Genomic DNA, 57,671 nt, shown 5'->3' with positions numbered 1-57,671 from the left:
ACTTCATTCTTTCAAAAAAGTCGGAAATCTTCTAGTTTAAGTCGAATGAACAAAAATTGCTCAGCATTTAATAGGGGAGAAAGGAACCGATAACATCGGTTCCTTAAAAAGCCTTAACCTGGAACAGCAGTAAGTGCAGAAGTAGATATGTTTTTCCTATCAGCTTTACGTACTTGTACTTTCATCTGCTCACCTCCATGTTTGACTTGAACATTAATATAGCATACCAGAATTTAGAAAATAAGTGCTTTTCTTACAATTTACAAAAATAGGAATTTTATAATGGATTAGCCGTATTAGGTAACAAGGATCCCCGTCCTAGTATGTAAAGGATTCAGATCTCAGGGGAGTTTTTTAGTTACCAATAAAGTTTTTAAGGTACTGAACCCACATTAGATTATTACTGTTAAATAGTAACTATTTCAACTTATAGAATTACCCCACTATGCTAGACTAGTTGCTTTGCCACCATTTCTCTATAATGTAGTTTAATACACAAAATCCCCCACCGTAGATGAAAATTGGATGTTTATAACCCAGGGAGATTTGAGAAACAAATGCCGAAAATAAAGTCTTCTTTTTTCATAAACGGCATTATAGACGTTTTGGAGAAAGCATTAAAGAAAATGTGTGCACATTGAAGACATTTTCGTAAGAAAGTGAGAAATTAGATTTTGGACATATATAAATTGTTTAATTTTTAGACAGGGTTTAGCCCTGACTTTTTTATGAAAAATGTATGGAGAGATTGTTAATGAACTTTGATGGAAAATATCAAAATCTATTGATTAAGGTGGAGAGGTTCCCCCGTAAAAGCCAAACCTTCGACGGTACACCTGAAACATCATATACAATAGACAAAGTGCAATCTAAAACAGAACCAGAACAATAAAACGTAATAGGTAAACGTAATAGTTTTTCTGAACAATCTTAATGATGGTTATTCTTTTTAGGAAAAATACACAAAAAGAAAGGTCTTAAAGTTGGAACAGGGACCGATTTGGAGTTGGATGATAGTGGTAAATACCCAATAATAAACAATGTATAGCCTATAATTTTTAGGTATGCCAATTGTTAGCACAAAGGGTTATAGACTTGTAGGTGATTTCATAGGCGGTGGTATTGCTGCAGAAATCGTCGGTATTCAAGGCGTGTCCCCTATTACAGGCAATTGAAAAATCACATGCTATTTGATGCTGTTTACTGGAGAACAATTAACGTTGATGAATTAGGATTTTCGATTTCCGGTGTTTTCTTCAAAAAAAATTAAAAAATGATAATGATAATTATTATCATTTGTGTTATGCTAAACACACCCCCCACACCTTAAATCGTTGCAACACAAGAAAGTCCATCTAGATAGCCAATATCTATGATGGGCTTTTTAATGCTTACCTCTCTACAAATTGGGCTTCCATATATTAATTTATTGGAAGGGCAGCTGGTCCCCTGTAACTAGCAAATGACCATAAACGTAAAAGGTAACAGTAACTCTAAAACAGTGCTCAATAGTAAAAATGAAAATTAAAACAGACATGTAATAAAAAAACGTAAAAGGTAAACGTAATAGTTTGTTTGAACAGGAAAAATAAACACTTCAGATACTAAATGTTATCTCTTAAATGGATAAAGTAATTTTTCAGCTACATTTTATCGAAGAATGAAAGAATTTGAATAGGATGTTTAGAATAAATAATGGAGCACATGCGAATTAATAAAATTTACATATGTGGCCCCTTATTGCGTGAATCGTTTCCGTACTCCTTATAAGGACAGGGATCAAACGATAGAAATTCCAAGCCATCCAGGTTTGTCTGTGATGAGCTGCGGTGCATTTCTTCTTTAGTTGATGAAAGAGAGGATGACCTCCAATTCTTTATGGATCAGAACATAAGAATATCGATAGCCGTGGTATCGAATTAATTCGTTACGGTGGATTTAAAAAGAAAAGGATAGATTTTGAACTGATTCAATCCTATCCGGATATAGTAATTTAATTTATCCGTCCGGCCATGAAAGAAAGCGGGCTGGGACGTGAAGGCGGTAAGGAAGGCATCAAGCCATATCTGGAAGCCAAGCATTTATCCATTCGGTCTGTATAACACCGCGTATCATTCGTTGTGTCCGGATTTTCGGTATTTTTTCATCCTCCGGATAAGGGTTGGCTGGGTCATCCCCAGGTTTTTGGCGATTTCTCGTGTATTGGGGTGTTGTTCTGCCGTTAGGAAAATAATGTCTTTCTCAACTCTTTCTAGAAAATCATATAATGTTTCATCACTGTTCTTTTGAAAAATCATGTTCTCCGGTAGAAGTGTTTCCTTTTGAATGAATCCTGGTAAATGTTTAGGTCTAACCACTTCCTCAGGGGAAAACACAACGGTCCGCTCGATCACATTCTCCAGTTCTCGTATATTGCCTGGCCACTTGTACTGTGTAAGAAGATCCACGGCTTCACTCGATAAAGATATAAATTTCCCGTACTCTTTGTTGTATTGATGAAGAAAAATATAAGCAAGCGTAGAGACGTCTTCTTTACGCTCACGTAACGGTGGAATGTTGATACCGAAGACATTCAACCTGTAATACAGATCAGATCGGAAATGTTTTTCTTCCACCATCTTTTCTAATGGTTGATTGGTAGCAGCTATGATTCTAATATCTGCTGCCTTTTTTTTCGTACCGCCAATGGGCATAAAGGTTTTATCTTCTAATAATTCAAGTAGCTTCACCTGCATGGTATAGGGCAACTCGCCAATCTCATCTAAAAACAACGTTCCACCTTCAGCAGTTTCTACCAGTCCGGATTTGCCTGCTTGACTGGCTCCGGTGAAAGCTCCTTTTACATAACCGAATAATTCGCTTTCTAATAAAGATTCCGGTATCGTGCCGCAATTGAGTGATAAATAAGGACCGGAACTTCGATTGCTCAATTGATGGATCACTTGTGCCACAAAACTTTTACCGACTCCTGTTTCACCCGTTAGAAGCACCGTGGATGAGAGATCTGAAACCCGTTGAATCGAATACTTTAGGTGCTCCACGGCCTTGCTGTTCCCTGTGATCGTTCGTTCGGCAACAGACTTGGATTCCAACGAATACACCTGCTGTAACTGGCACATATATGTTTGCAGCAGTTCCTTCAATTCATCCATCCGATCCCCGTTTTGATCAATCTCATCTAAGGAATGACTCACAGAGATGACAATATCTATTTCGCCATCTTCATTATAAATCGGCCCGCTAACCGTCACACGCTTAACATTTGCATTAAGCTCCTGCACTCGGGTAACGGGCGATCTTTTTTCCAGCACCAAACGTGTGAGCGAAGGATTCAAGATGTTGCTTTTTTCAAGCTCCGTTACATGTTTCCCCTTTATTTTTTCCCGTGGTATCCCTATTCCTTCTTCGCTGCGTTTGTTGTTCCAGATCACATGGCCTTGGGAATCTGCAACAAATATAGCGGCAGGAAGTTGATCAAGGGCAGCTAATAATGTTGGATTGTTAAATAGTTGAGAATATAACACACCGAATATCCTCCTGCGATCTTTTTCGATATGTTTATCATATCATCTCTATTAAGAAAAGTGTTAGCACACTGGTCAGGACCATAGGTAAATGTTCTTCAGGCAAAGAGGGCTTTCTGTACCTTTTATGACTGAAAGTTATTTAACCCCGCTAGACTGTGCGCTGAATCTAGACATCAACGCGCAAAAATTTTATCTATGAAAAAACATAAGCCCTGTGTATGCCAAGGACTTATGCGTTGAGATTTTAGGCCGTGCAGTCTTCTGATGATTTTTTGCCCGAATTGTGATTGTTTTGGAAAAATGTAATGACTAATAATACAATCAGTGAAAGAGGAAATCCAACAAAGACAGGATGGATCTCGAAAGGCTGTCCTGCAAACTGCCACACTAATGTTAAAATTAGACCGGACCACATGGAAGCAACTCCTGCCAGCTTGCCGGGCTTTTCCCAAAACATCCCTATCAGAATGGGAGCCAGCAAAGCCGCAACGAGAATGGCCGATCCTGTCATCCAGAGTTCCACTAATCGTGGAATAGCTAAAGCCAGAATAAGGGAAACCATAGACATCGCAATAATCATTAACCTACTGTAACGAAGCAGCTTCGCATCTGATTTTACTTTCAGCATAGGTTTAATAATATCACTAACCATCGTTGTTGAGCCGGCAATAAAGAAGGAATCTGCGCACGAAAGAATCGTGGCAACCAATGCTATAAGCATGACAGACCCAAACCAAAACGGAATGGCTCCAAAAATGACTTCATAATAAATCAGATTAGGCTGGTCGGCAGCAATCCCAAGCCCTGCATTTGCAAACACACCAATAATGATGACCAAAGCACCAGTGATAAAGATAACAAGACAAGCCAGCCAGTTGGATATAACAGATGTTCTAATATTTTTTGCTGCCCATACTCTCTGCCACATATCTTGCCTCACTAATGTGGCAGCACCAATCGTCAGGAAAGGAATGAGGATTTCTGAAATAGGCATGGTAAAAGGATTCAGAAATTCAGCCTGAAGATCTGCGGTCTGACTAACATTTTCAGAAACATTACTCCACCCGCCAGTCGAAAAATAGATGAGAAAAAATAAAACAGTGATACCGATTGTCTGAATGGTACCTTGCACGGCATCGGTCCAGATAACAGCCGTAAGACCTCCCAGATACGTTTTCAGTGTAATAAAGATCCAGGAAACGATAATTCCTATGGTCATCTCAAGGCCAAACACAAGATTGAAAACAGTTGCCAGCGCAACAAACTGCAGACCGGTAAGAGCTCCAAGGGCAGCAATATTTCCGATAAAAGCAGGATAACGAGCTGCATTCCCATAACGAATCGCTGCATAATCTCCTACCGAGAAAAGCTGATGTTCATCTCCTGCTTTCCGTATTCTTTTTAGAAAGAATAGTGTGAAAATAACCACTGAAAAAGCTAGAGATACAACGTTCCATATTTGTCCCATCCCTAACAAATAAGCATCTGTCACGAATCCCAGGACGGTCGATCCTCCGACTGCTCCTCCGACAATGGTTAAAATCATTGGCAAAAGCGGCATGGAACGTCCGCCCATATTAAACGATTCATACGTCCGTGTTCTTCTATAAAAATAATAGGAATAAGCTAGAATAGCTGCTCCGTAAACGATCGTGATGAGTATCAGGATCGTTTGATTTGTTTCGCTAATAAACATAGATATTCCCCTTTTTGCAAATATTTGTAGTGATGACAGCTGTCTTATCCTGTGAGGCATAGATTCGTCTGGTTATTCACTTGTCTGCTCTTCTTTGCACCAATCAAGTATAAAAGCTGCAATAGACTGGGTAAGCATTTTTAAACTATCTAGTTCAAGATACTCATCTACGCCGTGCATGTTCCCTCCGCTCGGACCATAGCAAACTGCTGGTATTCCGAACTCATCGAAAGCGCGAACATCCGTAGTTCCTGTAAAAGCAGTCTGTTCCAATGACTCGTTTGTCGTAAGCTGGTGAGCGTTGTTCAGACTGTCGAATATATCCAAATCAGATGAATGGGAACTACCAGGCGCGCTGAATCCATAAAATGTGACCTCTGGAGGTGTTTCTTTCATCCAGGTGTCCTTCTCAGTAGCTTTTAATATCCACTCTTTTACTTCTCTTTGAATGTCAGCAGGATTCTCACCGGGATAAAAACCGATTCGTGCTTCCAATGTACATTCAGACGGAACGTTAGAAGGCCAATCACCACCGTTTATGGTCCCAACATTTACATTGAGTGGATGCGGATGGTTGGAATAATCAGGATGTTTCGGTTTGGTGTTAATATGCTCTCTGTATTCTTCAAGCGCCTGAATTATATAGGCCGCTTTGTTAATAGCGTTCTGCGCTTTTTCGGCCCGTTCCACATGAGCACCACTTCCTTTAACTTTCACTCTTACCCACAACACACCCACTTGAGCTTGCATGGCTCGGAGCGTGGTCGGTTCAGGAATCAAGGCTCCGTCCGCAACAAACCCTTTATCCAGCAAAGCTAAAGCGCCATTTCCGGTACATTCCTCTTCAATTACGGTTTGAATCTGAAGATCGGCCCCTAATGTAATTCCGGCTTTCTGAAGAGCTTTTACAGCGTGAATCATTGCTGCAACTCCGCCTTTCATATCCACAATGCCGCGTCCGTACATTTTGTCACCAACAATCGTAGGGTTGTAGGGATCATGTTTCCACAAATGTTCCGGCTCCGCACTGACCACATCTATATGTCCCTGGAGTATTAAGCTTTTTCCGATTTTAGGTTGGTTGGTCTTCCATTCACCAACTACCACAGGGCGGTCTTCATACGACCATTCCACATGCCCGTAATTTTGATAAGACGAAAGCCGCTTTGGATCCGGAACAAATGAAGTCGCTTTCATATTCATCTCTTCTATATGATTTTTAATATACATTTGAATGTCTTTTTCATTTCCCAATGTGCTTTTAAACGAGCCAATCGTTTTTAAAAACAGCAGCTCTTCTTCCCATATATCATCAATAGCTGCAAACACTTTTTCTGTCGTTTCTGTTATATGCATATCGTTCCCTCCATTATTTTTTGGTTTCACACTGTAGTAATGCAAAAAACATACCAATAATTTATGGGCAAATGTATAAATTTTTTGTTTCATTTTAAGGCTTACGGAAAGTGAGGAAGAGATTTTGATTCAATACTAAATCAAAAGATATTATAATAAAGGGGGGAAGTACAGGTTTTGATCCACAATTGATTCAAAAAAATATCTTTGATCTAATAATGGATCGTTTGTCTTCTTATGTTCGTGATTTGATCAAACGTAATGTAATAAATCTTCTCCTTATTCTTAACATTGAATTGTTTTTGATCATGATTAATGTAATGACAGCATCCAGTGATTTCATAAAAATCATAGCCATCCCAATAAGTAAATGTCAGTTCTATATTTTCCCTCATTACTTCTCCGAGCAACTATTCAAACGCTTCCCATTGTTATCTAAAATAGGCTTCTTTTTCTTGATGTTTTAACCACATTTCCCGAAGTTTCGGCAGGATCATACGCATACTTTCACCTCAAGTTGGATTCTGGAGTTAGTTTATTTGCCATGATCCCTCCCCTTTAACAGAACATTTGTTCCCTATTATTTCCGATTCAACTTTTTTGTAAGTTGTAATATTTTGCTTTTAAACTCTAATCAATCCTGTTACTCATAAAATTACTCCCCTTCTTCTTAGTACGTAACTGTCCATAATAGAGATAGAGTTTTTAATAAAAAGCAGAGAACGATCCAATACTCTTTTTTGTATTGTTTGTTGAACAATTCTGTGTAGATCATCTATTAATCTTTGATTTAAAGTCTCTTCAGAGTTCAATCCTTTCATTAAAACAGAGAAAACTTGTACTTTAAGGAATATAACATGCTTGACATTACATAAGTGCTAAACATAAAACTATTACGTATAACTATTAAGTTTCAGGTAACACTTTTAGTTTAAGTAAACTTAAATGTTAATTTATTACGTTTTAATAGTACATTTTAGTAAAACTTCATCGTAAACTTTAACCAATTCTTGTAACATAAAATAATAATAGTTTTCTGTTACGTTTATATGTTCAGTAAATGGTTTATGTGGTACATTTATGGTGGAGGTGAAGCCTATGGCAAAGGTGGTTACATTTGGTATACAGAAAGGCGGGGTCGGAAAGACTATGACTTCTGGAATCACCGCATTTTTGTTAGCGAAGGAAAATTATAAAGTATTAGGCGTAGACATGGACTCGCAAGGGAATTTCACACAGTTTCTATCAGGGTACGACGATCTAGCAGTCTTTGAAAATGAGACCGTACTAGAAGCTATTAAAGACGGAGATGCGCGACCATACATCAAAGTGGTTGATGAGAACCTCCATCTACTTCCTGCAGATGACTACTTGGCAACAATTGCTCAATTTCTATTTAGAGAGTATGATGGAAATCCTTCTCTTGCACTAAGAAAGGCAATAGATCCTATTAGAGACTTCTATGATTTCATTATTATTGATACTCCCCCTGCTCTATCAGAGCAAACAATTAATGCGCTGGGGGCTTCTACACATGTAGTGATTTTGTTTGAGACCAGCAAGTTTTGTTATTCAGCTGTTCCTCGTTTTTGGGACACGATCGCTGCAGCGAAAGAAAATATTAATAACGAACTAGAGATTGCGGGTATCCTACGTACCCTAGCTGATGCAAAACGAAGTGATTCGAAGGCAATGATTGAATTAATTGGAGATAGTTACCCAGACCATGTGTTTAAGACCATTATTCATCGTCGTGCAAAAACCGGGAGACTCCCTATTTATGGACTTTGGAATAATCCTGAGGCAAAGTCAGCATTTAAATACCACTCTTCATTTATAAAGGAGTTGAAAGAAAATGTCGGCGCGAAAACAAACGTCTGAAAAAGGTAAAGAAAAAATCAAAGATGCTTTCCAGTCTGGTAATAAGCGTCCAAGTCCTGCTCATGCCTTCTTTGGAACAAATGTGAAAGATAACAGTGAATCTGAAACATCAACCACAACAGAAAAAGGTAAAACAGAACAGGAGCAAGAAAACATAACAGGTAAACGTAACAGTTTTTCTGAACAATCAAAAGAAAACATAACAGGTAAACAAAAAACTGAATTACAAGACATAAATGGTTCTGATAATAGAAACAGTATTATGGATAAATATGAGGTTTCAGATAAAGATAATATTAAAACTGAACAAGAAAACAGTTTAGAGAATAGTACCAAAGAAACTGAAAATGAAACAGGTTTAGGTAATAGCAATCTTGAAACAAAAGATACAAATGATTCAGTTGGTTCAGAACAGGGGTTTTGGGGGATTATAGAACAAGAGAAAAAGAAAAAGAAAGTAGAAGACACACACCAACGAGACACGTTTTTAATTCGCAAAGATCTCTTGAGAGAATTTAATAGGATGGCTAAAAAACAGCCAAAAGGGTTCAAAACAAAAGCAATTAACTATGCATTGGAAAATTTCTTAAATGAAGTGAAAAATAATGAATAATAAATATATCCTGAGTTTATTTACTCAGGTTTTTTTTATGGCCAAGTCCACTTATATCTTTTGTAACTGCAAATATACTTAATATTTAAGCACAATAAAACATTAGAAAAAATAAAACATAATAGGTAAACGTAACAGTTTTTCTAAACAGTAAAAAGAAAACAATTCAGGTAATTTGAATCAGAAAACGTAATATATCGATATTGAAATAAAAGAAATTCAGCTAACTCAGGGGATTTGGGTAGCTTGTGTGGCATTTTTGTTGTGATTTTAAAACAGGTATTAAAACATTACGACTAGAGAGAGGTTCTGGGATGAATCGGTATTTAAATCATTAACTGAATATTGGAGTTACCCCAATATTAGTATTGATTTTTATTGGTATTCTCTAAAGTCCCTTAGCAATCTTAGACACTTTTGGTAGGTAATCTATCTCCTTTTGCCCCCATTCCTTAGATCCGGTGGAGGAGATGGATTTTTTGTTAACCATTATTACCATTTTATTATTGGCTGCAGGCTTCATAGGGTATAACAAACGGGATATTCACGGATAAATGTATGGTGAAATACGAGTGTGCTCTTCTTAATTTAAGAAGACGCTTTTTTTATTTCTAAGTCCGTGATAAGACGAATGCGTGTCTCTATTTATATTTTTTCATTAATTATAAAAAAGAAAAACTATAGATAGGGTGACATTTATGGGAACGAGACGAAGCAATATTAAATTGGATTATGACCAACGCGCTGACTTTGAGACAGCTATTGGTTCTTTCAATGATGATTTGCAAGTAGAGATTGATGTAGAAAAAGGTGAAGCAGTAAAACTGGATATGTTTGCAAGTGCGGAGTTTTCTACGTTCACTCAAACAATCAGTAATGTTCTTTTTTTTGGCATACTATCTGGAACAGACATCGATGCCTCGCCATTAGCTATAGAAAGGCTCTTAATATCAGATGCTCAAGTGAGTTTCTTTGATGGAACTCTTAATATCAGCTGGATTGTGGAGCCGCCTGCATCTGGCCCAAAAACGTATACTTTCACCATAAACGCTATAGGTACAGGTAACCAAATCAACGTTACTTCTGCAGGATTAAATGCTATTGCTTTTAGAACAAACCAGCAGTAAATCTGGTGAACGGAAATTTAATAGGAGGAGCATGAACTGTGAAGAATTCACAAATAGTTGAGAAGGATAAAAATAAAATCATCAAAGCCATAAAGCAAAAGCACAATGGAGAGATTAGTAAAGAGGAACTTATAAAGAAATTGAAATTGATTTTTAATATGAAGTAAGGATAAATGAGTCGTAAACCTGTGGTTGGGATTATGGTAAATAAACGAAGCCAGCGAAAGAGAACGCTAAGGAGGTATCAAAAATACAAAGAAAATATTCCGGTAGAGCTTTTTTCTTTTACCCCAAAGGATATAATGGTATGTCAACACTAAATTGGACAAATATTTAAAGGTGCATAGACTTGTATTCAGCCGGCGTTAAGTAATCCAATGATCCGTGAATGCGAATGTTGTTGAACCAATGAACGTAATCAAAAAGTTCAAGGTCAAGTTCATACTGGTTAGGGAAGCTACGGCCGTGGATGAACTCTGTTTTGATGGTCTTAAAGGTAGCTTCAGCGACGGCGTTGTCATATGAGGTTCCTTTCTCACTCAAGGATCGCTCAATGCCAAAGGTTTTGAGTGCCTGGTCGATGAGTTGGTTCTTAAACTTACTTCCCCGATCCGTGTGGAATAACTCGAGGTGATGAAGAATTAACATACTGGCTAATAAAATTTTGTTTAGGTATTGTATTTTTAAATGTATTCAATAAAGTATGTCTGAGACATCAACCAATAGAAAATAAGAAAAGTAAAACAGAACAGGGAAAAGAAAATGTAACAGGCAAACGTAACAGTTTTTCTGAACAGTCAAAAGAAAACGAATTAGATTAAACCAAGAAACGTAAACACTTCGCAAAGATCTCTTAATAGAATTTAATAAGATGGCAAAGAAACAGCCAAAAGGCTTCAAAACAAAAGCTATTAATTATGCATTAGAAAACTTCTTAAATGAAGTGAAAAAAATTAATAAAAATATACCCTGAGTCTATTCGCTCTGGTTTTTTTATTGTCTAAATTTAGAGGTAATTGTCAGTAAAATAAAACAATAAATAATCATAACAGGTAAACGTAACAGTTTAACTCAATAGTAAAAATAAAACAATGAAATTAATATAAATAATGAAACGAAAACGTAAATTTCCCAAAAAAGAAATAAAAAAATTCGTAATATTTAAATATTACAGTTGATTTATGTGCGATAAATTATATAAAATGTATACATAATACAGGGTTCGGAATTCTTATATTTATATATTTGATATCATGTTCTAAAATGATACGACTTATAAAAGGGTGAATTATTATGGAAGGACTTCAATTAAAACCAATTACCAAAGAAAAAACGACACAAGACAAGGTTTATAAACAAATTAAGAAAACCATTTTAAACGGTGGCATTTCGAGTGAGGAAATTTTTACAGAAGTTCAATTGGCAGAAACGTTAAATACCTCAAGAACACCGGTAAGGGCGGCTTTACAAGATTTAATAAAGGAAGGGCTGCTTGTTTCCATTCCGAGGAAAGGGTTGACTGTAAGAAAGATTACACCAGAGGAACAAGATGAAATCTTTCTATTAAGAAGTTCAATCGAAGTTCAGGCGGTAAAAAAGCTTACAGAAGTGATTACCACACCGGAACAGTTGAAGGTACTAAAAATCATTTACAAACAACAGGAAGAAGCAATGGGAAGGGATGATGGTATTAAATTCATTGATTTAGACCAAGAATTTCATCTTTCTCTTACCAGATTGGCGAACTTTAACATAATAGAACAAGTTTTGCAATAATCTTACTCAATTAATGGGTTTAAAGGCAGTAAGCAAAAAGGGGAGGATGAAAAATGTACTAATTGAACATGGTCAAATTATTCGTGCATTAGAAGAGAAAAATCCTGAATTAGTTTCCCAGTTCATTTTAGACCATTTAGAAAAAACGAAAGAAACATTAAATTATATTGATAACGCATAATTTTAAGCAATTGTTTTGAAAGGGGGGATCAACCCTAATAAGGATCGTTTAATAGTATCCCTTTGTAAGGATGTTAACTTATGAAATATGTAGAAACATCGTTAAGCTAGGAGTGATATGTAAGCAAACCATTAACAATAACTTATGTCGCGTCAAGTTTTATAGAAAATGAAAACGTTCACCACCCAATCTCCGTCAAATCTGATGTCAAAGTTTACAAAATTGATACTATGATGTTAAAAAGACCACCGTTGAAGAAGAGGAAGTTGTGACATTATTTTTTATGGAGCACAAACCACTCATGAACCACAATTTACCAGAACATATAAAGAAACACTAATCAAAAAGCTTGATGAAGTAAAAGAGGTAGTTTTAAACAGTTAAATAAAACACTTTTTTAAGAAAAGAGTTAACCTATTTATTCTCCTTATTGAAAGCGGTTCCGTATAATGTATTACTGTATACATAATACATTATACAGAATACTTATGGAGAGAAGCTCATTACCTTTTTGAAATTTATGTCATTTTTAATAACATGAACTGGGACAAAAAAGTTTAAAATCCAATTGAAAGGGGTTTGATTACGGTGAAAAAATATTTATTCCATTTATTAATAGTTTTGCTTTTTAGTTTGATATTTACTGGGAGTTCGTTGGCGAAGAAAAATTCGAATCAAGCGGCTGATTTGATCTTTGAAAATGGCGATGTTTACAAAGTTGATAAAGATCGAAGTTGGGCTGAAGCGGTTGCGGTTAAGGATGGCAAGATTATCTACGTTGGTGATAACGAGGGAGTTGCAGCTTTCAAAGGGACCGACACCAAAGTGACTGATCTGAAGGGAAAAATGCTTATGCCTGGATTTGTCGACAGCCATAACCATGCGTATCTTATGGCAGAAAGTCTTTTCTGGCTAAGCCTTAATTCTTATTCCACTGTAGAAGAACGCCAACAGGCCATCAAAGATTACTTGGAGAAGAATCCCGGTATCAAGCAATTGCGCGGTGTAGGCTGGGACGGAGTCGTCAGCGATGCTAAAGCCAGAGGACTTGCTCCCAGAGAATTGCTCGATCAGGTAGTCTCGGATATACCTGCTGTCTTTATCTCAAACAGTCATCACAGCATATTGGTCAACTCAAAGGCTCTTGAGATTGCAGGGATAGACAAGAATACCCCTGATCCGGAAGGAGGAACTATTGAGCGTGATCCCGAAACAGGAGAGCCGACAGGAATTTTACACGAATTTTCTGCCCAAAACCTTGTGATTAACGCGCTTCCTCAACCAGACTTTACGGTAGAGCAATATGAAGAGGCACTTTTAACTTGGCAGGAAATGGCTAACGAATATGGAATTACCTCGGCATTCGTGCCCGTTCACTATCCAACCGAAAGCCTGCTTAAAGCATTTGAAGCTCTGGACAATGCAGGTAAATTGACCGTAAGATACGATTTAGGGTTATGGGCTGATGAAAACAAAGGGACGGAGCAGATCAAGAAATTTATAGAAGTACGTGACAAGTATCAAGGAAAGCTCTACAAGGTAGATACAGTTAAAATATTTGCTGATGGTGTCGGTGCAAATAAACTGGTTTGGGATCAAGATGTTTTGGAGAAGACCGTGGCTGCTTTAGATAAAGAAGGTTTCCGCGTCTATATCCATGCGATTGGCAATCCGGAATTTTTCCCATCTAGTAATGCTTTAGATGCTTTTGAATATGCGGCTGAAATAAATGGTAAAAGAGATTCCCGGCATGTGATTACCCATATAGACTGCATCAAGGAAGAAGATGTTGCCCGGTTTAAGGACTTGGGAGTAATACCTACTCCTCAGCCTGCATGGTTTGGTAAAGACTGGTATAGTGATGTGAGTGGCCAGCAGTTGAAGAATCTTAATCGATTGAATAGCTATTTTGAGACCGGAATACCCGTTGCTTCATCAAGTGATTTTCCTTCAACAGATACTTTTAAAAGAGACATGTATCCGCTAACGGGAATAGAAGTAGGAATAACAAGATTGGATCCGGATACAACCACTGAAACCGATTTAAATAAAGTAGCATGGCCTAAAGAAAAAGCTACTCTCGAGGAGATGATTTCCAGCTATACAATCAACGGAGCTAATTTGATTTTCGCAGAAGATGAAAGAGGCTCTATAGAGGTAGGTAAAAAAGCCGACTTGGTCGTTTTGGACAAAAATCTCTTCGAGATTCCAGTAACAACAATTGGTGAAGCGAAGGTCTTGATGACTTTGTTCGAAGGGAAGGAAGTATTCCGTCATCCAACGTTTATTAATGCTTCCTATATAAAGACACTTGTTGAGCAATTCGAAGAAGATGGGGAATTTGCCAATCATGGTGCTGCCCGTTCCTTACAGGCCCAGTTGGATACAGTGGTCCATTTTGAAAAACGGGAAGCAGCCGAAAGGGGTGTCAAGCACATGCAAAGGTTTAACCAGTTGCTTGACAATCATAAAAAAGATGGGTTGATATCCGAGGATACGTATAACACCCTCAAAACTCATACTGATTCTTTGATTAAGAAGTGGCAGTAAGATTGCAAGAAAGACTAGGGTTACCAAGTTGATGTCGAATAATGTAGTTAGAGGGATCCTGTTTGATTCGGGGTCTCTTTTCTTATACTCGTAGATATACGCTTTTATTTAAAATAAATAAAGATACATCATTTACTGGAAAGTGCTTAGTGAAATCGCTTGAGTCCAGAACATCGACTTTTCTACTTAGTAAGTACAGAGACTTCTCGGCATCCTTTAAAATATTAGTAGTATCGAAAAGGACAATTATTTTTCCTACCAATCCTCTTTAAGGCTATGTATTACCATTCTTTCGACTACATCACTAATAGATTCGTTTCCCTGTTTTTCTTTATGCAGAGCATCTAATATAGATTTCTTGAAATAAGCGGTAATCGGTATATTATCACTTTGGATGGTAATGTAGTTCCCTTTCCGACCAATATGTCTTTCAATCAGATTATTCTTTAATAATTGGTATTGCTGCTCCGTTCCAGGAAAAGAGCCAATCTGTGGTCCTATTGATTTGAAAAACAAGCACGACACTCACCCTTTCTGGTTCCATAAAAAATTCGAATTTGGTTCTTTTTATTATATCAAAAAAAGTCATAATGGAAGTAACAAAACGTAAAAAGGAGTGTATGTTCATGAGCAAGACAACACGCACTACAGCAGAGTGGCAAGAAGCAAGAGACCATTATATCCCGAGAGGCGTAGGAAATGGAAACCGGAATATCGCGAAAAGCGGGAAAGGTGCAGAAATCACTGACATCGACGGCAATCGTTATATCGACTTCGCCGGTGCCATTGGTTCTTTAATGTTGCTAGAGCATTAGAAAATCAGTGTTATCTTATTTCCTGTAACTGTGTAGGTAACACACAAGGTGTAAAATTGGGTGGCCATAGTCAAGTTGTAGATCCGGTAGTTCAGGAAAGAGCCGATGATAATGAAACCACTCTAAGGGTAGAAATTGATTTGTCCCAGATAGAGAAAATAAGAGAGACATTTCCACAGTTGAAACACAGAGTGATGCAGAGGGGAGAGATTGCCAAATGAAGTTTCAGGTTAGAAAGGAAGAAATAGAATAGGAACCTAAAAGGCTGCTTATTGCCGGATATACTTCAAAAGATCAAGAAAAACTCCAGTGACTTCGTCTAAAGTAGGCTTCCTTATCCTTTTTGCTTTTTCTTGACGGTTTAACCACATTTCTCGATGTTCCGGTAGGACCCAACGTGTACTCTCCCACCGTAAGTTTGATTCTGGAGTTAGTTTATTTGCCATTGATAACCCCCCTAATAAGGAACGTACGTTCCCGTTATAACCGATGTTTGTGTTTTTGTAACTGGAAAAAAAGACCTTGCCTTTTTGAAAAAAGGCAACCTCAAAAACTTTTATTTATCGCTGCCGCTAAGGCAGAAGGCAAAGGAAAAAAATACATTTCCTTGCCTTCTTTGACAACAGCGTTTTGGTTTTGTGCAACGTGTCAACTCCTTATGCTCTCTTCGGTCCGCTACCGTTGACACGTCCGCTTATCCCTGCCCCTTATTTATGAAAATAATATATGAATTTGAGTTTTGCTGACGATACCTCTAAGAGGGAAAACAACCACAGACTATTTTTAGATGACATATTAAAATATAAATAGAAGAATATCTTAAAGGGAGGAGAACTATGATAAGTGAAACCGATGTAATTTTATTTTTTTATAGTTTATTCATACTAATGGGTTTACCAGTTGGTTATAAATATGCTTCTAATATGATTAAAAAAACTGGATTAGTTCTTGCACACTGCGTTATAGCAATATTCATCAATATAGTAATGGGGTTAATAGGAACTATTTTTTGGCTTTTCTATTCTTGGGGAGTAAATGAATTTTTATTTATTGGTGGAATGCTTTTGGGTATGGGAATCTCATTAGTAAATATTATTATTTTACTTCTTTTATTATATTTTAGGAGAAAGAAGTTCCAGCATAAATCTCCCTCTGATGTATCGAATACTTAAAAATGCCTTACCAAATGCCAGCAAGATTCATATTTCGCTATTCTAATTAAGTAAATGCTATATCTGATTTAGACTTTCTACAGGATTTATTTGAGGAAAAGATCGACACTAAGTCAAACTTTTCCTCGTTACCTACACTTCCGGAGATTTTGGCAGTCAAACATTGTTATCATTTTTAACCAATTATTATAAAACCTCAAAAGAGCTTGGTGAAATCCTATCCAATTCAGGTAATTCATAAGTTTTTATAGCATCACCAGTAGTTATATTAAATGAAATAATATTACCAATTGCCTTTTTTTGTTCACCTAAAGTTTTATCAAAAACAGTTAGTAAATGGACCTTATTTTCTTTTACTTGGATATCTATGAAAATTTGATCATTTAAATAATTTTCTTCTAAGTTAATTTTTTCAACTACTTTATCCTCTTCAATTTTTAAGATTAAACCATTATAAAAACTTACATATACATGTTTGTCATCCTTTAATAATTTAAATACCTCACCGTAATCACCAATCTCTTTTGTAGTTAGTTGTTCATCCTTAATTGTTGATAATTTACCAGTGTCTGACATTATATATATAGTGTCTCCTAGTGATATAAGACTTTTATGTCCATGTTCAGGCTTTTCATTGGCTAAAGGAAATTGTTTTAGAATCTTTCCTTGTTTATCTATTTTTAAAAGGATTTCTTGTTCTATAGACGGATCAAATGTTAAAACATAAAAAGAATTGTTTAGACTAACAGCTGAAGTAAAGAATCCCTTGTCGAAATTAATTTCTGAATATGTACCATTTTCTTGAAAAAATAGAAGGCCACTTTTGTAAATCTGTTTTCCATTCTCAGTATGTAGACCATTATTGGTTAAAACCCCTATTGAGTCGTCAAAGATAAAATTATTAGTTAAATTTTTGGAAGTAGGTGTATCCAGTTGTATTAAGTTACCTTTATTTGTAATGGAATATACGTTCCCACTTTGTCTAGATTGTATAAAGTAATTGTTATTAATGGCAATTAAGTTCTCTAGTGACCTATCGTTTATTTCTTGAATTGTATCGATACCTTTGTCATTTAAAGTTAATAAATTACTTTTATCTTCAGTAAATGAAGTGTAAGATACAATATAGTCATTATTAAGATTCAAGTCTGGCTGTGTGTTAATAAATGTACTAGTCTCATTATTTTGTTTATAATATATAAACACGGTTACCACTGATACTATAACAATAAAGATAAAAACTATTTTTTTCATAGTAAAACACCTCGGAGTAAAAGCATATTGTCACAGGTTACTAGTCACTCAAGAAAATGAGAAACCCCCGTACACACTTTAGTGCACGGGGTTTTTAGTAAGATACCCCCTAGAAATGTATTCTCTGTAGTATTATAAGTTGTCGTAAAAAGCATAGACATTATTTGATTTTGTAATATCTTTAGGAAAAATTACACCGTTAGTTACCCCATCAATATCTACACCTTGCTCGTACCATGCTCTCCATACTAACTGTGAACAATACCACTTGCTAGTGTTCCATTTGTTTGTAAAATCAGTGTTATATGGTTCATGAAGCTGATTCTCAGCATAAAGTGCCGCCTCTTTATAGTCGGAGGAACCAGATGCTTGTGGCCAATAACCAGCCACAGTGTCATATCTGGTTTTCCAGTTATTAATTTGCCACATTACCCCGTCTTCATCTGGTGATTGACTACTAAATCCAGCCATAAACGATTCTAATGTCCAGTTATCACTATAGTCAGAGACAATGGCTGCATGACCCCCGAAGTATCCTGAAGAACTAGAAGAGTCTAATGTAACTAATACATCCCCGTAACTCCCAAGAATCGAATCTGTACTACTTGCTGAAAATGCTTCAGATTCTTCCTCAATAGTTATTTCACCAGACTTCGATTCAAAAGAATAATCCATATTTTCTAGTTTTGGAAATTTTGATTCTAGATCCTTCTTATTGTTTTCCTCTTCTTGAGCTTCCTCCGCGAAATTATGTTTTTGTGCTTTTATGTTATCTTTCCATTCCTCTTTACTTTGTTCGTGATCTGCCCATTCTTCCTCTAAAAAGTTCTCAAACTCTTCAACAGACATATTATTCTCCTCAGCTACTTTGTTTAAGTCTTCTTCAGTATAGGTTAGCCCCTCTTAATTACTCTTATGATAGAGCAGGATACAGCAGCTACTAACAATTTTGTACCTTTTAAAACTATCGTTAACGCCACTAATGATCTAACCTTTCCAGCGATAAAAGAATTATTAGGTAACTTAATTTTATTACTGCCACTTGGTTTTTATGCGCCATTGATTTTTTCCAAAATAAAGAATGTTAATTCAGTTTTTGTTTAGGATTTCTTGTTTCAATAAGTATTGAGTTGGCTCAACTTCTAATCTCTGCATTCATAGGTGTTACCTATAGAAGTTTCAGTATCGACGAGTCAAGCTGTTATTCATTAAAACTGTTACGTTTAAGTATTAAGTTCACTTAAAACATAAACGTTATTATATTACATTATAGTTAAACATTTTAAGTAACCTTCTTAGTAACCCTTAATATATTCTTGTAACATAAATTTGTAATAGTTTTGGTTTATGTTTATATGTTAAGTGAATGATTTATGTGGTACTTTTAAGGAAATTACAAAAGGGCGGATTCAGGAAGACAATCGAAATGAATGAACAACACTTTTAGCTACTTTGTAATTCCAGTGTTTACATTCACATAAACGACTAATGGTGGATACTAAAATTCGTCTTTAGCAAAAGCATCTACATTTAGTACATCTCTTACCGTTTGTATATCCTTTTCGATAGTCACATTATAACTGATACCATTAAACCTACTTTGTTTTGTAGATTAGCCCATTCATTAGGTGAATTATATATGTTGATAAGATTTTCCACCTTCACTACAGGTCTTAAATATTTCTTCAGAATAATAAATATATTACTTTTGTAATTAATCTTGTAAGCTCCCTTTAATATTGTAGTTAGTGAGCAGACGACACTCGTCGAAATTCACTTGCCTACAACAGAGGTTTTCGCCGCTTACTACACGGAAAAAGAGAAGGGAGGAGAGCAATGTCATTAAGTTAAGGCTCCGGTCCAAAAATCAAGAAAAGAGCAGGTTAAAGATAAACCGCTCTTTTTTTTGCACGAAAAAGAAAAATAGGACTTGACAAGAAGGTGAAAGTGTGTAGCGAAGCCCCTTGAAAAAAAACAAACGGCACAGGGCTTTTTCCCATGCCGTTTCGGATTCCATTTTAACTTAATGACATTGCCTTTTCGAGGGGTCATTTTTTTAGGAGAGATTACATGCGAACCATTAAAACTTGGCAGGACGTCTTCGACCTATATAGTGCCAAAACCATCCCCGAATCATTAGTTGAACACGTTGAAGGGTTAACTATATGTGCTCCTAGCCATTTTGGATACAACTATGCCTAAAGGCTAAAGCTTGCGACAACATAACATCAATCTTTTTCAAAGCATGCGCGATCACTCACTGGGCGTATGTTCGTGTTTTTGATCAAAAGTTCCTTCGTAGGTAGTCAAGGTGAGCTGCCTGTCGGCGTGCTGTGTTAACAGACGGTCCATTGCACTTTATCAACTGGGTAGCTGTTTGTGTTGACAATAATGATCTGCCCGGTTGAGCTAAGCTTTAGCGGGTCTGTAGGTTACCAAGAAAGAACCCACCTTAAGTGTTTTGACGTCCACGAGATGGAATTCCTTCTGCTCCTTAAGATTGTCAAACAAATGCTCACCTACGTTGACCACAACCGGGTGCATGACTATCTGATATTCGTCAATAAGATTTGCATTTGCAAGTGTTCGCACGAGCGTTGGACTACCGAAAATAACAATGTCGCCACCGTCACCATTTTTTAAGTCCTTAATTTGTTCTTCTATATTACTGCCGGTCAATTGTTTTGGAGCTTCAAATTCTCCCCATTTTAGCTTGTCGAGCGGGCGGGCGCTTGTTACAACTAGTTTGTGGGCGTTGTTTATCTTATCACCCAGGCTTGAACCTCCATTGTCCCGTTTGGACCCTCGACTAGTCGGCCACTTTCTAGAGAGGTCTTCGTAGGTTCCGCGGCCAAGCAAAATGGTATCAGCTGTCTCGAAAATATTTAATAGATACTGAGAACCTTCCTCAATGCCAGCGCTATTTCTCCAGACCGCCCAGTTGGTTTTGTCCTCGCTTGGGTCGCCAGTGACAACTCCATTAAAAGTACTGTGAATGAATAGAATGATTTTACGCATGAACTATCGTCCTTTCTATCTTTGATAATCGTAATTTTGTTTCTCATTTATTTAGACGAAATTAGATTACGATATTCATCGGTGTATTTGTGCAGGAAGCCCAAATCGGGAAAATAATTTTGTATTAATGAAATTTTGGACGTGGTATATTTTCTTGTCCTTTATTTCAATAATGTGAATACCCCAGGGTACCAAGTAGGAGTCTTCACCGCTTAGCACATACTGTGCGAAAGCAGGATAACCCCCATTCGCCGTAATCGGCAAAAACCGGGAGCCCTCACAATGCCAGCGTGTAAGCGCAAAAAACTTGAACAAATCGTCTTTGCCGCGTACCCACATTGCGAAAGGCGGCATTGAAAGACGGCCTTCCTCATGAAACAAAGCTACCAGCGCATTGATATCAAATTGTTCAAACGCTTCCACATACCGTGAGAGCAATTCTTGATCGGGCTCGAGATCCATCAAGCTATATTCTTCAGAACGATGTTTCGAACGATCCATCGTCTCTCTGGCCCTTTGCAAGGCGCTGTTAACGGCTGCCGGCGACATTCTTAACGTTTCTGCAATCTGCTTAGAGGACCACTCGAATACGTCCTTCAAAAGGAGAACAGCACGTTGACGTGGAGGCAATGTTTGCAAGAGAGTTATAAAACACAGTTGAAGCGTATCTTTGCGAATGAGGATATCTTCCGGATTTTCCGAAAAGGCGGGAGCAGGCCAGACCCAGGATGAGTCAGGCAACGTTTCGCTGGGTGCGATAATAGATGTCGCGGGATCGGAAAAGTCAACGGGGCGAGTGCGGAGTTTCGTTTGTCTTAGCTTGTCCAGGCATAAGTTTGATGCAATACGATAAACCCATGTTTTGAATGAGGAATCCTGCCTGAATGAATGCCAACTTTGCCAAACACGAATAAAGGTTTCCTGAACAGCATCGTCTGCGTCATCGATGGATCCTAGCATTCTGTAACAGAACGATGTTAACTCAGGCTTTAAGTTCTCAAATAACTGAAGCTCTAATGCTGTTTCGTTCATCTTGGCCTCCTTTTGACGGGCAAAACACCCTTTTCACACACGCCCCAGAACAGATCGTCTCCATTTTATAAGCCACTTATTAGTCTTTAATAAAATGAGAAAGCACTACCTGAATAATGGGGGGAAACTTCCTCACGCATCTCTGAATATAACGGTAGCTTCGTCTACAGAGTAGCATAATTCGGTTCCCATGAATATTTTTTAAGCGGATATTCCATCCGCTTTGTTTGCTGTATGCTTTTTCCTTGCTTGCACAAAAAAACAAACCGCACAGGGCTTTTTCCCATGCCGTTTCGGATTCCATTTTATTCCCGGTGGTGTCTTGGGCTTAACTTAATGACATTGGGGAGGAGAGGGGCTTTCGCAAGGTGATTGATTTGAGGGAGAAACCGTACAAGAAGCAATTGACTTAAATGTACCGGCTCATAAAAGGTATAACCTTTCTTTAACTTGAACCCTTTAATTTAATATAATGGTAAATGCAGTAAAACAATCGGAAAAAGGGTAAGCCATTAATGTTTGATTGCATGAGCACGGAGATCTGAGAGGGGAGTTTCTTGATCCTGATCATCATCTTTTTCATTAACTCCCCCCTTTCGTTTGAAAAATTATGGAGCAGGTGGAGTGTCGGTGGAATAGGTAAAGTGGTGCTGGATATATTTAATTAATGAGCAGGTTAAAGTAATGAACCAAATAAATAAAAAAAGACTGATAAAAAAAGAGAAGAGAGATAATTCGAATATGGATAGGCCCATTGCTGTTTGGCCAAGAACCAGCATCATCATAATGAGCCATGCAGTACTCCCAACGTGCACGAATCTACGAGTGTTAGTATCTTGTATTCCGGATTTAATCAACAAAAAACCTGTGAGTGGTAGTGCCTGCAGGGCATGGTATCCCAAACCATGCAAAACAATAATATTACCAGTCTCTCCAATTTCTCGTCCTTGAAGGGCAAACATCCAGAGTCCCGATGCATTAGCTAGCATCACGCAAACAAATGCATAACGAATGGAAATAATAAAAGTGTGCTTATCTTTCTGTTCATTGTTTCGAAAAAAAGCAATGGCAATCCAAATGGTTGCTGAAATAATGATCAAAGTAGTTACTAAAAAAAATGCGCTAATGACGTCATCTAAAACACTCCCTGCTTGGGAGAATTGCGGGTTAATCCCCCTTAAATGCTGAATGGTTTCAACGGTATAACTGATTAACACAGTTGAAAATAATATCCACCGAACTTTTTTTCGTTGGCGCCTATACATTCCAGCAAATGGTAAGAGAGCAGCGATGGTCAATATGAATAATCCCACGGCAGCATTAAAGGAAGAAGCACTCCGTACATTCCCTTCCGGCAAAATGATTTTTCCAAACCAGAGCATGTACAGGGCTAGACCGCCTCCAAGTAGTAAGCCAATTCCTCCTGCAGCTGTTAGTAGTTTTTCCTTTTTAGCCATTCCTACCAACATTGCTACTATTTTTTTCATCCCCATCACCTCTAAATGTTATATGGTCTTTGCCTTAAGAAGGGGTTCTTAATAAATGGACAGGTTTTTTGTGCAGCTCACAAAATTACATTTTTTGGTTTTTCTCCTAAACTATTAGCAATTAGGTTGGAAGACTCCTCTATCGCACGATTCGAAACATCAATCACACGGCATCCAATACGTTGTGCAATTTCTTCAAAATAATCCAATTCTTCCTTTATCCGTTCAATGTTTGCATAAGTGGAATCAGAATTAAGTCCAAGTGTTAGTAATCGTTCCTTTCGAATATCAGCAAGTTTATCAGGGGTAATGAATAAACCAAAGCACTTATTTTCCGATACTTGAAAAAGCTCTTCAGGTGGTCTCACTTCTGGTACTATTGGGACGTTTGCTACTTTGATTTGTTTATTAGCTAGATACTGAGAGATGGGTGTTTTTGAAGTTCTAGAGATTCCAATAAGAACAACATCCGCTTTTAAAATCCCCTTTGGATCCCTACCATCATCATACTTATTGATAAATTCAATCGCATCAATCTTACGAAAGTATTCATCACCTAACTGATGAACAGTATCAGGGGTTTGATACAGTAGTTGTTGCATTTGTTTAATTATTAGCCCCATAATATTAATAGCTGTTACACTCTGACTTGCCGCTTGTTGTACTAAATAATCTTTTATCTCTGGCACCACAAGGGTATATGCAATAATTGCCCGCTGTTCTTTTGCCAGGCTGATAATCTCCATAATTGTTTCTTTATCCTCAACGTACTGAATCCTTATTAATTCCAGTTCGTCTAAGTTAAATTGACTAGCCGCAGCTTTGACTGCAAGTTCCGCCGTTTCTCCTATTAAATCTGATAAGAGATAAACAATAGGTTGATTGTTTGTACTAGACATCACTACCTCCTATTAAAAGATTAATTAGTTTTAACCGAGAAGTCACACAAAAAATCTTTAATATTATTATTTAACCTTACATTTTCTTATTGAAGTAATTTAATGATTGGAACCTCCTGTACCTCCATTGAGCCCTTAACCAAGAGTAATGTCATCCATATTCATGGTTCATCATATCTTTAGCAATATTATAATATTCAAAATTTTTATTTGTAAGTACGCACTTTTTTATTATATAGTATAAAAAAATACACTAATTAATATTAAAATGGAGGGGATATGAATGGGTCATCTTTGTGGTAAAACATTTTATTGTGAAAAGGAATTGACACTTTCTGTCATTGGGGGTAAATGGAAGATGCTTATTTTGTGGCATCTAGGAAAAGAAGGAACCAAACGATTTGGTGAGCTAAAATCGTTGATTCCTGGCATTACCCAGAGAATGCTCGTTAGTCAATTGCGAGAACTGGAAGAAGATCTCATTGTTCATCGCGAAGTCTACCCTGTTGTACCACCGAAGGTTGAATATTCACTGACCTCCAGAGGAGAAAGTTTAATGCCTATTATTGAGTCGATGTATGAATGGGGTAAAAACTATATGGAGACAGTCATGAAACATCAGGAAGAAGAAAACCTTCCCTCCATCAAAAATATGTATTAAAAAAATATGTAAGCGTTTCCTAATAACATCTTATGGAAGATAGGAAACATTAAAAAACATGCAGTACTCCTAATAGGAGGAGCTGCATGTTTTTTATGCCCTTTTGTTAACCTATCTCCTTACAGTATATTTTTTGACACTATATGAAAATAAAGTCCGTACTTTTATTTCTGAAAATTACGACTTAAAATAATATTTGTATCAAACAATTTCATTGAAATTTAAATTCAAATAAGGAGTGAGATCATGGAACTTCAATTAGCGTTGGATCTTGTAAACACGCAAGAAGCAAAAGAGTTGGTGAATGAAGTCAAAGATCATATTGACATCGTCGAAATCGGGACACCTGTTGTGAAAATTGAGGGGCTTCAAGCTGTAAAAGAAATCAAAGAAGCCTTCCCTCAGCTCCAGGTATTGGCGGACTTAAAGACCATGGATGCGGCCGGTTACGAAGTCATGAAGGCATCGGAATCAGGGGCTGATATCGTTACGATCCTAGGGGTAGCCGAAGACGAGTCGATCAAAGGGGCTGTCGAGGAAGCGAAAAAACAAGGCAAAAAAATTCTTGTTGATTTGATCGCTGTGAAAGATATTGAACAACGGGCGAAAGAATTGGATGCCTTTGGTGTGGATTATATCTGTGTACACACCGGGTACGACCTACAGGCCGTTGGGAAAAACTCCTTTGAGGACTTGAACACCATTAAACGTGTTGTAAAACATGCCAAGACGGCTATTGCAGGCGGTATTAAATTGGACACGCTCCCAGAAGTCATTGAATCCCAACCGGATCTTGTCATTGTTGGTGGAGGGATCACGGGAGCTGAAGATAAAAAAGCTGCAGCGTCAAAAATCGAAGAATTAATTAAACAAGGGACTGTAGCCTAAAAAAGGGGCAATTCCATGATGAAGACCACACAATACGCATCGGAAATTATAAACGAGTTAAACCGGACCATCGAATTACTCGCTGAAGACCAAGCGGAAAAATTAGTGGATCAAATCCTGGCATCCAAGAAAATTTTTGTAGCTGGGGCCGGCCGATCTGGATTTATGGCCAAATCCTTTGCCATGCGAATGATGCACATGGGAGTAGAGGCCTATGTTGTTGGGGAAACCATCACCCCTGGCCTGGAAAAAGACGATCTTTTAATTATTGGATCTGGTTCGGGAGAGACCAAAAGCTTGGTTTCCATGGCAGAGAAGGCGAAAAGTTTAGACGCTTCTGTTGCGGTTGTTACGATTTCTCCTGAATCAACGATTGGAAGATTAAGTGATGTAGCGATTAAAGTACCAGCCAAACCGAAGGCTGGGACAGACAATGAATACAATACCATACAGCCTATGGGTTCTTTATTTGAACAAAGTCTCTTATTATTTTATGATGCGGTCATCTTACGATTGATGGACCAAAGAAAATCAGAATCTGGGGCTATGTTTGGCAAACATGCGAATCTTGAGTAGGGGCAAAACGATTCGTTGAAAAAATATATGTTTTAAAATGAGGCTGTGCCTTCAATCCATAACTTTTCTTCTCCTTTTACGATTTTTTATAGCTACCATGCGTTAAGAAATAGAATACAAAGTAACCAAGGCTTTTTTAGAAAACCTTGGTTACCCCTTTTATCAATAATAAGAAAAGAGAAACGGAAGAGTTAGAAACAACTCTACATGATAACAAATAAAAAAAAGCGGCGATTTTAAGATTAAAATACAAAAGGCTATGTACCAGCGGTCAACCATTGACTATCAAATGTAATATCAATGGAATAAACAGATTCTCAATGCATTAGGGGAATGTAATGCCCCTTATTTTTGAGATTTTACATGTTTTTTTTAAAAGTTAAAAATATCTCAATATTAAAAAATATTATTTATTTTTTATATTATTTATGTCATAATGTTAGAAAATTAGCAATAAACATTCCGATTTATGTCATGACATTATGAAAAGGAAAGAGATTCTTGAGTGAAAATGTAAGATTCTGTTTAAAAGCGGAAATGAAAACCTAATAAAAATTGGAGTGAAGAAGATGAGTGAAAAAATGGTAACAGAACAAGAATTTAATTATTTAAGCCAAAAGCCAGGTGTACAGTTAATTAAAGCGGGTACGTATGCAAAGAAAGAAATAAGTAAACTATTGGATCAGCCAGGACTTAGAAGCCAGATTATAGACGTACCAGTTTGTAACAATGAAAACGCTATCCAAATGGGTTACTTCTCCATGCAACCTTCAGAAGATTTTGAATACACTTATACTTTCTTAGAAATAAAGGTCGTGGTAAATGGTACCATTGTTGTTCGTGACGACCAAGGGAAAAAGTATGTAGGGGAAGCAGGTGATGTTTTTATTTTCACCCCAGAAACAAGTGTTATTTTTGATGGGACAAGCGATGGCGAAGCTATTTATACTGCTCATCGTTTACCTGAAACTTCATTTATGTAAATTATGGAAAAAGTATGGGGCACCCCTCACTCATCTGCTTTTTCTCGATATAAAATAGTGTAATCGTAAAGCAGAAGGGCAGCCCCTACTCTTTATAAGTTTAGGAAACACTTTCCCAAGGGTTCTGGTGCAAGAAATCTAGTAAACTTGAACATACTGATACTATCAGACTAAAAAAGGATGTGTATCAGTATGGAAAAACCTGCAGAATTCAAGTGGAAGTATTATGAACCAGAAATTATTTTACATGTGGTACGCTGGTACTTACGGTACAGAATACCATTGATTTTTATTTAAGTGAATCAAGAAATAAACAAGCAGCTAAGCGCTTTTTCAAGAAAGTCCTGGCTGCTTCTCATATTTGTAAACCTCGTATTATAACAGTAAATAAGAATCCAGCCTATCCCGTAGCGATTCAGGAGTTAAAAGAAAAGAAACGTGTACGTTCTACGTTAGGATTCAAGTCGTATAAAACAGCCACTTCTATTTTGAGTGGCATTGAAGCAATGCATATGAAGAAAAAAGGACAACTTCACCCACAGATGAAGTCTGCCCAAAATGAAGTTGGACTCATACATAAGTTGTTTGGAATTGCATCATAATCTGTCATTGAACGTCTATGTAGGTTCTATGTCTCTATCAAATGGTTTTTACACCAGAACCGTTAAGTATTCTATTAGATTTCAGAAAATAAAAAGAATTATAAAAAATGGTTTGGCTGAGGTGGATAAACTTGGAGGAAATTTTAATAGTTGAAGATGATGCAGACATACAAAAGGTCATATCAATGAATTTATCTCTTGAAGGGTTTGCCTACGCTATTGCCGGAACAGGAATGGAAGCTATTAAAAAGGTTCGGCAAAACGAACCTGATCTTATTCTTTTGGACATTGGATTGCCGGATATGAATGGAATTGATTTATGCCAGCAGCTGCGAGAGATGACGGCTGCACCTATTTTATATGTAACATGCAGTAATGAGGACAGGGAAAAGATTCTAGCTTTTGCAATGGGGGGCGATGATTATGTCGAAAAGCCATTTAGTTCAAAAGTTTTAATCGCCCGCATAAAAGCCCACTTAAGAAGAAATTCAATCAACCATAATCAAAATGCATTTCAGAAGCGGATTTGTTTTGATGACTTTGTCATCGATCTGTCTGCCAGGGAAGTAACACGGAAAGGAAAAGTCATTGATTTAACAGCGAAGGAATTTGAACTGCTTGCCTTCCTTGCCCAGCATCCAAATCAGGTATTCTCATCGGAGCAGCTGCTTGATCAAATTTGGGGGTGTGATTCGTTTATTGAGAAGAGCACCATTATCGTCCATATTTCAAATTTAAGGAAGAAGATTGAAGATTTTCCGATAAATCCTTCCTATATCGTTACTATGAGAGGGGTAGGGTACAAGTTTGTTCAAACGTCCATTTAAATTCAGAAAAAAATTCAGAAAATCCTATTACGTTAAAATTCTTGTATTTACCACGATGATTTCCTTTATTCCTTTTGTGATGATTGCCGCCTACAGTATGTATCAGGGAAGCAATCTATCGAATCAAATTATGAAAGACCAGATAGCCGATACAAAAAAAGCCGTATTGTCTCAAAAATTGTTATATCTTCAAAAAGAAACAAAAAATTTGAATACTGACTTGCACAATCTCGAAAATACGTTAAGGCTAATTCAAAAACAAGCGGAAACCCTTTATAGCAACCCAAACCCGACTCTAACAGACGAGCTGAAATTGACAAAAGGGAAAGAAGGCTATTTGTGGGAAACATTTGAAGATAAACATGAAAAAACAAATGTTTTTATCAGTTCTTTATATAGTGATTCTCCGGAAGATACCATCTACGATTTAAAAATTGCCAAGCAGCTTGAACCATTATTTATTCAGACAATGAAAAATGAATCCATGATCAATGCCGTCTACTTGGCACTTCCAACCTCATCCTGGCTGTATTATCCTTTTCTTGATGTAGAAGAGGCCATTGCAGAAAAGACATTTTCACCGGATGTGCGTTTTCAGGATTATGAATTTTACACAGTAGCTTTAAACTCCGAGCGTAAAGTGAAATGGACGAAGCCTTATATATGGTCGGCAAAACCGATTGGCGATACAACGAAGGAAGACTGGCTTATATCTGTGGGAGCACCAGTGTATACAGCCACAGGCAATTTTAAAGGTATGGTCGGTTTAGATGTACCAATTGAAAATATCACAAATAAATTAATGAATGTCACATTTAGTGAACGAAACGCCTTCTCCTTTTTAATTGACGATAAAGGAAACTTCATCGCCGGACAAAGGAAAGCGGAGGGGATAGAGAAAAACAAGCTTATCATGAAAAATGCTTTGGAAAATAAAGAAGGCATTCACCCTATTAAGTATTCCAATTCGGATGCTTATCTTTTATCTTCAACCTTAGACAACGGTTGGAGGCTCAATTTTCTAATACCCGAGTCTGATATCGTACAGCCTATTATAAAAAGTACAAAGGAACAAACGAACAAGCATATGCTTCTTTTTTTGGGTCATCTTTTGTTATTTTCAGTTTTTGGGATTGCCATCCTGCTATATATAACGTATCGTTTTTCAAGGACGATTACACAGCCAATTGATCAGTTAACAAATGCACTAAGAGAAAGTGCTGCCGGAAATTTTATGAATGAACTTCCTATTAAGCAGGAAGATGAAATTGGAAACCTTGCATTAGCGTTTAATTTTATGAACCGAAAGATTCAAGAATTGGTTGGTGAATTAAATTTAAAAGCAAATCAATTGGAAGATAAAGTATTAGAACGGACGAAGGAGCTGGAAAGTGCGAATAAACGGTTAGTGAATACAAACCAACAACTTCAGGAATCGGAAAAACGGCGAAAAGAATTTATGTCACAGATTTCTCACGATTTAAAAACGCCGCTGACTTCTGTCAGGGAGTATACCGAACTCCTAGTAAACCACCCCCAACTTCCTGAAGCGCAACAAAAAGAGATTATCAATTCAATCTTGCTGCGCAGCAACCATATTGTCCAATTAATTAATGATTTATTTGAAATGAATACAGACGATGATGGAGACTACATAAAAGAAGTCATTCCATTTGATTTCCTGCTGGAGCAATCGCTGAACATGATCGCAATCAGATTAGAAGGGTCCGATATAAAAATAACAAAAGACTATGAAACCGGATCACATTTTATTTTTGTTGATCCTAAAAAAATGAATCGTGTATTTATTAATATCCTGGAGAACGCCATCAAATATTCCAAGTCAAATAAGAACGATAAAATAAAAATAGATATTACGGCATATCAGCAAGATAAAGATCTGATTATTAAGTTTAAAGATTATGGAATCGGCATATCAGAAAATAGTTTGGAAAAAATATTTAATCCATTCTTTAGAGAGAAAAGAACAAAGAAAATTAAGGGAAGTGGTCTAGGTTTGTCGATTGCCCAAAAAATCATCGCTGCTCATGAAGGAAAAATTTTGGTGGAAAGTAAAGTCAGCGTAGGAACAATCATTACAATTGTGCTTCCATTAGTTGAAATATCGGACTTCTGATAACCATACAAAAACAAGAATGCTCCTGTCATCCTATGTAAAATTACGATATGTATATACAGTTCATCCAAAAGAGAGCGGATACTATTTATTAGTAACGCTCTTTTTTTATGGTCAAAATATATCGAATATTTAATATTTTTTAAATTTATAAAAAATTTATAAGCAGTTTATTTTAACTTTAGGTTAACTTTATAAATAAATAGTATGATAGAGATATCTTAAAAATCGGATTTGATAGTGAAAGCAATGAAAATGTTTTCTTAAAGCGAAGACGCCTGCCTGAGCCTTCATATCCAAAAAACCAAGTAAGGAGGGGGACCATTGGAAGTCATTTATGTAAACAAAAGCAACCGGCATACGTTTCTGGCGGGAAATGAACCAATTGTGATCGCATTAGGCTTTTTTGACGGGGTCCATTTAGGACATCAACAAGTGATCAAAGAAGCTAAAAAAATAGCGGATGAAAAACGGCTGCAGCTAGCCTGTATGAGCTTTTTCCCCCACCCTAAGGAAGTACTTAAAAGAGACAATAAAAAAATCCAGTATTTAATGCCTATGAGGGCAAAGCAGCGTGTTTTGAAAAAATTAGGTGTAAAAAAATTTTATATCATCCAATTCGATGACGAATTCGCTTCTTTGACTCCCGAGCAATTTGTCCAAAATCATCTGATTGATTTCGGCGTAAAGTATGCCGTGGCAGGATTTGACTTTACTTACGGGCAATTTGGAAAAGGGAATATGGATCGGATCGAAGAGGATTCCAATCACTTGATTAAAGGCATAAAGGTGGAAAAAGTAGAGCATGATGGCGAAAAGATCAGTTCTACTTTAATAAGAAAATGGATCTCCACAGGAAAAATGGACATCGTCCACCGCTATTTAGGCCAGCATTATCAAATCCAGGGGAAAATTCACTCCAATAAAAACAGTGTCGAAGTGGTAGCAAACCCTTATTATCTTCTTCCTCCCCCGGGAGTCTATGAAGTAAGTGTCTCAAATGGGGATAACATAGCTAATCAGGTTGTTTTAGTGACACAGGAATCTCTTAGAATTATTTTTTCCAATCGTAACAATAGTTTGTTGATGGACCAGCAAGACATCTATATAGAGTGGATCAAACGGCTCTCAGCTGGAAGGTTCACGATTGTGGAGGAGAAGCCTTCCTTATTCAAGGAAGCCTAATAGCTTAAATAAACCGGTGATACCAGATTTATTATAAAAAATAAAAAAGGCTTCTACTCCCAGTATTTCAAATTTACTCGAAATCAATTACCTAGAAATTGTCATTGAAAAACAATTTAGAAAGATAATGAGGGAGTGATCGAAGTGCTGGTCCATAGTGACAGGACTTTGCAACTATCCAATTCAGTTGTCACCATTGGGGCATTAGATGGAGTTCACCGTGGCCATCAGGAATTAATAAGTCATGCGAGAAAACATGCAAATGAACTCGGAGTCCCCTTAGTCGTGTATACTTTTGATCCACCACCTAAAGTTTATTTCAAAAATACAATACAGTTAACACCACTATTTGAAAAAATAAAAAGGTTAAAAATTCTTGGAGTTGATCATGTCATTATAGCACCCTTCGACTCTAATTTTGTTGCAAGGGGAGTAAACTCCTTCCTTAATGAACTCTCGGATATAAATCCATTGAAATTATATCAAGGCCCTGACTTCCGATTTGGAAGAAACAGAGAGGGGGACATTAATACTCTTCGACAGCGATTTTCTGTAAATGTTTTAGATCCAGTTTATTGTGGTTCAGGAATTGTCATTTCTTCTAGTCGAATTCGAAGTCTCCTGATGCAAGATAGGTTATCACAAGCCGAACAACTCTTGGGTTGGACAGTCACATCTATGGAGACGGTCATAAAAGATCAAGAAGAAAAAATACTCCCTTCATAAAGAAGGAACTGAAGAGTTAGAAACAATAATTACGAACAATAAAAATCGTTGATTTTAAGATTGATATTCAAATGTTCTGTCAAACCAGCTATCAACACATTTATCTATAAATGTAATATCAATAAAAGTAGGTGATACCGACTTTCGATTAAAAATTTTTACATTATTCTCAATATTAAGGAAAATATTGTTGGATGTTTTTTTATGTTCTATGTCACAGTATTAGAAACTCGCATTATATATTCATAATATCCCCAATATTTGAAATGTATGGAATATTGGAAATGTGTTTAAAAAAGCGGGTTAAAAAACTAAGAAAAATTGGAGTGAAGAAGATGAGCGAAAAAACGGCAACAGAACAACAATTTAATTATTTAAACGAGAAGCCAGGTGTACAGTTAATTAAAGCAGGTACCTATGCAATGAAAGAAATAAGCCCAATGTTGGATCAGCCAGGACTAAAAAGTCAAATTATTGACGTACCAGTGTGCACAAATGAAAACGCTATCCAAATGGGTTACTTCTCCATGCAACCTTCAGAAGATTTGGAATACACTTATACTTTTTTAGAAATAAAGGTTATCGTAAATGGCAAAATTGTTGTTCGTGACGACCAAGGGAAAAAGTATGTAGGAGAAGCAGGTGATGTTTTTATTTTCAGCCCGGAAACAACTGTTATTTTTGATGGGACAAGCGATGGCGACGCCATTTATACTGCACATCGTTTACCTGAACCTTCATTTATGTAAATTATAAAATACGTATGGGGAACTCTCACTTATCTGCTTTTTTCGGCATGGATAGTAAAGCAGAGGATAGCCCCTTGCACTCATCATAAGACACCAACAGCTTGTTTTGGAAAATTTAAAGGTTATAGATAAAAGTAGACATTTCTTATCAATCGTGAAAAAGAATATGTGCAGGAATTATAAAAATTATTTACAAGGAGTGAAGAAATTTGACTATAAACGACATAAACACGACATTAGATGAAGGAATTATGCAGATTTCAAAGTGGTGGACTTGCCCATCAGGATATGAAAATCTACAAGAAGAAGCACATGTGGTTGGAAAAAATGAGTTACTTTCCCGAGCTTCTATTTCTGATCAGGAAAGCATGTATCCTCGCGAGAGTTTAAAAGCAATCGCTGATGCAGGATTTGGTGCTGTTACTGTTCCTGCTGAATATGGTGGTCTTGATGCCGGATTTACTGGTTTTTCTGTCTTAGCCGAAAGTTTTGCGCAATATTGTGCTTCTTCAGCAATGTGTTGGGTAATGCATACTGCAGCAACTCAAACACTTTTTGAATCAGGAAATGAGGAACAGCGTCAGCGTTATATTCCGGGTGTGATTAAGGGGGACGTTGGTGGTCTCGCCTTTAGTGAACCTGCAACTGGAGGTCATTTTTGGAACGTTGTGAGTTCAGCTACACGAAAAGGTGACGGGTACTTGCTAAACGCTGATAAATCATTTGTGACAAGTGCGGGGGAAGCAGATTGGTACGTTCTTTGTACAAATTACCACGACGCTCCTCAAGAAGATAAGTTAACGTTTTTAATTGTACACAACGATCAGGATGGGATTGAATGTTTCCCATTTAATGCGATGGGGTTACGCGGAAATTCTAGTGGCCCAATGAAATTTAAAGATGTTTTTGTTCCAACAGAGAATCGCCTTGGTACTGAAGGTGGAATGAATTATTATAATGAAAATACAGTCGATCCGTTATTTTTATTAGGAACTGCTTCATGTTGGGTTGGTGTTGCTCAAGGCGCACTGAATGCAGCCATTGATAGTGCGAAGAAAAAGGTTCACGCAGATACGGGGAAATCTGTTGCTGACTATCAAGTTATACGTCATGAACTCGCAAAAGGTCAAATTTTAGTTGACAGTGCAAGAAGCATGCTCTATCGAACAGCTGAGGGGTTAGACAAATGTGCTCAAGAGGGTCTTCCAATATCAGAACATCTCTTTCCTCTTTGGCAGATAAAGACCCATGCTGCGGATATTGTCATCCAGGTAACAAATCAAGCTTTGCAAGTTTCAGGTGGAAAAGGCTATTTGACAGGCCAAGTGGAAAAGTATTTACGAGATGGCCGCGCTGGAGCCGTAATGGGACCTACTAACGAAATTTTACGTGAATGGATTGGCCGTACCCTAATCCAAGTTCCTTGGTTTGAGTAAAAAAGATCTTATTTCTTCGAACAGAAGAAGGTCGTAAGAAAAAGATATTGATATACGAGATGATTTATCGAATGTAAAGAGTCTTACACAAAATAAAAATAGCACAAGTGTCTTCAAAAATAAAAAGGAGGGATGGGGTTGACTACAGTTAAATTTAGATCAAAGTTCTATGGGATAAATAAAACTGATAGAAAATTCCATTCCTCATATAATTAGTTTTTGGATATATAGGATTATTAACATCATTTAATCAATCAAACATTTAATTACTTAAATAGAGAAAAATAAACTTTATTTTTAATGTGTGTTCCTTAAGCTATGTCGTTTTGGACTAATAGTATTGCTAGTTTTATTTGAAAAATCAAGTGACTGGTGTCTCCTTATCTCAACTTTTACATTATGATAGAATCTTGGAAATAAGTATTTTACTAAAATAGGAAAAGGGGAAATAAAAAGTGCACACTATAGAGACCCTGAAATCTAAAGATTTCGATTTTGAAATTAATGGGCAAAAAGCTTCCTTGAAAGAAATATTCCCCGGTTTTAATGAAAACGATCGCATTGGCATTGTAACACGGACACCGGGAGGAAGCATGGGTGCAAATGCCCTAATCATGTCAGCATTAACATGGTTCTATGATTTTTTTCGCCCAGAATTAGGTGATGATCCTGGTAAACTTAGAATCTATCCTGATTACTTTGTTTTGCATGTGGGAAAACGCTATATGAACCATACGATGATAGATGTTTGGCCACCGCACAAGGATGTTGTTGTAGAAGAAGATGATCCTGAACAAATACTAGAAGCTATTAACGATCGCGGTATCACACGTTTAGTCGTGGAAGATATCCCACCAACATCACCAACGTTCTTAAGAGAGACAGTTAGCAGCGCGAAACGTCGAATTGTCAGTGCCTTAGCATACTCTTCTACTGGTCGTGTCGATCAGGCTGACGTTACAATCAAAGGTTGCGCAGAGTCAGAAAAAAACGTTATGGCTACAATGCATATGTCAGAAGAGCTATCCGACATGAAGGATCAGTTACAAAAGAATCGCGATGCTCTTCTTGTTGATGATCGTCCAGTAGAAACGTATCGTAGGATTGATCCAGCCGATGCTATTAAGAAGCTTACCCCTTCTACTGAATTTGGATCTGCTACACGCAGTTACTTGGATGTTTTAGGGAATAACCCCAAATTTTTAACGACATCTTGGTAAAAAACCTAGCTAATTATGTAAACATCGAATTTATTAATGAGCAAAAGGTCATCTTTACTGTATATTTTTGTATGGTTAGTAATGTGAACTACATCTTAGCTATGCTGGAACATCAGGGAATCAGGGAGAGACGCTATCAGATCGAAAATTTCTTTAGTAAATTTAATTTTAAAATAAAAAAATTTATACACAAAAACCTGTATTAAACTTCGGGATATTTCAAAAGCATTTTAATTTTCCCAATATTCAGTAAAATTTGCATGATTTTTGTAACTTCCTCAAAAGGTACAAAATGTTATCGTAATATGGATCTAATTTTGAGATTGGGTTTTGGCAACAAACATTTATATTCGATGAGATGAAAAGGTAGTATGTTCATCACTGTATCATTTCTCAAAGGTTTCCTAAATCATCTATTACGTAAAAATCTTTTAAAATATACCCGGTTTGCAAAAAGTAAAAATTATATCAGGAGGGGATTGGAATGAAATTACTGGGGATTTCAGGAACTGTAGTTGGATCAAAACCAAAGGTCGTAGTTCAAAAAGTATTGGACCAAGTAAAACAAAACCATCCGGAAATAGAAGTGGAATTACTTGATTTAAAAGATTATAATATTCAGTTTTGTGATGGACGTGATCCTTCAACGTATACAGGAGATACAAAGGAAGTAATCGATATCGTTTCCTCAGCAGATTTTTACATTATTGGTACACCAATTTTCCAAGGGTCTATCACCGGTGCCCTTAAAAACTTGTTTGATTTAGTTCACCCGAAGTCTTTACGCAACAAAGTAATGGGGTTTATTGCGACTGGCGGGACTTATCAACATTATCTAGTAATTGAAAATCAACTGAAACCAATTTCCAGTTATTTCCGGGCGTTTGTTGCACCAGGATTTGTTTATGCTCATAATGATCATTTTAGCCCTCAAAACGAGCTGGTGGATATGGAACTATTAGAGCGTGTAAATTCTTTAAGCGAAGAAATTGTTTTTATGCAAAAAACACTAAAAGAGAACAAAAGTTATTATGAGTACAGTTAAATTTAACCTCCATTCCATGTACAGTACCGCAGAAACCTATGAACTACTACTACAATTTGATTTGAATTAAAAAATAAATAGATAAAGGGAGTATAAAAGTTTCATTGCTTTTGTTAAATCGCTACCTTGAGTAAAAAGTATGTCAATATTTGTTAAAAAAAGTAAAGGGATTGAAAACGAGTATATTAGGAGGGATTGCATGACTTCATTGGAAGCTGCAAGAACTAAATTCAAAAAAAATATGGTTCGATGGGGATATATGTGGGCTTTATGGGCTGCAATTTTATGGGGAGCATGGTATGTGCCTGGAGAAGCGATATGGTACGAGTTTCCCTATATTAACATGGCTTTTAATACAAATACTGAGTTTTTAACAGCAGCAGCTGTAATAACCTCTTTAAATGCCATAGCAGTTTTGTTTTTTATGTTTGTATGGAACGGTGTTCTGGGAAAATGGAAGGATTATGGGCGAACATTAATTCAGTTTCGAAAAGTTACAAAATGGTATTTCTTAGCTGGAATTTTCGGAGGGCCAATGGCCATTTTTGGATCTTTTTTAGCAATTGGTTTTATTGGAGGTATTTTTGCTGCAGTTGCAGCACTAATGTATCCAATTGTAGGCGCCATATTAGCGAACAAATGGTATGGTGAAAAGATAACGAGGAGAGCTATGATAGGTATTGCTGCAATTATTGCCGGAGGTATAGTCGTATTTGCTCCGGGTATTTTATCAGAATTGCAGGGAGGCGGTTCAAGTGCTTGGTTGGGATATTTAGGAGGTTTAATGGCTGCAACCGGATGGGGTATTGAAGGAGCTATTGCGGGAAGAGCATTAGATGTCACGGATCCAGATGTAGGATTAACCCTTAGATTCACAGGTGAAGTATTCTGGTGGTTGGTTGTAATCATACCATTTTTTATGATTTTTGTAGACATACCTGTTTTACCAATGGTTGCACAAACTATAACTGGATTACCAGTAGCCTGGTTACTTTTAGCGGGTATCACATTTGGCTTTTGCTACGTTTCATGGTATAAATCTTTTCCATTAATCGGTGTGGGAAGAGGTCAAGCGATTGGGGACTTATATGGATTATTTGCAATAATTTTTATAAGTATCTTCACTCTTACTATGCCGGAATGGAATTTCGTATTGGGAGCTTTGATTGTGATTATCGGTGGGTTTGTCATGTATACCGAAAAACGAGATGACGAAGAAATACGATCAGTGTCTTCGGATATGCCTAATAACAATGATGAGGTGGAGGTTATAAGAAATGTCGAAAAAACACCTTAAAGGGAGAATCCTACAAATAATTCGTGAAAACAGCCAGGAACAAAGTGATATAGGAGTATGGGATTATGATGTAGCAAAACAAATTCTTAATGAATACGAATTGGCTGGAGCTTATGCAATGGGTAATGTACGGGTGACTTTAACTGATTTATTTTCAGGTGCACTTATAAAAGCCGTTGAAGAAAAAATAGACGAGGGTGAGCACTTCGGTCCGAATAAGATATTGTTTAAATTTGCTCTTACAAGTTTTGGTGAAGAAAGAATGCGAGATACAGGATTAATATAAACACATTATAAAAGGTAAAGGTGATGCAAATGAGCGACTTTTGGGGATTTGGATTTGCGCCATATTTATCAATAATAGGAATATCTGTACTGGCTTCATTATGCCTTTGTATGGCCAGGTTATATGTGACAAAAATGTGAGTTTTGTAGTTTATAATTATGTCAATTATTTTGTGCAATTTTTTAGGTATCTCTTAGTATTTTGGAGGAGTGTTTCTAAAACTTATGTTTTGTCACCGTTTCAACACGCCCTCTAATTAGATCCTAAATAAGCACTTAATTTCATTGATTGTTGTTAATTAATCATTGTTTTATCCTTCGATATGTCCATTGTAAGAGCGATCATCCGTGCTATGCGATGATCGCTCACTATTTTTCACAATAAAGAGTAGAACGATCAAATTATGAAATGTCTTTTTAATGGCTTCCGAAGATCCCCTCATTGATCTGAAGACTGGAGAGCTCGAGCTATGTTCATCAATCGCAAAGAAAAGCTTCGTGACGTACTCCTACCACCTACGCTTCGCTTAGAGGTGAGGGCTTCTCGGGTAATCCCCTCTAACGAGAGGAAATGGGCTGAGCGATCCCCGTCCGTCCTACGGTTCTTCCATGGCTTAGGCTATACCTAACTCCCTGATGCCTTCTTTTTTGATGTTGATTGCGGCATTCCAGTCCCTGTCTGCCACAAAACCGCATTCACATTGGAAGATGCGGTCCGAAAGGGATAGGGACTCCACGGCTCGCCCACAGTGTGAACACGTTTTTGAGGAAGGAAACCATTTGTCGATCTTGACAAACTTTTTCCCTTGTTCCTCTAACTTGTATTGGAGAAATGTTGTGAACATACCCCATGCATTATCTGCAACACTTTTTCCGAAATGAAGGGCTTGAGACATTCCCTTCATGTTGAGGTCTTCGATAACTACGCAATCATACCATTTCGCTAATTTGTGCGATTCCTTATGTAGAAAGTCTTTTCGTTGATTCGCAATTCTTTCATGCAGCTTCGCTACTTTCAATCGCTGTTTGTACCAACGATGAGAACCTTTCTTTCTGCGTGATAGAATACGCTGTTCTTTCGCTAATTTTTCCAAGGTTTGGCGATAGAAACGAGGATAATTGGCTTTCTTACCCTTGCTATCAACAAATAAGCTGTTCATAGAGAAATCTAAACCATCAACAAATTTGATCTCTTTTGGTTTAGGTAATGTGGCAATAAAAAGACCTACTGAAATTCATCTCCCACTTTCATCAAGCTTCGCAAGATTTAGAAGTGGGAGACTTCTTTCGGGGGAACGTTAAACGTGTCATTAAGTAAAGATTTCACTTTCTATTTGATTGGTTTTGGCAGGAAACTTCATGTCCTCCATACACAACTTTCCTTGGTTTTTTGGATCATTCACCAAGGATGCGGGATTCTAGTGTAGACGAATCAATTTTTTCAATGGGTATTATTAAAAGGTCTAGTAAATTCCAATACGGACTAACCGGCCTCAGCCCTCTGGAATACAAGGCTAAAACAGTTATTATATTCTACTGTCTGCTTGACAGAGAGGCAGTTCACTCCCTACCCGGGGGCTCCTTTTTGTTCCAACATTTTCCCCTCCAAGAAGCTCCCTTTTAACTCTTAACATTATCAACTTCTTGATTATACCTGTCATTTTTTATTTTTATTAGATTTAAAAGATGACGCACGGCATAGCTAAAGCCATCTTCATCATTGGTTTTTGTTAGTAAATCAGCTTTTTGTTGGATATTCAGAGGAGCATTTCCCATCGCAACTGAAGTGGTTGCTACCTCGAATTGAGTAAGGTCGTTACCCCCATCTCCAAAAGCAAAAATCTCTTCAAAAGATAGATCAAACATCTGTTGGTAACGTAATAAAGCCTTTCCTTTTTGAGCATCGTTTGAAGTAATTTCTACGTTATTTGGAAAAGAGGAAGCCATCGAAATAGAAGATTTATTACCTAAAGCCTTTTTTACGGCTTCAATTTTGTCCAGTTCCTCTAATTGTACCAATGCAATAAGTTTATATACTTTTAGATTGTCTTTTTTTAGAACTTCATCGTAATTGTAATCTTGAAAAAGAATGTCCAGCTCTTCTTTACTTTTATGATGTAATGGAGGCAGCGTGGATGGAAAAGCACCATAATTAGTATAGACGAGGATTCTCACTCCTAATTTTTTTAAAATGGAGAATATTTCTTTATACATAGAAATAGGTATAGTTACCTCGTACAACAGTTCTCCTGTTTTTGAATATAAAACAGAACCATTTAGACAAATAATTGGAAGATCCATGTTCTGTATAGCTTTGATCTTCATCACATCCGTATAAATTCGCCCTGTATTTAAGATAACCTCATATCTTTTCTCTTTTAATTCTTTTAAAGCTTTTTTATTTTCTTCGGATATTTCCTGTCGAGAATTCAATAAAGTGCCATCTAAATCAATTGAAATACATTTCATAGTTTCACTCCAGCCTGATAAAAAAGTTCTAGTGCAACATTCAACATAAATGTTAAGTTTTTAATTATTAATCGAAGGATTTGTCTATCCTGTATTCGGGTAGTTCAAGTAATGGAGTTTATCAAGAAGGCGGTCTAACTGCTGACTTGTCTGGATAACTTCTAGAGAGGTTAGGCCATATCGTATGCCATAAAGTATCATTTCTCCTCTTTTTTGCTCAATTTCAATACATAATAGCTTATATGAATTCTCCTCCATTAGTTATCACCTCTAAAGTGATGTTATTTTCTCCAGCCTTTCGTGTACTGCTTGTGCCAACTCAATTACCCTACAAGCATAAGCCCATTCATTATCATACCAGGCCAATGTTTTAATTTGATTCCCTGCTGCCATCAGTGAAAGTCCATCCACAATCGCTGATTTATCAGATCCTATGAAATCGACTGATACTAGTGGTTCTTCTATATAATCGAAATAATGGGATAGATTTCCTGTTGCTGCTGTATTAAACACAGATTTTACTTCGTCCAGTGATACCTGGCTTGCTACTTGAACAGTGAGATCAATTAAAGAAACATCCTGTGTAGGAACACGAATAGATATTCCTTCAATATAAGAAGCAAGATGGGGAAGGACATCAACAAGTGCTTTTCCCACTCCTGTACTAGTCGGAACAATTGATTGGGTGCAAGCTCTGGCTCTTCGTAAATCTTTATGTGGGTTATCTAAATGTTTTTGATCCGAGGTATAGGAATGAACTGTTGTCATCCATCCTCTTTCAACTTGAAAAGCTTGATCCAAAATACTTAATAATGGGGCAACACTGTTAGTTGTGCAGGAAGCTGCCGATAAAATAGTATGTTTTGAAAGATCTAACAGATGATCGTTTACTCCCATAACTACCGTAAAATCCATTTGTTTCCCAGGTGCCGTAATAATCACATTAGATGCTCCTGCAGCTACATGCTTTTGTGCACCTTCGCGATTATTGAACTTTCCTGTAGCATCGATCACGGTGTCTATATTCATTTGTTTCCAGGGAAGGTTCTCTGGTTCGCGTTCAGAAACTACTTGAATAAGTTCATCATTAATTAATAGATTTCCGTCTTGTATTGAAAGATCTGCGTCCCAGATTCCATGTACAGTATCATATTTTAATAAATGAGCTACCGTTTCTACAGGATAAATGGAATTAATCGCTTCTAACTTCAGTTTATTTTGATTGCTTGATAACATTTTTCTAATTAACAACCGACCAATTCTTCCGGTACCACTAATGCTTATTCTGCTTTTCATTGTTGAACCTCCTCTCATGTTTTATGACTACAAGGTTACCTCAGTTAAAGGGATAATATGGCTGTTTGGTTGGAATATCATTTAACCAACTCTTATTTCATAGCCTTCCCCTCTAATCCTTATAAAAAGCTTGCCTTATTCATTTGGGTTATTATTTTTATTATTAGATATATTAATTGTTATAACAAGTACAGACTTTTATCTTACATAGTGTTTAAAAACATACTTAAAAGATACTAAAAAAGAGAATTTATAAAGAAAGATAATTGTAGAAACCACGTTAACTAGAAAAGATAGGTTGATCTTATCAAGGAATAGAATAAAAAATCCCAACTGTAAATTATAAAGTGTAATTTTAGATACTATATGTTTCTAAAGTGCGTACTTATCGATCAGGTTTATACACGTTATACTAATATCTGTACAGGAATAAAAAATATAAAAATTTCTACAGCTTGTAAGGCAATAGGAGGTGATTCAATGAGTGAATTAAAAACTAATGTCGTTAGTGAAGGTCGGGTTCAGACGTTAGCCATGGATTTTTTATCTGTAGCTCAGCAAGCGGCTATCGCAGCCTATCCTTGGATAGGAAAAGGAAATAAAAATGAAGCTGATAGGGCTGGGACGGAAGCTATGCGCAATCGTATGAATCACATTGACATGGATGGTTTGATTGTTATTGGTGAAGGGGAAATGGATGAAGCTCCTATGCTGTTTATTGATGAGGAGCTTGGTACCAAAAAAGGACCATCAGTAGATATTGCTGTGGATCCTGTTGATGGAACGACTGCAATATCAAAAGGGAAGAATAATTCAATAACCGTAATTGCTGTATCAAGTAGAGGTAGTTTATTACATGCTCCAGATATGTATATGAAAAAAATCGCTGTAGGTCCAAAAGCAAAAGGACACATAGATATAGAGGCTCCATTAATAGATAATATGAAATCGGTAGCAAACGCTTTGGGAAAAGATGTAAAAGATCTTACGGTAATGATTCAAGAAAGACCTCGTCATGATGATTTGGTTAAACAAGTATTTGATGCTGGGGCAAAAGTTAAGTTATTTACTGATGTTGATGTTACTCCGTCAATAGCTACAGCCATCGATGGAATAGATGCTGATATGTTGGTGGGGAGGGGAGGAGCACCAGAAGGTGTTATTGCTGCAACCGGTCTGAAATGCCTGGGCGGGGACTTTCAAGGTAAACTTGCTCCTCAAAATCAAGAAGAATTTGATCGGTGTATTAGTATGGGATTATCAAACCCTGAGAAAGTTTTAAGCTTAAATGAGATTGTGAAATCAGATGATTGCTTTTTTGTAGCAACAGGGATTACGGATGGTCTGCTTATGAAAGGCGTTAGAAAAAAAGAAAGTGGTCTACTATCAACACACTCTTTTCTTACAGTCGGGGGAAAAGGGCTTCTAATTGAAGCCGACTTCTAATAATAGATAATGCATATTGTCTAATGTTATCTAATTTATATAGTTCAGAAAATTAACAAATAACAAATAAAGGAGAGAAAAATATGCCATTAGTATCGATGAAAGAAATGTTAAATTGTGCAAAAGATAACGGGTACGCAGTCGGACAGTTTAATATTAACAATCTTGAATTTACACAAGCAATTTTGCAAGCGGCAGAAGAAGAAAAGTCTCCAGTTATTTTAGGAGTATCTGCAGGTGCTGGTCGTTACATGAGTGGTTTTAAATTTATTACTAGAATGGTCGAAGCATTAATAGATGAACTAGAAATCACAGTACCAGTTGCAATTCACCTTGACCATGGTTCAAGTCTTGAGCAGTGTGTACAAGCCATTCATGCCGGATTCACCTCTGTAATGATCGATGGTTCCCACCTTCCGCTTGAAGAAAATATTGAATTAACTAGGCAAGTAGTCGACGTAGCACATGCTGTTAACGTTTCAGTTGAAGCAGAACTAGGCCGTGTTGGCGCTCAGGATAGTGGCGTGATTACTAATCCGGAAGAAGCCTATGCCATCCCTTCCGAGTGTGAAAAACTTGTAGAAGAAACAGGAGTAGATTGCTTTGCACCTGCATTAGGTTCTGTCCATGGTCCATATAAAGGTGAACCAAATCTTGGTTTTGATCGAATGAAAGAAGTAATGGACTTAACAGGTGTTCCCCTTGTTCTTCACGGTGGTACAGGAATTCCAGCACAGGATATACAAAAAGCCATTTCACTTGGCTCTGCAAAAATTAATGTCAATACGGAAAATCAAATTTCAGCTACCAATGCTGTCCGAGAGGTCTTAAATAGTAAACCTGAATTATACGATCCACGTAAATTTCTTGGACCGGCGCGTGAATCGATTAAAGAAACAGTTATAGGTAAGATGCGTGAATTTGGATCATCAGGTAAAGCTCAACAAAATCCTGCTCAGTCACTAGCAAAGTAACAAGATTTTTCTAAAGAAGGGGGACAACTCATGATTGAACAAAAAGTAAACTCGGATCTGTTATCCATTAATACCATTAGAACTTTATCAATTGATGCGATTGAAAATGTTGGATCAGGACATCCGGGTATGCCAATGGGTGCTGCTCCCATGGCCTATATACTGTGGACAAAATTTATGAATTATAATCCAAACAATCCTAATTGGTTCAACCGTGATCGTTTTACGCTATCTGCTGGTCATGGATCGATGCTATTATATAGCTTATTGCATTTAACAGGGCATGACTTATCATTAGAAGATTTAAAAAACTTTCGCCAATGGGGAAGTAAAACACCGGGTCACCCTGAATACGGTCACACTGCTGGTGTTGATGCTACTACAGGGCCATTAGGACAAGGAATTTCCATGGCTGTTGGGATGGCCATGGCAGAAAGACATTTAGCATCTAGGTACAATCGTGACAATTTTAATGTAGTTGACCATTACACGTACAGTATTTGTGGTGATGGTGACTTGATGGAAGGTGTATCTGCAGAGGCAGCTTCACTTGCAGGTCATCTTAACCTCGGTCGTCTTATTGTGTTATATGATTCAAACGATATTTCTCTTGATGGTGATCTGAATTTATCATTTAGTGAAAGTGTAGAGGATCGTTTTAAGGCCTATGGCTGGCAAGTACTTCGTGTTGAAGACGGTAATGATCTCCATGCAATCGAAGAAGCTCTAGCTAAAGGGAAGGCAAACGAAAGTCAGCCAACTTTAATTGAAGTCAAAACAGTAATTGGTTATGGTTCACCAAATAAAAGCGGTAAATCTGCTGCACATGGTGCTCCTCTTGGCAAAGAAGAGGTAAAACATGTAAAGGAACATTATAACTGGAACTATGAAGAAGAATTCTATATTCCTGAAGAAGTAAAAGAACATTTTTCAGAACTAAAGGAAGCAGCAGAAAAGAAGGAAGAGGCATGGAATAATTTGTTTTTGGAATACGAAGAAGCGTATCCAGAACTTGCCAAAGAATTAAAATTAGCAATCAATGGGCAGCTTCCAGAAGACTGGGATCATGAAATTCCTCAATATCGTGTTGGAGAGGATAACCTAGCAACTCGTGCTGCCGGTGGAGAAGTATTAAATGCTTTTGCCAAAAATATTCCACAGTTATTTGGTGGTTCTGCTGATTTATCTTCTTCTACCAAAACATTGCTAAAAGGGGAAGGGAATTTTAGTGCTGTAGATTATAGCGAACGTAACATCTGGTTTGGGGTACGTGAATTTGGAATGGGCACTGCCGTCAATGGAATAGCCCTTCATGGTGGTTTAAAAGTTTTCGGATCTACATTCTTTGTGTTCTCTGATTATTTACGTCCGGCCATTCGTCTCTCCTCGTTAATGAAACTACCCGTTACTTATGTATTTACACATGATAGCGTTGCTGTAGGAGAAGATGGACCGACTCATGAACCCATTGAACAACTAGCATCGTTACGTGCAATGCCTGGCATTTCTACCATTCGTCCTGCTGATGGTAACGAAACAGCAGCAGCTTGGAAGCTGGCATTAGAAAGTAAAGACGAACCAACCGCACTCATCCTTACACGTCAAAATGTGCCAACACTTGTTGACTCTGAAAAAGCTTATGAGAATGTTAAAAAAGGTGCATATGTCATTTCTAGCGCAAAAGGCGATGTTGATGGTTTGTTATTGGCATCCGGCTCTGAAGTTTCTCTAGCCGTTAAAGCACAAAAGGCTCTTGAAGAGGAAGGGATTTATGTTTCAGTCGTAAGTATGCCAAGCTGGGATAGATTTGAAAAACAAACTGATTCATATAAAGAAAGTGTACTCCCAGAAAATGTTAAAGTGCGTCTTGGTATTGAGATGGGAACATCCTTGGGTTGGAGTAAATATGTTGGTGATAGCGGTCGCGTCCTATCTATTAATACATTTGGGGCCTCGGCACCAGGAGATCAAATAATTGAAGAGTATGGTTTTACGGTTGAAAATGTTATTTTTCAATTTAAAAAGCTCCTCTAAAAATATTTGTCCATTTTTTAGAAAATTATTAAATGTCAAATAATAAATAGGTGTAAAAATGCTTAATTAATAGGACATCGAACCATTCATTACTTTAGAATTAGGGGTTAAGAAATAAACCAAATCCTTTTTATTAATGGATGAACTCTTTGTGATTTAGGCAGATTTCACCGAGTTGGTGAACCTGCCTTTTTCCATAATCCTTCTTCCTTACTTAATTAACATGTGTATGTGTAAAAAAGAATGAGGTGGGTAGTATCTAGGAGCTAGAAAGTATGGAGGAGAATACGAATGAAAAAAATTGCAGTATTAACTAGCGGTGGGGACGCACCAGGGATGAATACCACGATTCGTGCAGTCGTTCGAAGGGGCATTTTTAAAGGGTTAGAAGTCTACGGTATATACAATGGCTATAGGGGTTTAATAGATGGAAATTTTGTTTCAATGAACCTCGGTAGTGTGGGGGATATTATTCACCGGGGAGGTACAATCTTACAAAGCACACGCTGTGAGGAATTTAAGACAGTTGAAGGACAGGACAAGGCTTTAACGCAATTAAAAGAAAAAGGCATTGATGGCTTAATTGTGATTGGTGGAGATGGCACTTTTAAAGGTGCAGAACAATTAACTGCCCAAGGGTTTCCAACAAACGGTATACCAGGAACTATTGACAATGATATTGCAGGGACAGAATATACAATTGGATTTGATACTGCTGTAAATACAGCTGTAGAAGCTATTGATAAAATTCGCGATACGGCAGCTTCCCATGAGCGTACTTATGTGGTTGAGGTAATGGGACGTGATGCAGGAAACATTGCTTTATGGGCAGGGATGTGTGCGGGGGCAGAATCTATTATTATCCCGGAAGTTGACTATGATGCAGAAAATGTCGTTGATCGCATCAAGAAAGGATATGAGCGTGGAAAGACCCATAGTATTATTGTTATCGCTGAAGGGGTAGGTAAGGGTACAGAGATCGGTAAAGTGATAAAAGAGAAAACAGGATTTGATACAAAGGTGACCATTTTGGGGCATATACAACGTGGGGGAGCCCCTAGTGCTTATGATCGGATGATGAGTAACCAATTGGGAGCAAAGGCCGTTGATTTGCTGATAGATGGAAAAAAAGGTGTGATGGTAGGTTTGAAAAATAATCAAGTGATTAATACACCTTTTAAGGAAGTAGAGAAAGAAAAGCATAAACAAATGATGGATCTGTCCACTTATCATTTAGCTAGAAGTTTATCTATATAGTTGAAAATCATCTCTTAAGAGGACAGGAGGAACCAAAAGTGAAGGTGGCAATCGGATCAGACCATGGTGGTATGAATATTCGTAAAGACATAATTTCATTGATGGAAGAGATGAACATTGAGTATGAGGATTTAGGGTGTGAATGTGATACTTCTGTTGATTACCCAGATTACGCGATTCCGGTAGCTAAGAAGGTAGTAAGTGGGGAAGTTGAACGAGGAATTTTAATTTGTGGCACAGGAATTGGAATGAGCATTGCAGCAAACAAAGTAAAGGGAATTCGCTGTGCACTCGTACATGATATGTTTAGTGCTAAGGCAACAAGAGAGCATAACGATACAAATGTATTAGCGATGGGAGAACGCGTCATTGGTCCGGGGTTAGCTCGTGAAATTGCGAAAGTGTGGTTGAAAACTCCATTTGAAGGTGGTAGGCACGAAAACCGCATCAATAAAATAACATCGTATGAAATGCCTCAGAAGTAGAGTGATCCTATAAATGCATTGCAAAGATTACTGGAACCATATCTTAGACACTTTAGATCAAATATTATATTCGTTATACCGGAGAGTGAAGGATTCGTTGAAACGAGAACTTAGCTCGAGCTGATCTTCAAGGATAAATGTACGAGGAACTACTTTTAAACAGCATGGTGTGTGTGGTGGTAGTATCGGTGTTTACGCTATACAACAGGGGATTATTGAATTTGGGTAGACCACTATAAACGTAGCTCTATTTTTCTGAATATAAAAACCTAATTTGTGACAAAAAGATACCTAATAATACTTATAAATACACAAAACGGAGGAGGAAATCCTATGGAAATATATGATATTTCAGCTCCTATTTATCAGGGTATGCCAGTTTATAAAAATAAAGAGGAAAAACAGCCTGTGTTTGAAAGAACAACATCGGGGCACGTTACGGAGACACGTGTAACCATGGATTGTCATTCCGGAACGCATGTTGATGCACCGTTGCATATGGTACCTAACGGTAATACCATTGAATCGATTTCGCTTGAAGATTTAGTTGTTCCATGCAAAGTATTGGACGTTTCGCACGTGGATGATGGAATTGTCAAAGAAGACCTAACGCATTTTTCAATTGAAAAAGATGATTTTATATTGCTGAAAACGAAAAACTCTGAGTATGAAGACTTTAAATTTGATTTTATTTATTTAAAAGCCGATGCCGCTGAATATTTATCTTCCTTACAGATAAAAGGAGTTGGCATTGATGCACTCGGGATAGAAAGAAGTCAAAAAGATCATTCTACTCATCGAGCACTGTTTAAAAATAACGTTATTATTGTTGAAGGGTTACGCTTAAAAAACGTTCCAGAAGGGGAGTACAAATTGGTCACTGCTCCGTTAAAAATTATTGGTACGGACGCTGCACCTGCAAGGGTATTTTTAATGAAATAATTACAATGTATGACACATACAAAGTTTTTACAACCTTCGTTTATTGACAAAATTTCATCATAGAAATCAGCATTCGACCATATATCTGATAATTCCGATTTTTACAATATTTATAATATTTATTAAGTTAAAATTAACTTAATTAAATATTAACATAAATTAAAATATTAATTACAGCCAACAAAAAGGGAGGGCATTTTATGAAAACCGAAACAAACGTATTACAAAATGTGATGCATCCTCTAGAACCACTAACAGAAGAGGAAATTAAGAATGCTGTTGCAATTGCAAGAAAAGAAAAAGGACTAACGGATAAATCTCGTTTTGAGCAAGTTGGTTTGCGTGAGCCTGAAAAAGAAGTTGTGTTAAATTACAAAGAAGGCGACCCAATTGTACGTGAAGCTTTCATGATCGTGTTGGATACAACAGATAGCAAAACGTATGAAGGGGTTATCTCTCTTACGGATGAAAAAGTTGTTTCATGGACACATGTTCCAGACGTTCAACCTTCATTCCTTTTTGAAGAATATTCTGAACTTGAAGAAACAGTGAAAAATGACCCTGATTTCCAAGAAGCGATCGCAAAACGCGGTATTACAGATCCAAGCCTCGTTATGATTGATCCTTGGTCTGTTGGTAATTTCGGTATTGAAGAAGATGAAGGAAAACGTCTAGCAAAGGCATTATGTTTTGTTAGAAAATTTGAAGGCGATAATGCTTATGCATATCCTCTTTCAGGTCTACTACCTGTCGTTAATTTAAGCACAATGGAAATTGTACGCATTGAAGACTATGGAGTAAGACCGATTGCGCCAACAGCTGCACCGTACAAGCCTGAGCAATCTGATGATATCCAAGAACGGACAGATTTAAAACCATTAGAAATTACACAACCGGAAGGCCCTAGCTATGAAATTAATGGACATAACATTAAGTGGCAAAAATGGGATATCCGAATTGGATACACAGCACGGGAAGGACTTGTTCTTAATACCGTAGATTATGAAGAGAACGGTGAAAAACGCCAAATTCTATACCGTGCGGCTTTATCAGAAATGGTTGTTCCTTACGGAGATACAGATCCGGCTCATAACTGGCAATGTGCGTTTGATGCGGGTGAATACGGAATTGGCCAGTTAGCTAACTCATTAGAGCGTGGTTGTGACTGTGTCGGTCATATTGACTACTTCGACGCTGTTATGGCAACAGGTAATGGTGACATCCACAGAATTCCTAATGCGATTTGTGTTCATGAAGAAGATCACGGAATTGCATGGAAACACACAGACTGGAGAACTGAAGATGTAGAAGTACGCCGTTCACGTCGTTTAGTTATTTCATTCTTCACGACAGTAGCGAACTATGACTACGGATTCTTCTGGTACTTCTATACAGATGGTAAAATTGAACATGAAGCAAAATTAACAGGTATCTTGAATGTTGGTGTCCTTGAAGAAGGCGAAACACCGAAGTATGGCACGTTGGTTGCACCACAAATCAATGCACCAATTCACCAACACATCTTTAACTACCGTATTGATACCCATATCGATGGGCAATACAATTCTGTTCAAGAATTGAACACCGTAGCATCGAAACCTGATTTTGAAACAAATAAAACTTTAAATGCTTTCGGTGTGGAAACAACAACACTTCAAACAGAATTAGAAGCGCAACGTAATTTGAATCATGACACGGCAAGAGCATGGAAAATCATTAACCCTAACAAGAAAAACCATGTAGGTGAGCCAGTAGGTTTTCAACTTGTACCTGGTGAAAATGCATCTCCATTCTTACATGACGAATCAAGCATCATAAAACGTGCAGGATTTATTAAAAATCATTTACACGTTACAAAATTTGATCGCGATCAAATGTATGCTTCTGGAAAATATCCGAACCAAGGTAAAGGCGAGAACACGCTAAACCATTGGGTAAAAGAGAACCGCAATATTGAAAATGAAGATATTGTTACTTGGTATAATATGAGTGTTCACCACATTGTACGTCCGGAAGATTGGCCAGTAATGCCAACTCACCATATTGGATTCAAGTTGCAACCACATGGTTTCTATGATAGAAATCCAGCATTGGATCTTCCACGCCCTACTCCTAAAAAAGGGGACAGTTGTCATTAAAATAGGGAAAGGGAAAAAGGAATTGTTGTTATGATTCAATTCCTTTTTCACCTTTTTTAACATTCGGTAAATGGGGGGTTGAATCTATGTTATTAATAATAAGTACTTTACTAGTTTTAATATATACTGGTGTCTGTTTAATAAAGTTATATAATAATCGAAAAAATTTAGAGAAAATGACAGGAATGACAATGGTGATGTCATTAGCAATGGTTAGTAGTTTAACTATTGGCTTAATTGCTGGAATAGCTTATAGAGGTGATTTAACACTTTCTACAATTTTAGCAATGAGTTTCGGTCTTATAGTAGGATTTTTAGCAGGAAAACCCATTAGTCTTCTTACCATGGTAGAAGGATGTGCTGCTGGAATAATGGGAGGAATGATGGGTGCAATGTTAGGGGATATGCTGCTAAATAACCTTCCACTTATGCTCGTATTTATGGATATCTTATTTGTCATAAGTGTTTTATTCATTATTTTCTATATTAATGCTGAATTAAAGATAAATAATAAAAGTTTTGGGTTTTATCCTCGTTCCTACCTTTGGATGATTATTACATCCGCTTTTTCAATTATTATAATATTCACTTTTGCAGACCTAGAAATGAAACCGGTAGAAGACAACCAGGTAGATGATCTGCATCATCATTAGCAGGATACTAAAAGTCTAAATATATCGGGTTATTGCACATTAAAAATTAGGAGGGGTCTAATTTGACAACCCTTACGTTTTTTCCTTCCCAACCTGAAGTCCAATATAAGATGGATAACTATATTGAACAAAAACCATTAAAGCTTCCTATCAGAAAACACATTGCATTATTTTACCAATTTGAGACCCAAAAAAATTCTGTTAATTCCTTTTCCCTTATTCCTGATGGATGTTTTGATATGTTGTTTTGTTGTAGTTCAACAAAACCATCTGGATTTCTTTGGACAAGTCCACTTCAACGAAGGGAACAACTGAATTTTGAAGTAGGATGTAAATACTTTGGCGTTAGATTCACCCCTGAACAAGGTATTATTAACTTAAAGTATTCAATGAGAGAACTTTTGGGAGAAAAAATTCCTTTAGATGATGTTATGGTCATTGACCCATTCTTTGTAGAACAAATAGTTAGTAGACAATCTTTTAGTGAAAGGGTACATCTATTTGAAAAGTTTATTGAAAGTCTATTTTCTGATTCGATTTATCAGAATATTGTTGAATATTCAATTAACCAAATTTACGAATCCAAAGGAAATATAAATATTAATCAATTGTCTATGGATACTGGATATTCAGATCGGTATATACGTAAAAAATTTGAAGAGTCGATTGGGTTTTCACCAAAGCAATTTAGTGAAATTGTTAGATTTCAAAATTCTTTAGCGATGCTGTTTACAGATAATAATAAACAAAAACTATCAGATGTAGTTTATGAAAATGGATACCATGATCAAGCGCACTTTGTTAAGGGATTTAAAAAATTTGTTGATTTAACTCCGACTCAATTTATACAAAATCTTTCTTAGAAAAACTACTTTATAACTTTTAATATTAGGTTGTTATAAAAAAATAAAGAAAGAAGGGGCTCTATTGAGTACTCAACATTTAGAATTAAAGAAAGTTTTGACTCCTATACATTTATGGGGATTAGGGGTAGGTATCGTAATTTCAGGTTCCTATTTTGGTTGGAATTATGGCTTGGCTGAATCTGGTTTTGTAGGGATGTTAATAGCTACTGCAATCATAGGAATTATGTATACAACGTTATGTTTATCACTTGCAGAGCTATCTACCATCATGCCTCACGCCGGAGGAGCTTATTCTTTTGCAAGAAGAGCAATGGGGCCACTAGGCGGATATCTTACAGGTGTAGGCGTTATATTGGAGTTTACAATAGGCACTGCTGTGTTTACGGCGGGAGCTGGATATTACGTAAATTTTCTCATTCCTGAAATCAACCCCATTTTCGCTGCTGCATTCTTATATGTGTTTTTCTTTATTGTGCATATTTTAGGCGTAAAAGAATTTGCCACTCTTGAGATGGTCCTTGTTTCTATTGCCGTAGGTATGTTAATCGTTTTCGCTATTTATGGATTACCAAACATTGAGACTACTAATCTATTTGGAGGATCACTCATTCCTGGAGGAATTTCCGGTATTTGGGCTGCACTACCTTATGCAATGTGGCTGTACATATGCATGGAAATGTTGCCCATGCTATCAGAAGAAGCTCGTGATCCGGTAAAAGATATGCCTAAAGGGATTATGAGCGCAATTATTACACTTATTATCCTAGCATTTCTCGTCGTGACAATTACAGTTGGTCTTGGAGGAAACCAGGCTACATCGTTAGAAGAAAATCCTCTTTCTTATGCACTCTCTGCTGGTATCAGTCAAAATTTATGGGTGGTTGATGCTATTGCTATAGTGGGTTTATTCGCTTTAATTTCGAGCTTAGCAGGCTCGGTATTGGCTTATTCCCGACAAGTTTTCTCTTTGTCAAGATCTGGATACTTACCACAATTCTTATCTCAACTACACAAAACACGTCGTACTCCTTATATGGCAATCGTACTTCCTGGGACAATAGGTTTTATTTTTGTCCTTATGTTTGATCCAGATAAATTAATTTTAATTGCCACATTTGGGGCATTGGTTTCTTATATTATGATGAATTTATCACTAATTATTCTACGTAAAAAAGAACCCAATCTTAAACGTCCATATAAAGCGCCTTTTTATCCAGTAGTACCTATCGTATGTATTATTATTAGTACACTAGCTTTGTTTTCATCCGTTTTTGGGCAAATTGACATATTTATCGGTAGTGTATCTATCTTTGCTCTAGCCGTTATTTATTACTTTGTGTGGGCAAGACACCGTATAAATAAGAATGCTCCAGAAGAACAATTCGCTCTTAATGCAGGAGAAGCGGAAGAAGAAGAACTCAACGAAAAAAATATATCTGCAAATTAAGTTGTCGTCCTTTTATCATGATAAACATTATTTAAATATAAAGAAAGATGAGGTATGAACTATGACTAAGATCGCGCCTTCTATTCTGTCCGCTAACTTTGCACGACTTGAAGAAGAAATAAAAGATGTTGAAAGGGGGGGAGCAGATTATATCCATGTTGATGTGATGGATGGTCATTTTGTTCCCAATATCACCATTGGACCATTAATCGTTGAGGCCATTAGACCTGTTACAAACTTACCTTTAGATGTGCACTTAATGATAGAAAATCCAAATCAATATATCGAGACATTCTCAAAAGCGGGGGCAGATTTACTAACCGTTCATGTTGAAGCCTGTAATCATTTACACAGAACGGTGCAACAGATTAAATCTGAGGGTATGAGAGTTGGAGTAGCATTAAATCCTCATACACCTATCTCAATGATTGAGCATGTAATAGAGGATGTTGACCTCGTATTACTTATGACAGTTAATCCAGGTTTTGGAGGTCAATCTTTCATTCATTCTGTTCTATCTAAAATAAAACAAGTATCTTCCATTGTAGAAAAGAGAGAATTAGAGGTTGAAATTGAAGTAGATGGTGGTGTGAATCCTGAAACAGCTAAACTATGTATCGAAGCAGGAGCCAATGTCCTTGTTGCAGGTTCTGCAATTTATAATCAAACGGATCGCAGTCAAGCTATAGAAAAAATTAGAAATGAAAAACTGGTTTATAACGCTAATACTCGGGAGCAGTAAGGAAATTGGTAGTATAGGAATCCGGTTTTTAGTTTAAAAGTAGGGGGTATCTGTAATGAATAACAAGAAACCTTATAGATCATATTCTGAGATCATGAAAACCATTGGTAATAAATACCATTCATCTGAAGAAGATTGGTCCGTTCTTGATACGTATATCGAAATGATCTTGGATGAAGCCATATATACCGGTCAAATTAGGATCCTCGAAGAAAAGATTAACAATGCTCTTGATTCAAATAATAAGCCGGTTTTTCTTGAACTATCTGCTAAGTATGCAAAATTAAAACAAAATAGGAAGAATTAAAACACGTATACAGCCCATTATTATCCCAACGAAGCTAAAAAAACTAATAAGAAAAGAAGATTGGTTATCTGAAGGAACGTGTTTATTATCAAAAACTATCACTTTATAAAAATAGAATGGAGTTGTCTATATAAAGACAAACTTCCATCTATTTTTTTCGTCTTTTATTTTTTTAGAAGCTATCCTTTTATTACTTGTAGAAAAAATATACTGGTGACAAATCGTTATCCAACACCGTACTGGAGAATGTAATTTATCCTTTAAAACAAAATGGTAGAATCACTGAACAATTTCGATGAGCTCTACCAGTTGTGTGGAAGATCTAGAGAATTGTTTAAGGAGGAGATAATATGCCTATAAAAGAACACCAAGAAACACTGGTGAGAACCAAAGTGATAGAACTTCGTAGCGCAATGGAATTAAGGGGGTGGGCAAGTACAAAATTTGTACCGACTCCTCCATATGGATATACACTCATTAGTATGATGGGATGTCGCGCGTGGTTTGGCAAACGGTGGGGCATGATTTGCGACGATGAGGATGACCATCTTAAACTTATTTTAGATATTCCAAGAGGAAAGTCCTCGGCTGAAGAAATTTCTGAACGGCTGCATCTTCCGTTAGTAAGTGGAAACAAAAGGAAAAGCGGCGTTGAGATGATTGATAACCGGGATCGTATTACCGTAGTACTCTATTTGTTTACGGATGAATTAAAAATAACAGAATTCCGGAACAGTGAAATAATGGAATTTGTTAGTGATGTTAGACGTTGGTCCTGTTTATAGCCTTGATAACAAGGCTATAACCCACTGGACTCACAATCCCTCTTCAGAAATAACTAGATCCGGCTGGGGCCAGTGCCGTCTAGAAGTATGTAATGTTTCGTGCCAAAATAGTCTTTAAAAGTTTTATTTGCAGCACGTTTAAGGTTAATAAGTTTTATCTACTGCCTGCATCACCGGTGTGCACACAGTTATAAACTCAACCAAATAATCACTCAATTCTTTCATCCGTTTTTTAATACCTGCACTCAAAACAACTAGGCTCTTTTTGCTTTTTTTATTCTCTCCACAGCCCCTTTATAGGCTTATCTTTCGACTATGATGATATCGGCTCCTGATGAAGTCCTTTCATACCTTTGTAACTCAGGTGGATCCATGGTCTGTATGTCCGCCAATACATATGGTCAAGGGAAGATTCTTTGACGTTGTTGATAGCCCTACGTCCTCTCAATTTTTATCAAACTCGATTTTGACGATTCAATATGATCTGTTACTTGTTTTATCGTCTGTATAGAACCTTAATAAACAAACAAAAAACCATGTGTAAAATTGTAAGAGGCTCTACACATGGTTTATAAAAATGACTTGTTAGTATATGTCTGTTGTTTTTAAACTTTAAGTCTAATGTTATTCTTCGGTTTTTACTATAAGAAGGGCTTTATTGGTTTATTTTTACCTCGGTCTTTCTAGCTGTAGATTTTATATAGTTTTTACCCCATTCATACATAGAATCGATAATCGGCATTAGGCTCTCTCCCTGTTCTGTCAGTGAGTATTCAACCTTAGGTGGTACAACAGGGTAGACTTCACGATGAACAATAAGGTCTTCTTC

50 protein-coding genes and 6 pseudogenes (1 of these 56 only partly in view) are annotated in these 57,671 nt (G+C 36.9%); 38 read left to right on the top strand and 18 right to left on the bottom strand.

From position 1 onward, the window contains the following. Positions 1-2,012: 2,012 nt before the first annotated feature. Positions 2,013-2,102: pseudogene (locus tag CEF16_RS24655) on the top strand (hypothetical protein); the annotation flags it as partial. A 9-nt stretch (positions 2,103-2,111) separates the two neighbouring features. Here the strand turns inward: CEF16_RS24655 and CEF16_RS22145 are convergent. The 4 genes from CEF16_RS22145 to CEF16_RS22130 form a co-directional block, all read right to left on the bottom strand. Continuing rightward, the gene (locus tag CEF16_RS22145; RefSeq protein ID WP_091587910.1) at positions 2,112-3,524 is read right to left on the bottom strand and encodes a sigma-54 interaction domain-containing protein; all 1,413 of its coding nucleotides are present in this window, start codon (positions 3,522-3,524) and stop codon (positions 2,112-2,114) included. 247 nt (positions 3,525-3,771) lie between these two features. Continuing rightward, positions 3,772-5,223, bottom strand: a complete 1,452-nt coding sequence (locus CEF16_RS22140) for a sodium:solute symporter family protein (protein WP_170032330.1) — start codon at positions 5,221-5,223, stop codon at positions 3,772-3,774. A gap of 72 nt (positions 5,224-5,295) precedes the next feature. Then, positions 5,296-6,579, bottom strand: coding sequence for an ArgE/DapE family deacylase (locus CEF16_RS22135; protein WP_091587906.1), 1,284 nt, complete (start codon positions 6,577-6,579; stop codon positions 5,296-5,298). 212 nt (positions 6,580-6,791) lie between these two features. Further along, on the bottom strand, positions 6,792-6,974 hold the full coding sequence (locus CEF16_RS22130; RefSeq protein WP_139186016.1) for a YolD-like family protein: 183 nt from the start codon (positions 6,972-6,974) through the stop codon (positions 6,792-6,794). A 703-nt stretch (positions 6,975-7,677) separates the two neighbouring features. Here CEF16_RS22130 and CEF16_RS22125 point away from each other — a divergent pair. The 3 genes from CEF16_RS22125 (at position 7,678) to CEF16_RS22115 (ending at position 10,200) form a co-directional block, all read left to right on the top strand. After that, on the top strand, positions 7,678-8,460 hold the full coding sequence (locus CEF16_RS22125) for a ParA family protein (RefSeq protein ID WP_091587902.1): 783 nt from the start codon (positions 7,678-7,680) through the stop codon (positions 8,458-8,460). After that, positions 8,435-9,073 (top strand): hypothetical protein, encoded by a 639-nt coding sequence (locus CEF16_RS22120; protein ID WP_091587900.1) that lies wholly within the window; start codon positions 8,435-8,437, stop codon positions 9,071-9,073. Before CEF16_RS22125 ends, CEF16_RS22120 begins: the two co-directional genes overlap by 26 nt. A 698-nt stretch (positions 9,074-9,771) precedes the next feature. Continuing rightward, positions 9,772-10,200, top strand: a complete 429-nt coding sequence (locus CEF16_RS22115) for a hypothetical protein (RefSeq protein WP_091587898.1) — start codon at positions 9,772-9,774, stop codon at positions 10,198-10,200. Between the two features lie 333 nt (positions 10,201-10,533). On the opposite strand, the pseudogene CEF16_RS22110 reads toward CEF16_RS22115, so the two are convergent. Then, positions 10,534-10,839: pseudogene (locus tag CEF16_RS22110) on the bottom strand (IS3 family transposase); the annotation flags it as partial. A 654-nt stretch (positions 10,840-11,493) separates the two neighbouring features. Between CEF16_RS22110 and CEF16_RS22105 the strand changes: the two are divergent. From CEF16_RS22105 to CEF16_RS22100, 3 genes are all read left to right on the top strand, one after another. Next, entirely contained in the window at positions 11,494-11,976 is a 483-nt protein-coding gene (locus CEF16_RS22105; protein WP_091587896.1) for a GntR family transcriptional regulator, read from the top strand. A 46-nt stretch (positions 11,977-12,022) separates the two neighbouring features. Beyond that, positions 12,023-12,157 (top strand): hypothetical protein, encoded by a 135-nt coding sequence (locus CEF16_RS25050; RefSeq protein ID WP_281259225.1) that lies wholly within the window; start codon positions 12,023-12,025, stop codon positions 12,155-12,157. A gap of 588 nt (positions 12,158-12,745) precedes the next feature. Beyond that, positions 12,746-14,707, top strand: a complete 1,962-nt coding sequence (locus CEF16_RS22100) for an amidohydrolase (protein ID WP_091587894.1) — start codon at positions 12,746-12,748, stop codon at positions 14,705-14,707. A 255-nt stretch (positions 14,708-14,962) separates the two neighbouring features. On the opposite strand, the gene CEF16_RS22095 is transcribed toward CEF16_RS22100, so the two are convergent. After that, the gene (locus tag CEF16_RS22095) at positions 14,963-15,232 is read right to left on the bottom strand and encodes a hypothetical protein (protein ID WP_170032327.1); all 270 of its coding nucleotides are present in this window, start codon (positions 15,230-15,232) and stop codon (positions 14,963-14,965) included. Between the two features lie 101 nt (positions 15,233-15,333). On the opposite strand from CEF16_RS22095, the pseudogene CEF16_RS22090 reads away from it, so the two are divergent. Next, positions 15,334-15,504 (top strand): annotated as a pseudogene (locus tag CEF16_RS22090) (4-aminobutyrate--2-oxoglutarate transaminase); the annotation flags it as partial. A gap of 35 nt (positions 15,505-15,539) precedes the next feature. Beyond that, on the top strand, positions 15,540-15,743 hold the full coding sequence (locus CEF16_RS22085) for a carbon-nitrogen hydrolase family protein (protein WP_091587888.1): 204 nt from the start codon (positions 15,540-15,542) through the stop codon (positions 15,741-15,743). 48 nt (positions 15,744-15,791) lie between these two features. Here CEF16_RS22085 and CEF16_RS23450 read toward each other — a convergent pair whose 3' ends face one another. Continuing rightward, positions 15,792-15,968: a YolD-like family protein gene (locus tag CEF16_RS23450; protein ID WP_139186015.1), complete on the bottom strand. Its 177-nt coding sequence runs from the start codon at positions 15,966-15,968 to the stop codon at positions 15,792-15,794. Between the two features lie 390 nt (positions 15,969-16,358). Between CEF16_RS23450 and CEF16_RS22080 the strand changes: the two genes are divergently transcribed. Beyond that, entirely contained in the window at positions 16,359-16,694 is a 336-nt protein-coding gene (locus CEF16_RS22080; RefSeq protein WP_091587887.1) for a hypothetical protein, read from the top strand. Between the two features lie 186 nt (positions 16,695-16,880). Here the strand turns inward: CEF16_RS22080 and CEF16_RS22075 are convergent, their stop codons facing one another. The 6 genes and pseudogenes from CEF16_RS22075 to CEF16_RS22050 form a co-directional block, all read right to left on the bottom strand. After that, a complete protein-coding gene (locus CEF16_RS22075; RefSeq protein WP_091587885.1) occupies positions 16,881-17,948 on the bottom strand; it encodes a hypothetical protein in 1,068 nt (355 codons plus the stop codon). Between the two features lie 132 nt (positions 17,949-18,080). Then, the gene (locus CEF16_RS22070; protein WP_091587883.1) at positions 18,081-18,797 is read right to left on the bottom strand and encodes a YiiX/YebB-like N1pC/P60 family cysteine hydrolase; all 717 of its coding nucleotides are present in this window, start codon (positions 18,795-18,797) and stop codon (positions 18,081-18,083) included. A 1,560-nt stretch (positions 18,798-20,357) separates the two neighbouring features. Then, positions 20,358-20,966 carry a dihydrofolate reductase family protein gene (locus tag CEF16_RS22065; protein ID WP_096241789.1) on the bottom strand — a complete coding sequence of 203 codons (609 nt, stop codon included), beginning with the start codon at positions 20,964-20,966 and terminating at the stop codon, positions 20,358-20,360. Positions 20,967-21,041: 75 nt separating this feature from the next. Further along, positions 21,042-22,001, bottom strand: a pseudogene (locus tag CEF16_RS22060) (sigma-70 family RNA polymerase sigma factor); the annotation flags it as partial. 605 nt (positions 22,002-22,606) lie between these two features. Beyond that, positions 22,607-23,485, bottom strand: coding sequence for a hypothetical protein (locus CEF16_RS22055; protein ID WP_091588499.1), 879 nt, complete (start codon positions 23,483-23,485; stop codon positions 22,607-22,609). A gap of 77 nt (positions 23,486-23,562) precedes the next feature. Continuing rightward, positions 23,563-24,384, bottom strand: a complete 822-nt coding sequence (locus CEF16_RS22050) for a pyruvate, water dikinase regulatory protein (protein ID WP_091588497.1) — start codon at positions 24,382-24,384, stop codon at positions 23,563-23,565. 283 nt (positions 24,385-24,667) lie between these two features. Between CEF16_RS22050 and CEF16_RS22045 the strand changes: the two genes are divergently transcribed. The 15 genes and pseudogenes from CEF16_RS22045 (at position 24,668) to CEF16_RS21975 (ending at position 39,002) form a co-directional block, all read left to right on the top strand. After that, complete coding sequence (locus tag CEF16_RS22045) at positions 24,668-25,045, top strand: winged helix-turn-helix transcriptional regulator (protein ID WP_091588495.1); 378 nt, start codon at positions 24,668-24,670, stop codon at positions 25,043-25,045. A 246-nt stretch (positions 25,046-25,291) separates the two neighbouring features. Further along, entirely contained in the window at positions 25,292-25,933 is a 642-nt protein-coding gene (gene hxlA, locus CEF16_RS22040; RefSeq protein ID WP_096241785.1) for a 3-hexulose-6-phosphate synthase, read from the top strand. A gap of 18 nt (positions 25,934-25,951) precedes the next feature. Continuing rightward, positions 25,952-26,509: a 6-phospho-3-hexuloisomerase gene (gene hxlB / locus CEF16_RS22035; RefSeq protein ID WP_096241799.1), complete on the top strand. Its 558-nt coding sequence runs from the start codon at positions 25,952-25,954 to the stop codon at positions 26,507-26,509. 569 nt (positions 26,510-27,078) lie between these two features. Continuing rightward, on the top strand, positions 27,079-27,492 hold the full coding sequence (locus CEF16_RS22030; RefSeq protein ID WP_096241788.1) for a cupin domain-containing protein: 414 nt from the start codon (positions 27,079-27,081) through the stop codon (positions 27,490-27,492). A gap of 192 nt (positions 27,493-27,684) precedes the next feature. Continuing rightward, positions 27,685-28,094, top strand: a pseudogene (locus CEF16_RS22025) (DDE-type integrase/transposase/recombinase). 131 nt (positions 28,095-28,225) lie between these two features. Further along, positions 28,226-28,921 (top strand): response regulator transcription factor, encoded by a 696-nt coding sequence (locus tag CEF16_RS22020; RefSeq protein ID WP_091588422.1) that lies wholly within the window; start codon positions 28,226-28,228, stop codon positions 28,919-28,921. Further along, a complete protein-coding gene (locus CEF16_RS22015) occupies positions 28,902-31,058 on the top strand; it encodes a sensor histidine kinase (RefSeq protein ID WP_091588424.1) in 2,157 nt (718 codons plus the stop codon). Before CEF16_RS22020 ends, CEF16_RS22015 begins: the two co-directional genes overlap by 20 nt. Positions 31,059-31,382: 324 nt before the next feature. Further along, positions 31,383-32,243, top strand: a complete 861-nt coding sequence (locus CEF16_RS22010; protein ID WP_091588425.1) for an FAD synthetase family protein — start codon at positions 31,383-31,385, stop codon at positions 32,241-32,243. Positions 32,244-32,387: 144 nt separating this feature from the next. Then, positions 32,388-32,969 (top strand): FAD synthetase family protein, encoded by a 582-nt coding sequence (locus CEF16_RS22005; protein ID WP_091588427.1) that lies wholly within the window; start codon positions 32,388-32,390, stop codon positions 32,967-32,969. Positions 32,970-33,253: 284 nt separating this feature from the next. Continuing rightward, a complete protein-coding gene (locus CEF16_RS22000; protein WP_096241787.1) occupies positions 33,254-33,718 on the top strand; it encodes a cupin domain-containing protein in 465 nt (154 codons plus the stop codon). A 209-nt stretch (positions 33,719-33,927) separates the two neighbouring features. Further along, positions 33,928-35,154: an acyl-CoA dehydrogenase family protein gene (locus CEF16_RS21995; RefSeq protein ID WP_091588432.1), complete on the top strand. Its 1,227-nt coding sequence runs from the start codon at positions 33,928-33,930 to the stop codon at positions 35,152-35,154. Between the two features lie 455 nt (positions 35,155-35,609). Next, entirely contained in the window at positions 35,610-36,374 is a 765-nt protein-coding gene (locus tag CEF16_RS21990) for a hypothetical protein (protein WP_096241786.1), read from the top strand. A 484-nt stretch (positions 36,375-36,858) separates the two neighbouring features. Continuing rightward, positions 36,859-37,419, top strand: a complete 561-nt coding sequence (locus CEF16_RS21985; RefSeq protein ID WP_091588235.1) for an NADPH-dependent FMN reductase — start codon at positions 36,859-36,861, stop codon at positions 37,417-37,419. A gap of 139 nt (positions 37,420-37,558) precedes the next feature. Then, entirely contained in the window at positions 37,559-38,716 is a 1,158-nt protein-coding gene (locus tag CEF16_RS21980; protein WP_245918029.1) for a DMT family transporter, read from the top strand. Continuing rightward, a complete protein-coding gene (locus tag CEF16_RS21975) occupies positions 38,697-39,002 on the top strand; it encodes a hypothetical protein (protein WP_091588239.1) in 306 nt (101 codons plus the stop codon). Before CEF16_RS21980 ends, CEF16_RS21975 begins: the two co-directional genes overlap by 20 nt. Before the next feature lie 613 nt (positions 39,003-39,615). On the opposite strand, the pseudogene CEF16_RS21970 reads toward CEF16_RS21975, so the two are convergent. The 4 genes and pseudogenes from CEF16_RS21970 to gap all read right to left on the bottom strand — a co-directional run. Beyond that, positions 39,616-40,197, bottom strand: a pseudogene (locus CEF16_RS21970) (RNA-guided endonuclease InsQ/TnpB family protein); the annotation flags it as partial. 424 nt (positions 40,198-40,621) lie between these two features. Further along, positions 40,622-41,470 (bottom strand): Cof-type HAD-IIB family hydrolase, encoded by an 849-nt coding sequence (locus CEF16_RS21960; protein ID WP_091588243.1) that lies wholly within the window; start codon positions 41,468-41,470, stop codon positions 40,622-40,624. Positions 41,471-41,554: 84 nt separating this feature from the next. Continuing rightward, complete coding sequence (locus CEF16_RS21955; protein WP_091588244.1) at positions 41,555-41,728, bottom strand: aspartyl-phosphate phosphatase Spo0E family protein; 174 nt, start codon at positions 41,726-41,728, stop codon at positions 41,555-41,557. Positions 41,729-41,740: 12 nt separating this feature from the next. Further along, positions 41,741-42,766 carry a type I glyceraldehyde-3-phosphate dehydrogenase gene (gene gap, locus CEF16_RS21950; protein WP_091588246.1) on the bottom strand — a complete coding sequence of 342 codons (1,026 nt, stop codon included), beginning with the start codon at positions 42,764-42,766 and terminating at the stop codon, positions 41,741-41,743. Positions 42,767-43,246: 480 nt separating this feature from the next. Here gap and glpX point away from each other — a divergent pair, with 480 nt between their 5' ends. From glpX to CEF16_RS21885, 13 genes are all read left to right on the top strand, one after another. Further along, positions 43,247-44,212: a class II fructose-bisphosphatase gene (glpX, locus tag CEF16_RS21945; RefSeq protein ID WP_091588248.1), complete on the top strand. Its 966-nt coding sequence runs from the start codon at positions 43,247-43,249 to the stop codon at positions 44,210-44,212. A gap of 83 nt (positions 44,213-44,295) precedes the next feature. Further along, on the top strand, positions 44,296-45,186 hold the full coding sequence (gene fba / locus CEF16_RS21940) for a class II fructose-1,6-bisphosphate aldolase (protein ID WP_091588249.1): 891 nt from the start codon (positions 44,296-44,298) through the stop codon (positions 45,184-45,186). A 30-nt stretch (positions 45,187-45,216) separates the two neighbouring features. Then, positions 45,217-47,220, top strand: coding sequence for a transketolase (tkt, locus tag CEF16_RS21935; protein ID WP_091588251.1), 2,004 nt, complete (start codon positions 45,217-45,219; stop codon positions 47,218-47,220). A 291-nt stretch (positions 47,221-47,511) separates the two neighbouring features. Next, positions 47,512-48,477 carry a 6-phosphofructokinase gene (gene pfkA / locus CEF16_RS21930; RefSeq protein WP_091588252.1) on the top strand — a complete coding sequence of 322 codons (966 nt, stop codon included), beginning with the start codon at positions 47,512-47,514 and terminating at the stop codon, positions 48,475-48,477. Positions 48,478-48,515: 38 nt separating this feature from the next. Continuing rightward, a complete protein-coding gene (rpiB, locus tag CEF16_RS21925) occupies positions 48,516-48,962 on the top strand; it encodes a ribose 5-phosphate isomerase B (RefSeq protein ID WP_091588254.1) in 447 nt (148 codons plus the stop codon). A 333-nt stretch (positions 48,963-49,295) separates the two neighbouring features. Beyond that, positions 49,296-49,904, top strand: coding sequence for a cyclase family protein (locus CEF16_RS21920; protein ID WP_091588255.1), 609 nt, complete (start codon positions 49,296-49,298; stop codon positions 49,902-49,904). Positions 49,905-50,104: 200 nt separating this feature from the next. After that, entirely contained in the window at positions 50,105-52,042 is a 1,938-nt protein-coding gene (locus CEF16_RS21915) for a primary-amine oxidase (protein ID WP_091588257.1), read from the top strand. 185 nt (positions 52,043-52,227) lie between these two features. Continuing rightward, a complete protein-coding gene (locus CEF16_RS21910) occupies positions 52,228-52,695 on the top strand; it encodes a hypothetical protein (protein WP_245918028.1) in 468 nt (155 codons plus the stop codon). Between the two features lie 62 nt (positions 52,696-52,757). Then, positions 52,758-53,558 carry a helix-turn-helix domain-containing protein gene (locus tag CEF16_RS21905; protein ID WP_091588260.1) on the top strand — a complete coding sequence of 267 codons (801 nt, stop codon included), beginning with the start codon at positions 52,758-52,760 and terminating at the stop codon, positions 53,556-53,558. A 64-nt stretch (positions 53,559-53,622) separates the two neighbouring features. Next, positions 53,623-55,008 carry an ethanolamine permease gene (gene eat / locus CEF16_RS21900; protein ID WP_091588261.1) on the top strand — a complete coding sequence of 462 codons (1,386 nt, stop codon included), beginning with the start codon at positions 53,623-53,625 and terminating at the stop codon, positions 55,006-55,008. A gap of 61 nt (positions 55,009-55,069) precedes the next feature. Further along, entirely contained in the window at positions 55,070-55,750 is a 681-nt protein-coding gene (gene rpe / locus CEF16_RS21895) for a ribulose-phosphate 3-epimerase (protein ID WP_091588263.1), read from the top strand. Positions 55,751-55,805: 55 nt separating this feature from the next. Continuing rightward, on the top strand, positions 55,806-56,057 hold the full coding sequence (locus tag CEF16_RS21890) for an IDEAL domain-containing protein (RefSeq protein ID WP_091588265.1): 252 nt from the start codon (positions 55,806-55,808) through the stop codon (positions 56,055-56,057). A gap of 350 nt (positions 56,058-56,407) precedes the next feature. Continuing rightward, complete coding sequence (locus CEF16_RS21885) at positions 56,408-56,842, top strand: hypothetical protein (protein ID WP_091588266.1); 435 nt, start codon at positions 56,408-56,410, stop codon at positions 56,840-56,842. Between the two features lie 655 nt (positions 56,843-57,497). On the opposite strand, the gene CEF16_RS21880 is transcribed toward CEF16_RS21885, so the two are convergent. Further along, positions 57,498-57,671: the final stretch of a winged helix-turn-helix transcriptional regulator gene (locus tag CEF16_RS21880; RefSeq protein ID WP_091588268.1), read on the bottom strand. Its footprint extends 186 nt past the window's final position; the window shows 174 of its 360 coding nt (coding positions 187-360); its start codon lies beyond the right edge, outside the window — the gene reads right to left on this strand; its stop codon occupies positions 57,498-57,500.

Origin of the sequence: Alteribacillus bidgolensis (genome assembly GCF_002886255.1) — a bacterium.
Lineage (GTDB): Bacteria > Bacillota > Bacilli > Bacillales > Marinococcaceae > Alteribacillus > Alteribacillus bidgolensis.
This window is presented reverse-complemented; position numbering and strand designations above follow the sequence as displayed.

Excerpts from the sequence above, each read along its gene's own strand:
- CEF16_RS22140 (WP_170032330.1), bottom strand. The coding sequence starts at position 5,223 with ATGTTTATTAGCGAAACAAATCAAACGATCCTGATACTCATCACGATC.
- CEF16_RS22135 (WP_091587906.1), bottom strand. The coding sequence starts at position 6,579 with ATGCATATAACAGAAACGACAGAAAAAGTGTTTGCAGCTATTGATGAT.
- CEF16_RS22130 (WP_139186016.1), bottom strand. The coding sequence starts at position 6,974 with ATGAGGGAAAATATAGAACTGACATTTACTTATTGGGATGGCTATGAT.
- CEF16_RS22125 (WP_091587902.1), top strand. The coding sequence starts at position 7,678 with ATGGCAAAGGTGGTTACATTTGGTATACAGAAAGGCGGGGTCGGAAAG.
- CEF16_RS22120 (WP_091587900.1), top strand. The coding sequence starts at position 8,435 with ATGTCGGCGCGAAAACAAACGTCTGAAAAAGGTAAAGAAAAAATCAAA.
- CEF16_RS22115 (WP_091587898.1), top strand. The coding sequence starts at position 9,772 with ATGGGAACGAGACGAAGCAATATTAAATTGGATTATGACCAACGCGCT.
- CEF16_RS22105 (WP_091587896.1), top strand. The coding sequence starts at position 11,494 with ATGGAAGGACTTCAATTAAAACCAATTACCAAAGAAAAAACGACACAA.
- CEF16_RS25050 (WP_281259225.1), top strand. The coding sequence starts at position 12,023 with ATGAAAAATGTACTAATTGAACATGGTCAAATTATTCGTGCATTAGAA.
- CEF16_RS23450 (WP_139186015.1), bottom strand. The coding sequence starts at position 15,968 with ATGGCAAATAAACTAACTCCAGAATCAAACTTACGGTGGGAGAGTACA.
- CEF16_RS22080 (WP_091587887.1), top strand. The coding sequence starts at position 16,359 with ATGATAAGTGAAACCGATGTAATTTTATTTTTTTATAGTTTATTCATA.
- CEF16_RS22075 (WP_091587885.1), bottom strand. The coding sequence starts at position 17,948 with ATGAAAAAAATAGTTTTTATCTTTATTGTTATAGTATCAGTGGTAACC.
- CEF16_RS22070 (WP_091587883.1), bottom strand. The coding sequence starts at position 18,797 with ATGTCTGTTGAAGAGTTTGAGAACTTTTTAGAGGAAGAATGGGCAGAT.
- CEF16_RS22065 (WP_096241789.1), bottom strand. The coding sequence starts at position 20,966 with ATGCGTAAAATCATTCTATTCATTCACAGTACTTTTAATGGAGTTGTC.
- CEF16_RS22055 (WP_091588499.1), bottom strand. The coding sequence starts at position 23,485 with ATGAAAAAAATAGTAGCAATGTTGGTAGGAATGGCTAAAAAGGAAAAA.
- CEF16_RS22050 (WP_091588497.1), bottom strand. The coding sequence starts at position 24,384 with ATGTCTAGTACAAACAATCAACCTATTGTTTATCTCTTATCAGATTTA.
- CEF16_RS22045 (WP_091588495.1), top strand. The coding sequence starts at position 24,668 with ATGGGTCATCTTTGTGGTAAAACATTTTATTGTGAAAAGGAATTGACA.
- hxlA (WP_096241785.1), top strand. The coding sequence starts at position 25,292 with ATGGAACTTCAATTAGCGTTGGATCTTGTAAACACGCAAGAAGCAAAA.
- hxlB (WP_096241799.1), top strand. The coding sequence starts at position 25,952 with ATGAAGACCACACAATACGCATCGGAAATTATAAACGAGTTAAACCGG.
- CEF16_RS22030 (WP_096241788.1), top strand. The coding sequence starts at position 27,079 with ATGAGTGAAAAAATGGTAACAGAACAAGAATTTAATTATTTAAGCCAA.
- CEF16_RS22000 (WP_096241787.1), top strand. The coding sequence starts at position 33,254 with ATGTGTTTAAAAAAGCGGGTTAAAAAACTAAGAAAAATTGGAGTGAAG.
- CEF16_RS21985 (WP_091588235.1), top strand. The coding sequence starts at position 36,859 with ATGAAATTACTGGGGATTTCAGGAACTGTAGTTGGATCAAAACCAAAG.
- CEF16_RS21980 (WP_245918029.1), top strand. The coding sequence starts at position 37,559 with ATGTCAATATTTGTTAAAAAAAGTAAAGGGATTGAAAACGAGTATATT.
- CEF16_RS21975 (WP_091588239.1), top strand. The coding sequence starts at position 38,697 with ATGTCGAAAAAACACCTTAAAGGGAGAATCCTACAAATAATTCGTGAA.
- CEF16_RS21960 (WP_091588243.1), bottom strand. The coding sequence starts at position 41,470 with ATGAAATGTATTTCAATTGATTTAGATGGCACTTTATTGAATTCTCGA.
- CEF16_RS21955 (WP_091588244.1), bottom strand. The coding sequence starts at position 41,728 with ATGGAGGAGAATTCATATAAGCTATTATGTATTGAAATTGAGCAAAAA.
- gap (WP_091588246.1), bottom strand. The coding sequence starts at position 42,766 with ATGAAAAGCAGAATAAGCATTAGTGGTACCGGAAGAATTGGTCGGTTG.
- glpX (WP_091588248.1), top strand. The coding sequence starts at position 43,247 with ATGAGTGAATTAAAAACTAATGTCGTTAGTGAAGGTCGGGTTCAGACG.
- fba (WP_091588249.1), top strand. The coding sequence starts at position 44,296 with ATGCCATTAGTATCGATGAAAGAAATGTTAAATTGTGCAAAAGATAAC.
- tkt (WP_091588251.1), top strand. The coding sequence starts at position 45,217 with ATGATTGAACAAAAAGTAAACTCGGATCTGTTATCCATTAATACCATT.
- pfkA (WP_091588252.1), top strand. The coding sequence starts at position 47,512 with ATGAAAAAAATTGCAGTATTAACTAGCGGTGGGGACGCACCAGGGATG.
- CEF16_RS21920 (WP_091588255.1), top strand. The coding sequence starts at position 49,296 with ATGGAAATATATGATATTTCAGCTCCTATTTATCAGGGTATGCCAGTT.
- CEF16_RS21915 (WP_091588257.1), top strand. The coding sequence starts at position 50,105 with ATGAAAACCGAAACAAACGTATTACAAAATGTGATGCATCCTCTAGAA.
- CEF16_RS21910 (WP_245918028.1), top strand. The coding sequence starts at position 52,228 with ATGACAATGGTGATGTCATTAGCAATGGTTAGTAGTTTAACTATTGGC.
- rpe (WP_091588263.1), top strand. The coding sequence starts at position 55,070 with ATGACTAAGATCGCGCCTTCTATTCTGTCCGCTAACTTTGCACGACTT.
- CEF16_RS21890 (WP_091588265.1), top strand. The coding sequence starts at position 55,806 with ATGAATAACAAGAAACCTTATAGATCATATTCTGAGATCATGAAAACC.
- CEF16_RS21885 (WP_091588266.1), top strand. The coding sequence starts at position 56,408 with ATGCCTATAAAAGAACACCAAGAAACACTGGTGAGAACCAAAGTGATA.